This is a genomic window from Maridesulfovibrio pacificus (SeqCode), from assembly GCF_048612815.1.
In the GTDB taxonomy this organism is placed as follows: domain Bacteria; phylum Desulfobacterota; class Desulfovibrionia; order Desulfovibrionales; family Desulfovibrionaceae; genus Maridesulfovibrio; species Maridesulfovibrio pacificus.
This window is the reverse complement of record NZ_JBLZNE010000002.1, coordinates 57,672-115,342: the sequence shown is the minus strand read 5'-3', so window position 1 is coordinate 115,342 and position 57,671 is coordinate 57,672. Positions and strand designations below refer to the sequence as shown.

General features: G+C 49.9%; 52 protein-coding genes (1 of these 52 only partly in view). 45 read left to right on the top strand and 7 right to left on the bottom strand.

All coding sequences use genetic code 11. From position 1 onward, the window contains the following. Positions 1 to 461 carry the 5' end (the start) of a SidJ-related pseudokinase gene (locus ACNI23_RS17925; RefSeq protein ID WP_420250673.1) on the bottom strand. Its footprint begins 1,111 nt before the window's first position, so 461 of the gene's 1,572 nt are visible here — the first part of the coding sequence; it begins with the start codon at positions 459 to 461; the stop codon falls past the left edge of the window. 205 nt (positions 462 to 666) lie between these two features. Here ACNI23_RS17925 and ACNI23_RS17920 point away from each other — a divergent pair, with 205 nt between their 5' ends. The 6 genes from ACNI23_RS17920 (at position 667) to ACNI23_RS17895 (ending at position 5,916) form a co-directional block, all read left to right on the top strand. Continuing rightward, the gene (locus ACNI23_RS17920) at positions 667 to 1,944 is read left to right on the top strand and encodes a double-cubane-cluster-containing anaerobic reductase (RefSeq protein WP_420250672.1); all 1,278 of its coding nucleotides are present in this window, start codon (positions 667 to 669) and stop codon (positions 1,942 to 1,944) included. A gap of 51 nt (positions 1,945 to 1,995) precedes the next feature. Then, complete coding sequence (locus tag ACNI23_RS17915) at positions 1,996 to 2,748, top strand: acyl-CoA dehydratase activase (RefSeq protein ID WP_420250671.1); 753 nt, start codon at positions 1,996 to 1,998, stop codon at positions 2,746 to 2,748. Positions 2,749 to 2,868: 120 nt separating this feature from the next. Beyond that, complete coding sequence (locus ACNI23_RS17910) at positions 2,869 to 4,380, top strand: 30S ribosomal protein S1 (protein ID WP_420250670.1); 1,512 nt, start codon at positions 2,869 to 2,871, stop codon at positions 4,378 to 4,380. A gap of 117 nt (positions 4,381 to 4,497) precedes the next feature. Then, positions 4,498 to 4,659 carry a hypothetical protein gene (locus ACNI23_RS17905; protein WP_420250669.1) on the top strand — a complete coding sequence of 54 codons (162 nt, stop codon included), beginning with the start codon at positions 4,498 to 4,500 and terminating at the stop codon, positions 4,657 to 4,659. Positions 4,660 to 4,663: 4 nt separating this feature from the next. Next, entirely contained in the window at positions 4,664 to 5,386 is a 723-nt protein-coding gene (locus ACNI23_RS17900; RefSeq protein ID WP_420250668.1) for a sulfite exporter TauE/SafE family protein, read from the top strand. 26 nt (positions 5,387 to 5,412) lie between these two features. Continuing rightward, positions 5,413 to 5,916: an FxsA family protein gene (locus ACNI23_RS17895; RefSeq protein WP_420250667.1), complete on the top strand. Its 504-nt coding sequence runs from the start codon at positions 5,413 to 5,415 to the stop codon at positions 5,914 to 5,916. An 83-nt stretch (positions 5,917 to 5,999) separates the two neighbouring features. Here the strand turns inward: ACNI23_RS17895 and ACNI23_RS17890 are convergent, their stop codons facing one another. Both ACNI23_RS17890 and ACNI23_RS17885 read right to left on the bottom strand, forming a co-directional pair. Next, a complete protein-coding gene (locus ACNI23_RS17890) occupies positions 6,000 to 6,722 on the bottom strand; it encodes a septal ring lytic transglycosylase RlpA family protein (protein ID WP_420250666.1) in 723 nt (240 codons plus the stop codon). A 111-nt stretch (positions 6,723 to 6,833) separates the two neighbouring features. Continuing rightward, positions 6,834 to 7,142 carry a hypothetical protein gene (locus ACNI23_RS17885; RefSeq protein ID WP_420250665.1) on the bottom strand — a complete coding sequence of 103 codons (309 nt, stop codon included), beginning with the start codon at positions 7,140 to 7,142 and terminating at the stop codon, positions 6,834 to 6,836. Between the two features lie 39 nt (positions 7,143 to 7,181). On the opposite strand from ACNI23_RS17885, the gene rlmD reads away from it, so the two are divergent. The 4 genes from rlmD to ACNI23_RS17865 all read left to right on the top strand — a co-directional run bounded on the left by rlmD (position 7,182) and on the right by ACNI23_RS17865 (position 14,429). Continuing rightward, the gene (rlmD, locus tag ACNI23_RS17880; protein ID WP_420250664.1) at positions 7,182 to 8,579 is read left to right on the top strand and encodes a 23S rRNA (uracil(1939)-C(5))-methyltransferase RlmD; all 1,398 of its coding nucleotides are present in this window, start codon (positions 7,182 to 7,184) and stop codon (positions 8,577 to 8,579) included. Positions 8,580 to 8,596: 17 nt separating this feature from the next. After that, the gene (locus tag ACNI23_RS17875; RefSeq protein ID WP_420250663.1) at positions 8,597 to 12,517 is read left to right on the top strand and encodes a class I adenylate cyclase domain-containing protein; all 3,921 of its coding nucleotides are present in this window, start codon (positions 8,597 to 8,599) and stop codon (positions 12,515 to 12,517) included. Between the two features lie 57 nt (positions 12,518 to 12,574). Beyond that, a complete protein-coding gene (locus ACNI23_RS17870; protein ID WP_420250662.1) occupies positions 12,575 to 13,819 on the top strand; it encodes an HD domain-containing protein in 1,245 nt (414 codons plus the stop codon). A gap of 124 nt (positions 13,820 to 13,943) precedes the next feature. Then, positions 13,944 to 14,429, top strand: a complete 486-nt coding sequence (locus ACNI23_RS17865; protein WP_420250661.1) for a CBS domain-containing protein — start codon at positions 13,944 to 13,946, stop codon at positions 14,427 to 14,429. 114 nt (positions 14,430 to 14,543) lie between these two features. Here the strand turns inward: ACNI23_RS17865 and ACNI23_RS17860 are convergent, their stop codons facing one another. Next, positions 14,544 to 15,554, bottom strand: a complete 1,011-nt coding sequence (locus ACNI23_RS17860; protein WP_420250660.1) for an HD-GYP domain-containing protein — start codon at positions 15,552 to 15,554, stop codon at positions 14,544 to 14,546. A gap of 435 nt (positions 15,555 to 15,989) precedes the next feature. Here ACNI23_RS17860 and mraZ point away from each other — a divergent pair, with 435 nt between their 5' ends. The 30 genes from mraZ to gltX all read left to right on the top strand — a co-directional run bounded on the left by mraZ (position 15,990) and on the right by gltX (position 49,612). Then, the gene (mraZ, locus tag ACNI23_RS17855; protein ID WP_420250659.1) at positions 15,990 to 16,439 is read left to right on the top strand and encodes a division/cell wall cluster transcriptional repressor MraZ; all 450 of its coding nucleotides are present in this window, start codon (positions 15,990 to 15,992) and stop codon (positions 16,437 to 16,439) included. A gap of 133 nt (positions 16,440 to 16,572) precedes the next feature. Further along, the gene (gene rsmH / locus ACNI23_RS17850; RefSeq protein WP_420250658.1) at positions 16,573 to 17,547 is read left to right on the top strand and encodes a 16S rRNA (cytosine(1402)-N(4))-methyltransferase RsmH; all 975 of its coding nucleotides are present in this window, start codon (positions 16,573 to 16,575) and stop codon (positions 17,545 to 17,547) included. Positions 17,548 to 17,552: 5 nt separating this feature from the next. Further along, a complete protein-coding gene (locus ACNI23_RS17845) occupies positions 17,553 to 17,840 on the top strand; it encodes a hypothetical protein (protein WP_015850583.1) in 288 nt (95 codons plus the stop codon). Positions 17,841 to 17,864: 24 nt separating this feature from the next. Beyond that, a complete protein-coding gene (locus tag ACNI23_RS17840; protein WP_420250657.1) occupies positions 17,865 to 19,811 on the top strand; it encodes a penicillin-binding transpeptidase domain-containing protein in 1,947 nt (648 codons plus the stop codon). A gap of 14 nt (positions 19,812 to 19,825) precedes the next feature. Continuing rightward, the gene (locus ACNI23_RS17835; RefSeq protein WP_420250656.1) at positions 19,826 to 21,286 is read left to right on the top strand and encodes a UDP-N-acetylmuramoyl-L-alanyl-D-glutamate--2,6-diaminopimelate ligase; all 1,461 of its coding nucleotides are present in this window, start codon (positions 19,826 to 19,828) and stop codon (positions 21,284 to 21,286) included. Then, complete coding sequence (locus tag ACNI23_RS17830; protein WP_420250655.1) at positions 21,283 to 22,674, top strand: UDP-N-acetylmuramoyl-tripeptide--D-alanyl-D-alanine ligase; 1,392 nt, start codon at positions 21,283 to 21,285, stop codon at positions 22,672 to 22,674. Before ACNI23_RS17835 ends, ACNI23_RS17830 begins: the two co-directional genes overlap by 4 nt. Continuing rightward, complete coding sequence (gene mraY, locus ACNI23_RS17825) at positions 22,671 to 23,750, top strand: phospho-N-acetylmuramoyl-pentapeptide-transferase (RefSeq protein WP_420250654.1); 1,080 nt, start codon at positions 22,671 to 22,673, stop codon at positions 23,748 to 23,750. Before ACNI23_RS17830 ends, mraY begins: the two co-directional genes overlap by 4 nt. 8 nt (positions 23,751 to 23,758) lie before the next feature. Next, a complete protein-coding gene (murD, locus tag ACNI23_RS17820; RefSeq protein ID WP_420250653.1) occupies positions 23,759 to 25,063 on the top strand; it encodes a UDP-N-acetylmuramoyl-L-alanine--D-glutamate ligase in 1,305 nt (434 codons plus the stop codon). Beyond that, complete coding sequence (gene ftsW, locus ACNI23_RS17815) at positions 25,060 to 26,175, top strand: putative lipid II flippase FtsW (protein ID WP_420250652.1); 1,116 nt, start codon at positions 25,060 to 25,062, stop codon at positions 26,173 to 26,175. The genes murD and ftsW overlap by 4 nt, the downstream gene beginning before the upstream one ends. After that, the gene (gene murG, locus ACNI23_RS17810) at positions 26,175 to 27,257 is read left to right on the top strand and encodes an undecaprenyldiphospho-muramoylpentapeptide beta-N-acetylglucosaminyltransferase (RefSeq protein ID WP_420250651.1); all 1,083 of its coding nucleotides are present in this window, start codon (positions 26,175 to 26,177) and stop codon (positions 27,255 to 27,257) included. The genes ftsW and murG overlap by 1 nt, the downstream gene beginning before the upstream one ends. 53 nt (positions 27,258 to 27,310) lie before the next feature. Beyond that, complete coding sequence (gene murC / locus ACNI23_RS17805; protein WP_420250862.1) at positions 27,311 to 28,723, top strand: UDP-N-acetylmuramate--L-alanine ligase; 1,413 nt, start codon at positions 27,311 to 27,313, stop codon at positions 28,721 to 28,723. A gap of 13 nt (positions 28,724 to 28,736) precedes the next feature. Then, entirely contained in the window at positions 28,737 to 29,624 is an 888-nt protein-coding gene (gene murB, locus ACNI23_RS17800; protein WP_420250650.1) for a UDP-N-acetylmuramate dehydrogenase, read from the top strand. Further along, complete coding sequence (locus ACNI23_RS17795; RefSeq protein WP_420250649.1) at positions 29,621 to 30,475, top strand: cell division protein FtsQ/DivIB; 855 nt, start codon at positions 29,621 to 29,623, stop codon at positions 30,473 to 30,475. Before murB ends, ACNI23_RS17795 begins: the two co-directional genes overlap by 4 nt. Positions 30,476 to 30,528: 53 nt before the next feature. Next, positions 30,529 to 31,758, top strand: a complete 1,230-nt coding sequence (gene ftsA / locus ACNI23_RS17790; protein ID WP_015850572.1) for a cell division protein FtsA — start codon at positions 30,529 to 30,531, stop codon at positions 31,756 to 31,758. A gap of 121 nt (positions 31,759 to 31,879) precedes the next feature. Continuing rightward, positions 31,880 to 33,157 (top strand): cell division protein FtsZ, encoded by a 1,278-nt coding sequence (gene ftsZ / locus ACNI23_RS17785; protein ID WP_420250861.1) that lies wholly within the window; start codon positions 31,880 to 31,882, stop codon positions 33,155 to 33,157. Between the two features lie 81 nt (positions 33,158 to 33,238). Further along, on the top strand, positions 33,239 to 34,927 hold the full coding sequence (locus ACNI23_RS17780; protein WP_420250648.1) for a radical SAM protein: 1,689 nt from the start codon (positions 33,239 to 33,241) through the stop codon (positions 34,925 to 34,927). 151 nt (positions 34,928 to 35,078) lie between these two features. Beyond that, on the top strand, positions 35,079 to 35,492 hold the full coding sequence (locus ACNI23_RS17775; protein ID WP_420250647.1) for a DUF2318 domain-containing protein: 414 nt from the start codon (positions 35,079 to 35,081) through the stop codon (positions 35,490 to 35,492). Between the two features lie 9 nt (positions 35,493 to 35,501). Then, a complete protein-coding gene (locus ACNI23_RS17770; protein ID WP_420250646.1) occupies positions 35,502 to 36,662 on the top strand; it encodes an ABC transporter permease in 1,161 nt (386 codons plus the stop codon). A 9-nt stretch (positions 36,663 to 36,671) separates the two neighbouring features. Further along, on the top strand, positions 36,672 to 37,334 hold the full coding sequence (locus ACNI23_RS17765; RefSeq protein ID WP_420250645.1) for an ABC transporter ATP-binding protein: 663 nt from the start codon (positions 36,672 to 36,674) through the stop codon (positions 37,332 to 37,334). 207 nt (positions 37,335 to 37,541) lie between these two features. After that, positions 37,542 to 38,018, top strand: a complete 477-nt coding sequence (locus ACNI23_RS17760; protein ID WP_420250644.1) for a Spy/CpxP family protein refolding chaperone — start codon at positions 37,542 to 37,544, stop codon at positions 38,016 to 38,018. Between the two features lie 335 nt (positions 38,019 to 38,353). After that, the gene (locus ACNI23_RS17755; RefSeq protein WP_420250643.1) at positions 38,354 to 38,851 is read left to right on the top strand and encodes a Spy/CpxP family protein refolding chaperone; all 498 of its coding nucleotides are present in this window, start codon (positions 38,354 to 38,356) and stop codon (positions 38,849 to 38,851) included. A gap of 145 nt (positions 38,852 to 38,996) precedes the next feature. After that, a complete protein-coding gene (locus tag ACNI23_RS17750) occupies positions 38,997 to 39,848 on the top strand; it encodes a DUF4405 domain-containing protein (protein ID WP_420250642.1) in 852 nt (283 codons plus the stop codon). A gap of 15 nt (positions 39,849 to 39,863) precedes the next feature. Next, on the top strand, positions 39,864 to 41,597 hold the full coding sequence (locus ACNI23_RS17745; protein ID WP_420250641.1) for a two-component system sensor histidine kinase NtrB: 1,734 nt from the start codon (positions 39,864 to 39,866) through the stop codon (positions 41,595 to 41,597). Then, positions 41,597 to 43,006 (top strand): sigma-54-dependent transcriptional regulator, encoded by a 1,410-nt coding sequence (locus ACNI23_RS17740; protein ID WP_420250640.1) that lies wholly within the window; start codon positions 41,597 to 41,599, stop codon positions 43,004 to 43,006. The genes ACNI23_RS17745 and ACNI23_RS17740 overlap by 1 nt, the downstream gene beginning before the upstream one ends. Positions 43,007 to 43,614: 608 nt before the next feature. After that, positions 43,615 to 44,805 (top strand): quaternary amine ABC transporter ATP-binding protein, encoded by a 1,191-nt coding sequence (locus ACNI23_RS17735; protein WP_420250639.1) that lies wholly within the window; start codon positions 43,615 to 43,617, stop codon positions 44,803 to 44,805. A 1-nt stretch (position 44,806) separates the two neighbouring features. After that, positions 44,807 to 45,643: an ABC transporter permease gene (locus tag ACNI23_RS17730; protein ID WP_420250638.1), complete on the top strand. Its 837-nt coding sequence runs from the start codon at positions 44,807 to 44,809 to the stop codon at positions 45,641 to 45,643. A 30-nt stretch (positions 45,644 to 45,673) separates the two neighbouring features. Then, positions 45,674 to 46,528 (top strand): glycine betaine ABC transporter substrate-binding protein, encoded by an 855-nt coding sequence (locus tag ACNI23_RS17725; RefSeq protein WP_420250637.1) that lies wholly within the window; start codon positions 45,674 to 45,676, stop codon positions 46,526 to 46,528. Positions 46,529 to 46,673: 145 nt separating this feature from the next. Then, positions 46,674 to 47,729 carry an HDOD domain-containing protein gene (locus tag ACNI23_RS17720; protein WP_420250636.1) on the top strand — a complete coding sequence of 352 codons (1,056 nt, stop codon included), beginning with the start codon at positions 46,674 to 46,676 and terminating at the stop codon, positions 47,727 to 47,729. Between the two features lie 144 nt (positions 47,730 to 47,873). After that, positions 47,874 to 48,098, top strand: coding sequence for a NifU family protein (locus ACNI23_RS17715; protein WP_015850557.1), 225 nt, complete (start codon positions 47,874 to 47,876; stop codon positions 48,096 to 48,098). Positions 48,099 to 48,217: 119 nt separating this feature from the next. Beyond that, the gene (gene gltX / locus ACNI23_RS17710; RefSeq protein ID WP_420250635.1) at positions 48,218 to 49,612 is read left to right on the top strand and encodes a glutamate--tRNA ligase; all 1,395 of its coding nucleotides are present in this window, start codon (positions 48,218 to 48,220) and stop codon (positions 49,610 to 49,612) included. 82 nt (positions 49,613 to 49,694) lie between these two features. On the opposite strand, the gene ACNI23_RS17705 is transcribed toward gltX, so the two are convergent. Further along, on the bottom strand, positions 49,695 to 50,453 hold the full coding sequence (locus ACNI23_RS17705; protein ID WP_420250634.1) for a substrate-binding periplasmic protein: 759 nt from the start codon (positions 50,451 to 50,453) through the stop codon (positions 49,695 to 49,697). Between the two features lie 178 nt (positions 50,454 to 50,631). On the opposite strand from ACNI23_RS17705, the gene ACNI23_RS17700 reads away from it, so the two are divergent. The 3 genes from ACNI23_RS17700 to ACNI23_RS17690 all read left to right on the top strand — a co-directional run bounded on the left by ACNI23_RS17700 (position 50,632) and on the right by ACNI23_RS17690 (position 55,520). Further along, positions 50,632 to 52,299 carry a gamma-glutamyltransferase family protein gene (locus ACNI23_RS17700; RefSeq protein ID WP_420250633.1) on the top strand — a complete coding sequence of 556 codons (1,668 nt, stop codon included), beginning with the start codon at positions 50,632 to 50,634 and terminating at the stop codon, positions 52,297 to 52,299. Between the two features lie 243 nt (positions 52,300 to 52,542). Further along, a complete protein-coding gene (locus ACNI23_RS17695) occupies positions 52,543 to 53,532 on the top strand; it encodes a TAXI family TRAP transporter solute-binding subunit (RefSeq protein WP_420250632.1) in 990 nt (329 codons plus the stop codon). Positions 53,533 to 53,591: 59 nt separating this feature from the next. Next, the gene (locus ACNI23_RS17690; protein ID WP_420250631.1) at positions 53,592 to 55,520 is read left to right on the top strand and encodes a TRAP transporter permease; all 1,929 of its coding nucleotides are present in this window, start codon (positions 53,592 to 53,594) and stop codon (positions 55,518 to 55,520) included. 34 nt (positions 55,521 to 55,554) lie between these two features. Here ACNI23_RS17690 and ACNI23_RS17685 read toward each other — a convergent pair whose 3' ends face one another. Next, on the bottom strand, positions 55,555 to 56,091 hold the full coding sequence (locus tag ACNI23_RS17685) for an HPP family protein (RefSeq protein ID WP_420250630.1): 537 nt from the start codon (positions 56,089 to 56,091) through the stop codon (positions 55,555 to 55,557). 190 nt (positions 56,092 to 56,281) lie between these two features. Here ACNI23_RS17685 and ACNI23_RS17680 point away from each other — a divergent pair, with 190 nt between their 5' ends. Further along, positions 56,282 to 56,644: a SpoIIAA family protein gene (locus tag ACNI23_RS17680; protein ID WP_420250629.1), complete on the top strand. Its 363-nt coding sequence runs from the start codon at positions 56,282 to 56,284 to the stop codon at positions 56,642 to 56,644. Between the two features lie 86 nt (positions 56,645 to 56,730). On the opposite strand, the gene rpmB is transcribed toward ACNI23_RS17680, so the two are convergent. Next, positions 56,731 to 56,943, bottom strand: coding sequence for a 50S ribosomal protein L28 (gene rpmB, locus ACNI23_RS17675; RefSeq protein ID WP_015850550.1), 213 nt, complete (start codon positions 56,941 to 56,943; stop codon positions 56,731 to 56,733). Between the two features lie 182 nt (positions 56,944 to 57,125). On the opposite strand from rpmB, the gene ACNI23_RS17670 reads away from it, so the two are divergent. Continuing rightward, on the top strand, positions 57,126 to 57,644 hold the full coding sequence (locus tag ACNI23_RS17670) for a YceD family protein (protein ID WP_420250628.1): 519 nt from the start codon (positions 57,126 to 57,128) through the stop codon (positions 57,642 to 57,644). The last annotated feature ends 27 nt before the right edge of the window (positions 57,645 to 57,671 follow it).

Here is a 57,671-nt window from a genome sequence, read left to right as displayed (position 1 = left end):
GAAAAGACAGGTTCGCCCACAACTTCGGCATTTTTGAGCAGGGTTTCCCATTTAACACTGGGAGCAAAACCTAGAAACTGTTCTGGAGGGTCTGGCAAGGAAATATCAAAAGGCAAAACGCCCAGACCGGCAGAAGCCTCTACTGCAGCATATTTTTTACAACTGGAAGCTGCCTGAATCTGTAAATGCAAGGCGGAATGCGATACCGCACAATCCGGGCAGCCGTGCCCAATAGCTGCAAGAGTCTTGGCGCATTCCCGGTAGAGGAGCTGAGACATACGCTGAGAGCTGTAACGCTGTTCAATAAGCATATCCCATACAGCGTGGACAATTTCATTATCCGCACATTCAGGTTCTTTCTGGATCAATGAACGCAGGTTGCGCACATCCATATAAGCCGCGCTGAATTCCCGTTCCGGGGTTAATCCCCGCGCGTAAGCAGTAGCTTCGTTTTTTCTCAATTTGTCCCCTCACAACTTTTGTGCTGCAAAGAGTTATACGAAAGCCTGCATTAAAGCCAGCACAGGCATTGAGTACTTATCGACCAGACAAATCCATCAATCCCAGACAGATAGTTTAATTCTATTTGTAGCAAACCCGTAACTCATTTATTCAAAAGAAGTTTAGCCTCAATGTTCTTCAACAATTAATTTGGGAGATTTGACCATGGAAAAAGCTTCGTACACCGACATGTGGGAAAACCTGAACCTCGACATTGAAGCCCATGAAGGGTTGCTTGAAGTTCTGGGCAAATTTTACGGTGATATCTACATGAGCCAGCAGGGACGTCTGCAAGGTATGGAGTACCTTGATTTCGTACTCTCCGAGGTTCACGGACTGCGCATTCAGGAGTTGGTGGAAGCCAAGGAACAGGGTCGTAAGATTATCGGAACCTTCTGCGTTTTCGTACCTGAAGAACTTACCCTTGCCGTGGATGCAATCCAGGTCGGTCTCTGTGCCGGAGCTGATGCCGGGACCGAAGCAGCCGAAACAGTTGTTCCCCGAAACACCTGTGCCCTGATCAAATCTTTTATCGGCTTCAAAATGGCTAAAATCTGTCCTTACACCGAATCCTGCGACCTGATCATCGGTGAAACAACCTGTGACGGAAAAAAGAAAGCCTACGAAGCATTCGGCGAAATGGCACCCATGTACGTCATGGAAATTCCCCAGCGCAAGGAGGCTTCCGACCGCGCTCTTTGGAAAGCCGAAGTTATGCGCTACAAGGAAGAGCTTGAAAAACTGACCGGAAAAACAATCACCGCTGAAGCACTCAAGAAATCCATCAAGATCGTCAACGACAAACGCCGCGCCCTGCAACGTTTGAACACCCTGCGCGCTGCAGTGCCCACCCCCATTTCAGGACGTGATGTACTGCTCATCAATCAGGTCAGCTTTTATGATGATCCGATCCGCTTCACCAATTCCATTAATACTCTCTGCGACCAGATTGAAGAACGCATTACCAAAAACGAAGGCATCGTTCCTGAAAAGACTCCCCGACTCATGCTCGCCGGATGTCCCATGGCCGTGCCTAACTGGAAACTGCCCTACATTATAGAAAGTTCCGGCGCGGTAGTTGTTTCCGAAGAATCCTGCATCGGTACCCGCAACACCCGCGACCTGGTGGATGAATCTGCTGAAACAGTAGAAGAAATGATCGACGCCATCTGTGAACGCTACATGAAAATCGACTGTGCCTGTTTCACTCCCAACGACGAGCGTCTTGAAAACATCAAAAAACTTGCTGAAGAGACCAAAGTTGACGGCGTTATCCACTACTCGCTCATGTTCTGCCAGCCGTACACTCATGAGACCTTCAAGGTTGAAAAGGCACTGGCTGACGCAGAAGTGCCCATGCTGGCGATTGAAACCGATTACAGCATGGAAGATGTCGAACAGTTGAAAACTCGCGTTGAAGCATTTGTAGAAATTATATCATAGATTCTGTAAAGGGGTGGATGTTCTGCATCCACCCCTTACATTGGAGTATTCATGATTGCTGGAATTGATATCGGATCACGTTCCATGGAACTGGTAGTTCTGGATGGTGATGAAATCGCTTTTAAACGCAAACTTCCGACCACCTTTGATCCCTCAGCTCAAATCCAAACAATACTGGAAGACGTCAAACTGGATCGCATTGCAGCGACCGGATACGGGCGTAAGCTGGTTACTGAAAAACTTACCGGATGTGAGTGTTTTTCGCTGACCGAGATTAAAGCATACGCTCTGGGAGTCTCACATCTCTACCCCGAAGCACGGACTATTCTTGATATCGGCGGGCAGGACACAAAAGCAATTTCACTGCTGGGTAAAGGTAAGGTAGCGAAATTCGAAATGAATGACCGCTGTGCTGCCGGGACCGGAAAATTTCTGGAGCATCTGGCAACAGTTTTTCAGATTCCCATCGAAGATTTCGGAAACTACGCCTTAGAAGGGACCGAACCGCTCATGATCAACAGTATGTGTACTGTTTTTGCGGAAACCGAGGCCACATCACTCATGGCCCAAGGTAAAAATCCACGGGATATAGCACTGGGCCTGCATGGTTCCATTGTACGGCGCACCACCAACATGCTGGGCCGTGTAGGTTTGAAGGGACCGCTGGTCTTCGCGGGCGGAGTTGCCAATAACCCCTGTGTTGTCAGTATGTTGAAAGACTCTTTGGATATTGATCCGCTCATTCCTGAAGAGCCTGATTTTGCCGGAGCACTGGGCGCAGCCCTGCACGGAAAGGTGCAATAAAAATTATATGAATAAATCGTTTGAAAATTGCGCCTTTTCCCGTTAGGTTCCCATTGTCCATGGCGCTATAAAAAACCTACCTTGCCGGGACCAATTTGCCCTTTCAGGAGAAACAAGAGCATGTCCGAGAAAAACTTGGAAACCAATGGCGAAGAGAACTTTGCCGAACTGTTTGAAGCCTTCCAGTCTGAATCCAACGACAATCTTCAGGTCGGAGACCAAATCAAAGGAACCGTCATTTCCATTACCAAAGATTCCGTGTTTGTTGACACCGGGTCCAAAGTGGATGGAGTTGTCGACCGTGATGAGCTGACCGATGAAGAAGGCGAACTGACCGTTAAGGACGGAGATACCGTGGAACTCTACGTTATTTCCATGAACAACAATGAAATCGTCCTTTCTAAAGCCATGTCCGGCGCGGGCGGTCTCAATATGCTGCGTGAAGCATACGAGAACAAGGTCCCCGTTGAAGGCAAGGTTGCAGAAACCTGCAAAGGCGGCTTCAGAGTAAAAATGATGCACCGCAAAGTATTCTGCCCTGTAAGCCAGATCGACACTTCTTTTGTCGAAGATGCTGAAGCTTTTGTTGGCAGCACCCACAATTTTCAGGTCATCAAGTTCGAAGAAAACGGTCGCAACATTGTTGTTTCCAGAAGAGTTCTTCTCGAACAGGAACAGGAAAAAGCCCGTGAAGCATTCATGCAGGATGTCCAGCCCGACGCTGTTATGGAAGGTAAAGTCACCAAACTGATGCCTTTCGGCGCGTTTGTTGAACTTACTCCCGGCGTAGAAGGCATGGTTCACATTTCCGAACTGAGCTGGTCCCGCTCCGCCAAGCCTGAAGACGTTGTTCAGCCCGGAGATGAAGTATCCGTTCGCATCCTTTCCATGGAGCCGCGCAAAGACGGTAAAGGCCTCAAAATCGGTCTTTCCCTCAAACAGCTGCAGGCTGATCCCTGGGATGAAATCGGCGATAAATTCAAGGCTGGAGACAAGATCACCGGTACTGTTGTCCGTTGTGCCGACTTCGGTGCTTTCGTTGAAATCGCTCCCGGCATTGAAGGTCTCGTTCATGTATCCGAGATGAGCTACACCAAACGCGTCCACAAACCGGAAGATGAAGTATCCCCCGGTCAGGAAGTGGCAGTCATGGTAAAAGACATCGATCCGGTCAAACGCCGTATCGGCCTGTCCATGAAAGACGCTGCTGGTGATCCCTGGATGGACATGGAAGACACCTTCAAGGTTGGTCAGGAAGTCGAAGGAACCGTGGAAAACCGCGCTGAGTTCGGTATCTTCATCAACCTCGCACCCGGCATCACCGGCCTGCTGCCCATGTCACGCATCACCCGCTCCGGCAAACAGGCTGAACTTGAAGCCCTTAAGCCCGGTGACAAGGTTAAAATCTCTATCGAAGAGATCAACACCACAGACCGCAAGGTTACCCTCACCGCTGGTGAAGCCCAGAAAGCTGACGGGGACAACGACTGGAAAGAATACACCAAGTCTGCTCCCAAGAAGTCTGCACCCCGCAAATCCGCTCCCAAAACCTCCTCCACCTCCGGTGGTACCGGCGGTTTCGGCGGCCTGCTCGGTGACAAACTTCAAGAAGCCATGAAAAACAAACAATAGTCGTTCCAAAGACCGGACATTCTTTTGGGATGTTCGGTCTTTTTTTATTTTACCATGAATAATAGCAAGACTATCGCATGCTGGAAGGATTGCTGATCCGGATTTAAGGAGGTGAGTTTGCACCTTCAAGACATCGAGTCAGGCAACACCGTAAAAGTCGAAATTCGTGACGACCAGCGCTCCAACATTACTATTCTCTGCCGGCTCAGGAAAGCTGAAATCATCACTGAGAAAACCCTCCCTGATAGCATCATTCAACTGACCCTGCGTAAAAATTAACGATATGTCCCCCTTCCTCATTATCCCAGCTATTTTTCTCAGTGCCGGATTCGTGCAAGGCCTGACCGGATTCGGGGCAGCACTGGTCGCAATGCCTCTGCTGGCCTTCATCATTGATATCAAACTTGCCGTACCCATCTGCACTCTCTGTGGTCTGTTCATTAATATCAATATGACCCATAAGCTGCGCAACAATTTTGACCGATCAAAAATACTCCCCCTGATCATTGGCAGCATACCGGGTTCAATATTCGGAACACTGGTTCTAAAAGAAGTTAACGGTGATTACATCAGGCTCTTCCTCGGGTTGTTAATCACTGCTTTTGCGGGCTACTCACTGATTTCAAAACCCATCAGGCTGCACATCAGTAATAAATGGGGATACCTTGCAGGTTTTCTGACCGGATCCATTGCCGCAGCAGTCAGTGCAGGAGGACCGCCAAGCATCATTTACACTTCCATTCAGGGCTGGAAAAAAGAAACCATAAAGGCCACGCTGGTCTGCTTTTTCCTTTTTTCCGGGACATTGGCTGCAACCGGTCATCTACTCAGCGGACTTACCACCTTTTATGCTTTCAAAATGTTTCTGGCCTCCGCACTTCCTATTGTTCTGGGAACGTACCTCGGCAACAAGCTTTCCTGCTGCATTTCCGAAGAGTTTTACCGCAGAATCGTCATGACCCTGCTTGTCATCATGGGATTGATGCTTATATTCCAGAACGTCTAATAAGGAAATTAAGCACGGGAGACTAAATGTTCGCTAAGATTTTTCTGGGTTTTGTCCTCATCCCCTTGATCGATCTCTATATTCTAGTTCAGATCGGCTCAAAAATCGGGACGCTCAATGCCATTGCCCTTTGTCTGCTGACCGCCTTTGTGGGTGCGGCTCTTGCCAAATCACAAGGCGTTGCCACCATGCAGAAGGTTCAGGAAAACCTCAACAGAGGGATTATGCCTGCCGAGGATATCCTCGATGCAGTATTGATCTTTCTGGCAGGTCTGGTACTGCTGACACCGGGATTCATGACAGACATATTCGGCCTGCTCATCCTCTTCCCTGTCACCAGAGGCTATTTCAAACGCATGCTGCGAGCCCAGTTTGAAAATATGAAGAACAACCCCAATATCCACGTGGTACATCACAATTCCGAGTTCACCGCATGGACCAATCAAGATCAGCCCAAAAGGCGTATTGATGACCACGACGTCATTGACGTTGAGGTTGAAGATAAGAAAAATGATAAGCCGTTGCAGTAAAGTCTGCATCCGCAAATTCTATAAAAAAAGTCCCGCAACACCTAAAGTGTTGCGGGACTTTTCATTTCATTATTCAAAAACGACTAATCCTGAATCACATCCGCCAAAATAAACGTCCCCGGAAACCCCTTACCAAGAGAGATGTGCGCTTTGCGTGCATTGGCTAAAGTCTTATACATGCCAAGCTGCACCTTAAAAATCTGGGCACTGTCGGTAACCACGCGTACGATGCGGGTGTTGTGGAATCCGGCTTTGTTAAGTCTTTCGATCAGACGGTCGGCATTAGCCTTAACCTTGTAAGCCCCGGCTTGGATGTAGAATGCGCCATAGAGTTTCTTGTACACAGGCTGAGGAGTTGTTGCGGCAACAGGCTGAGGTTCAGGTTCCGGGCGGTAGGGCTCGATGAGGACCTTGGCTTTACCGACATCAATAAAACCGAGTTCTTGAGCTGCAGCACGGGAGAGATCGATAATACGGTCAGGTACAAATGGGCCGCGATCGTTGATGATTACGGCTACTTTCTTTTTGTTGCTGAGGTTTGTGACATTCACCTTTACGCCCAGAGGCAGATAATTGTGAGCGGCGGTCATTCTTTCCATGTCATAGGGTTCACCGCTGGCAGTGAGCTTACCCTGAAACTTTTCCCCATACCATGAAGCCATGCCTTCTTCTTTATAGTCAGCAGGAATCACAATTGTTTCGGATACGGAAGCACCTTCCGTCCCGTTTTGAGCTTTATCCTGAGCAAAAGAAGGTACCGCAACCATCAGCAGCAAAAGCTGCACAAAGAAAATACATCTGATCATTTATCTCTCCTGCCGAATTTAGTACAATGCATGTTACCTTTATGCAGATTTCGGCTCGGTGGCAAGCATCAGTACAGACAAACAGCGAAGAAAGTGCGGAATGCGAGATACCTACAACTTTTTCATTTCGCGGCGATGCTTCTCCTTGTTATATTCACCAAGCTCATACATGCGAATTTTATTGCTTCGTGGGAACTCTCTTTTGAACAAGGTCTTCAACAGCTTTTTCATGCCCTTTAATGCGCATTGATGCTCGATTGTTTCATAACCGTCTTCGTAAATAATATACTCCTGCTCCCGAACATGTAAAATTAAGAGTGAACGGTTGCGTTTATAGGTGCGCAGGTCTATGCAATGCCTCACGGGAAGTTTTTTGAGCTTCCGCAAAACCGATTCAAGTGCTGTTGCTTTATCAATCATGGACCGAAGCGTACAGCGGTCAAAGGAGAACTGTCAAACATGAGTAATGATAACAAGCCCATCCGTAAGGGCGATATAATTGAAACCAAAATCGAATCACTGGCCTTTGGAGGCAAGGGCATCGGCCGCTATGATGGGCTGACCCTTTTTGTTGAAGGAATTGTACCGGGACAGACAGTTCGCTGCGAGATCACAAAGCTGAAAAAAAGATTCGCTGAAGCACGCCGCACTGAAGTTGTAAACCACGTGGACGATGAGCAAACCCCGTCCTGTGAGTATTTTGGTTCCTGCGGAGGCTGCCTGCATCAAGACATTAAATATCCTGCCCAGACTTTCTGGAAAGGAAAGCAGGTATGTGAAACTCTGGAACGCATCGGCAAGATCGGACCGGACACTCCGGGCATGGGTAAAGAAGCTTTGCCTTCGCCGCTTGAATACGGCTACCGCAACAAAATGGAATTTTCCTTCCACGGCATCGGAGATTACCTGAAGCTGGGATTCAAACGGCGTGGATCGGAAACAGATGTGCTGAATATCTCCAGCTGTCCGCTGCTCCCCAAACAATGTGCCGATATCCCGGCACTGGTCCGCGACTATTGTGCACGCACAAATATCGGAGCCTATCTCCATAATCGCGGCGGATACTGGCGCAAACTGGTAGTTCGTTTTTCCCATCACAGCGGAGAAATGATGATCCACATGCTTACCGGACCGGCCAGATCCCACCACACCATTAAGGGACTGGGGAAACTTCTCTTTGATAACATTCCGCAGTTGAAAAGCTTTGTGCACTCAACCCGCAAAGGACGCGCCGACCTCGCCACCGGAGAAAGGCTCATATCTGTGACCGGGCAGGAACATATCACTGAAACACTGACCCGCGCAGACGGCAGCGAAGTCAGCTACCGCATCACACCCAATGCCTTTTTCCAGACCAACTCTAAAGGAGCGGAAGTTCTTTACCGAAAAAGTGCAGAACTGGCTGAACCTAAAGCTGATGACGTTGTATGGGACCTTTTCTGCGGCTCCGGGGGCATAGGCATGTTCATGGCCAAGGATGTGGGTAAAATGATCGGCATTGAAGTCTCCGAGGAATCGGTTCAATCTGCGAAAGACAACGCCTCACTTAACGGGCTGGAAAATACGCAATACATTGTGGGCAACCTCGCATCCGAAAAAGGACTGCCTGAAGACCTGCCCCACCCGGATATGGTCATTGTGGACCCGCCACGTTCCGGTGTTCCCGATCCCTCTTTGCAGAAGCTGATAGAACTGGGACCGGAGAAAATTTTATACATTTCCTGCAACCCCTCCACATTGGCCCGCGATGCTGCAAAAATGGAAGGCAGGTACAAGCTCGAACGCTTTGCAGCGGTGGATATGTTTCCGCATACAGCCCATGTTGAATCCATCGCGCTGTTGACGAAAACGGGATAAACAGGTCAGGATATTTTATGGCTGAGACAGAAACACATGATACCCTGCTCGGAGAATTGCGCAGGCTGAATCTCTATCCCCCGGAAGAGCGTCAGCTTGCGGATTTGCGCTATAAAATAGAAGGCAAATTCAACAGAGAGCAGACTTCGCCGGATGCTGTGGAGTCTGCAAAATACGCCATGTTGTTTTACGGTCTCGGACTGAAAGCCATTGAGCTGGAAGCAGAACAAAGCGGTAAGATTTCATATGCTCCGGTCCCAGAGGATACCACCGAGGATATCTGCCTCGATTATCTGGCCCAGATGGGACCGTGCGGTAGAAATCTCGCCGCTTCTCTCATCTGCAATCGACTGCTTCCATTTTCCCGGGTAAAAAGCTGGTTCTCCCGACAGCCGATCAGCACCGCCATTGGAGTTGCCGACCGCATGCTGGTCATTCACGATGACGATGTTCCGGAAAGGATTAAATTTGCTGAATCCATCATTGAACATGCCCAAAAGATAGACCTGCATAATAGTGTTGATTTCTTCAACAAAAACGGAACCCGTAAAGGTCAGCTGACATTCAAATCATTGTCAAAATTCATTTCCGGGAACTACGGCAAGGAATGCCGCCGACACCTGCGTGAACCGGAAAGCCTTGATGAAATCTCTCTCTGTGCGGAAAGCATGCCCCCCTACCCAGACGGGGAAATGGTTACGGATATTTCATTCCACCTGAAAACCATGGACCCTATCATCATGGAAAAGGTGCTCCGTGCGGTGGAAAGGCTGGCCGACGAGATTGATGACGAACTCTTAAAGGAAATCATCCCACTGGCACAATCCCCTTCTCTGCCTCTGGCCAAGGCGGCAATGGATATTATCACCAAATTCGGCGGCAGCCGCCGGGGAAGGATTTTCGCCCAGATTTTCAATGAAGCTCCCAAGCTCCGTGCGGAACTGATCAACAGGGTTCCTCTGCTCAACAGCGAAAACTTGGCCCGCTTCATGAACGAAATTTCAGTGGGTTACCATACTCCGGTACTGGCTGTGCTTTTTTCGACAATCAGTGAAGAAGACCCGCAGTGCTTCGGCAACATTTTAAACAATGTCCTGAAAATATCGCGCAGCAAAAAGAAAAACAGCCTCAAGCCGGTGCTGGCCGGCATTATGGAAATCGACAGCCTTAGCGAGCCTGCTCGTCCTGAAATGCCGAAAGGTAAGAAAGTCCCCGGCGTGGATTTCATCAAACAGGGCGGTCCCATTGTACTGAACATTGAGAACAAAGAGCAGGAGAAGACTGGATTCAAACGCATTTTCGGCAAAGCAGTTACACAATCCGACGGCATGCCCGACATACATACCGACGGACAGATAACCAACCAACGGCTGCACAAACTCAATAAATGGAAAAGTCTCTCCCGTGGACTGACCATTCAGAATTCAATATTTTCCGCCTGCGAATTCAAAGAATCTTTTCTGGAAGAATGCATCTTTAAAAACTGTACTTTTGAAGGCTGTACTTTCAGCAATACAACTTTCCTGGAATCGGAATTCGAGAATTGCGATTTCAACAGCTGTTCCCTCGATGAGGCAACATTTTATGACTGCCAATTGAAAGACTGCAATTTCAGCACCTCACACTTAGATTCAGCAGTTACTTTTCTCAGTAATTTCAAAAACTGTACGTTCAATGCTGTTGCTGCGCCGGGAGCTTATTTCTGCCGGACACGATTTAGCGAAATAATCTTTCAAACCTGCGATCTGCGCGAAGCTTTCTTTTACAAAGTAGATGTCAAAGGATGTGACTTCGCTTTCTCGAACTTTGAAACAACCCTCTTCAAAGATTCAAACATCAGCTGTTCACATTTTGCGCAGTGCAATACCGGACGTTGCCGCGCAAGCAACGTGAAATCCGATTTACCGGAAATGCTCAAAGCAATGCAGCGCACATTTGCAGCAAAGCTCAGCAACAGGGAAAGGCATAAAAAAAGGTCTGCCGGTTTTGGAGAAATCAGTGAATATGGCCGGGGTGTTCTGCATAAAGCCATCAAACGCTGGTATGCGCTCAAGGATATTGAGCACTGCCACGTCTGCTTTGCCGAAAACAACAGCAGGAGGCTGGACTGGGCTCAATCTAAACTGGACAGCAAGGGCAAAAAGCTCCTGAAAATAATTCCCGCCCTGCTGCACACAAATGTGTTTGAAATCAAATCAGGGATGGACCCTCTGACCATGAGTTCAAGGGTTTGTAACTATGCGCTCTCTCCACAGGTCATCAAACTGCTGGATGAGTTTTTCCCGGACATAAGATATGAAACAGGTAAGGAATCATCCACTCCCATAGAAGCTTTCATGTCTATCGGCAGTACCGGAACCATAGCTCAAACCCCGGACTCCGACCTTGATTGCTGGGTATGCTGTAACTTTACAGGACGCTCCGCCGAAAGCAGGGAGAATTTGGGCGTTAAATTACAAGCCATTGAAAAATGGGCCTTGAACGAATTTGGCCTTGAAATTCATTTTTTCATCATGGATACCCGCGAAATCCGTGATAATCTTTTTGGACTAAGCGATGAAGAGAGCTCCGGCTCTGCACAAAGCGCCATACTCAAAGAAGAATTCTACCGCACAGCAGTGCTGCTGGCAGGCAAGCCTCCTCTATGGTGGTTCACCCCGCCCGAAGCCGGAGAAAAAGCATATACTGGCACAAAAAAGAAAGTCGCTTTACTCAAAGGCAAAAACTTTTGCGTAGACCTCGGAAATATCCCCAACATTCCTGTTGAGGAATTCTTCGGCGCCTCGCTTTGGCAGATTGTTAAAGGAATTAAAAGTCCTTTCAAATCAATCATGAAATTCGGCCTGCTTGAACTATATACTTCGGACAGCAAATATTCCCTGCTTTGCGAAAAACTTAAGAAAAACATTATCAGCGGTAAACGCAGAATCAGGCGGGTTGATCCTTATATGCGGCTCTATCAGGATCTCGCAAACTTTTACCGCACCAACGAAAACAATGAATACATCTGGCTCACTGCTATGGCCCTGCGCCTGAAATGCGGTCTTGTCAGTGAAAAAGAGATTCTCTCCACTCCGAGCAGAGCCGAAGAAATTGAATTAATCGATTTTACCATGAACCTGTCAGGAGAAGAGACCGGATCTTTTGAAAATTTCAAGGATCTCTCTGATTTCGGTTCCGTGGTTGAATTGGGCAGACGGGTGAACCAGTTTATGGTCAACACCTATATGAAGGTCCGCGGCGAGCAGGACAAGTTCCCCGGAGTCTCTATCACCCCCGAAGACCTGACCCGCTTGGGCAGGATCATTTTTTCAGCCTTTGCCAAGCGCACAAACAAAATCCTGCGCCTGTCTCTGCCCGGGCCCAGAACCCATTTTTTCAATTCCATCATTATTTCCCGCACCGAAGACGGAAAAATCTGGAACATTCACGGGGAATATCCTGACGAATCCGGTGCCAGAAATATCCTGACCCGCATTGAATCAGGGCCGGACCTCAACTTTATGCTGGTCTGGCTGGCCCTGAACGGTCTGTATAATCAGGATATGCAAATCAAGACAGATATCAGTTCCGGGCCGTTGCGGGAGCGTGAAATCAAAAAATTATTCAGCGAGCTGATGCGCTTTTTTCCTCCCAAGAAGACTTTCAGCGTGCCCATTGAAGAAACACTCAATGTGGAACGCCTGACAAAAGGCTTCTTTATCGTTAACCTGTGCGTTCCTCCTGAAAGTAAAAAAGTGCAGGAGGTGCATTTTGTCTACAGCACCAACTGGGGCGAGGTCTTTTGCAAACCGCTAAAAGTAACCATGAAGCTGGTTGAAAGCCCGGAGCAATACCTCAAGGAAGAATTGGGGGCTCTATGCCATGGAAATATTCAGCTGAACCAGTTTGTTCCGCAAAATGCAGAATGCCCGTATCTAAAAATTCCGGTAAATTAGAGACATATAACGACAGCCATCACGCCGGATATAATTACAGATAAAGGAAAAGCTCCAATGCCAATAATCCGCAAAAGCCTGCTCCAACTGATTTTTTCCGGTTCTTTCATGAAAAGGTGGAACGACAAGCTCCGCCCCATGGAAATGGTGGAAGTGGACAAGCAGGCTCATAAAATGATCGCCGCCTGGATTCTCTTTGTCCTTAACAGCGAGAAACTTGAAACACGGGAAAAGATTCGGCTGGGAAATGAAATCGTAGAGGGGGGCATATTTGAATACCTCTTTCGTATGGTCATTACCGACATCAAACCTCCGGTCTTCTACCGGATCAAAGAGAATCCCGAACACTACAGCAAGCTTTCCAAATGGGTTCTTAAGCAGCTTAGGCCCAGGCTCATGCCCTTGGGTAAGGATTTCCTGGAAAGACTCACCGACTACCACCTCAATCCTGACGACAATTCGCTTTCCCGCCAGATTCTTGATGCCTCGCACATGTACGCCAGTTACTCCGAGTTCAAGCTGCTCAAGCACCTCAACCAGATGGATGATGAGCTTGTTGGAATCGAACAGAGTTTCATTGACCGCTTGAAAGCATATTCCGGCCTTGATGGAGTAAACGAGCTTCTTCATTCCGAAACAACCCCGCTGGGCAGACTTGCCGACCTTTGCGGACGGTTACGCTTCCAGACACGCTGGTCCCAGACCCCGCGAGTCCCGGAAACCTCAGTTCTTGGACATGTATTCATCGTCGCTACGTTCGCATGGTTCTTCAGTCTGGAAAAAGGAGCCTGTCCCGCCAGACGGCAAAACAATTTCTTTACCGGTCTTTTCCACGATATGCCGGAATTGCTGACCAGGGATATTATCTCCCCGGTAAAAAAATCAGACCCCACTATCGGTGAGCTGATCCGAGAATATGAAGAGCAAGAGATGGAGCGACGGATCATGGCTCCGCTGAAAGAAAACGGCTACGATCAGATCGCTGACAGACTGGGCTATTTCCTCGGAGTGGAAACAGGGTCGGAATTCGATGCGGCAGCACTCATTGGCGGGTTCGCAAAAAAAATCAGCACAGAAGAACTGGATGCCCGCTATAACGATGATTCCTACGACCCCAAGGACGGAGAACTTCTTAAACTCTGCGATCATCTGGCTGCTTTCATGGAAGCATACAATGCACTGCAAAACGGGATCACTTCCCCGCAACTGCATCAGGCATACTGGCGCATCAGCCAGAGCTATATGGAAAATCCGGTAGTTGCCGGAATTCATGTGGGACCGCTGCTGGCTGACTTTGAATAATCCTGTTTTGCATGAATGGACGAAATATGGTTTAACTACTGTGAAGGATTAGAGTTTGCTGGCAAATCCAAAAGAATCAGACTTCTGACCGCTAACTTACATGATTGTGCAAAAGGAGAAATAGATGCTGCTGAGAAAAAGAGCTTGGGACATAATGAATGAAGAATTTTCCACTATTGAAGACTCTGCAAGCCTTGCCGAGGCAGTACGTACTCTCCGGGACAGTATGAAAGAGACCCCGGACAATCATATTGTGGTGGTAAAAAAGAAAAACGGTTCACTGCGCGGTGTCGTTTCCATCTGGACCTTGCTCAAGGCTGTGGAAGACATGGTACTTAAAGATGAAGACCTGACCCTGACCGAAGAAGCGGATTGGGACCGGGCATTCAAACGCGCCGGAACAGCCTGCTGCTCAGCATCGCTTGATGATCATATCGAAGAAGACGTGGTCATCCTTAAACCTACCGACCCCATGCTGGTGGTGCTTGAAATCTTCCGTAAAAAGAAAAGAACATGGGCGCTTGTGCAGGAAGGCGGAAACATCATCGGCGTGGTGCTGCTCAGTGATGCTTATCGCGAAGTTACCCGCGATCTGGTCCAGCAATTTTAATTAATAAGGGACTAAGCCCCTTTGGACTCCCTATTAATTCAGTTTTATTAAAAAACAAAACGGCCCTGTTTTCATGGCGAAAACAGGGCCGTTAACTTATTTCAGGAGCCAAAACTACTTCTTCAAAGTCATGGCCCAAGCTTGAATATTCTTAGTCACTTCCGGATCGTAAGCCTTATCCTGTGAAATCATCGCCGCAGCTTTCTGCGTATCAATGGCTTCAGCAAAAGGACGCTTGGTAATCATGGCGCAATATGAGTCAACTGCAGCGATAATGCGGCCCAGCTGGCTGATATCACGCCCTGATTTCTTCTGAGGGTATCCTTTACCATTAAGCTTTTCGTGATGCTCAATGACGCAAGCCTCTATTTCCTTATACTTAAGATCGAGCTTGGTAAGCATTTCGTAGCCGAGCATGGGGTGCTTATCCACTTTCTGGCGTTCGTCGGTGGTCAACGGCTTGGGCTTTTCACGGATAAACAAAGGGATCTTACTCATACCCAGATCATGCAGAAAAAAACCGGCAGTGAGTCTGTCAAAATGGTTCCGGCTGATATCACCGCTGGAAAAATTCTTACCCTTCATGCGGATAAAAATAGCAAGCGCCAATACGCCACAGTTCACGCTATGCTGCGCGAGGGTATGTTCTTTGTGCAGTCTTTTGGCAAGAGCCTTGATCCTGTATGGGTCATTCCATAGATATTCAGTGAGGACCATCAGGTCTGCCCAGAGCTTATCGGTAACAGCCGCGACCGGCTGGTCCAGAAACTCATTCATACGCATAGTCAGAGCTTCGATGAAAATGTCCGCAATCTCACTTTCCTTGAGGTTACGGTCGATAAGCACAAGGTCCAGCTGATAAGCAATGTGCTTTACATATACAGGATGGTCTTTACGGGAAACAAAGATAAATCCATCTTTTACCAATCCGGCCAGCTGCTCAATCTGTTCTTTGCTGAGCCGTCCCCCCACCTTATAGTAAGGTGCAATACGCCCCACATCTTCCATGAACATAAATATATCTAAAGGCGGCCTGAATTTGTTGAAGCTCTGAAGAATATCGGGGCTGATCTGGTAATATTCCTCGTTTAACCCCTCGGGAACATCCATTCTACTTGCACTCATATTTGAACCTTACCCTCATCACTTATAAACACCTGAAATAATTATATTTAGCATCATGCGGTCAGAACAAAATCCAAGATTCCCACTCACGCCCAAGCCCAAACGGACTCAAGCTGTAAAAAAACGTTTAAATCTTAGTTTTCAACTGCCCTATAGCACTCATATCCGTATTCGTGAAGTCTGTGTCCGACATGTTCCAATTTTTATCTATTATTTTAAAAAAAAAAGTAAACTTTTTTTCGCCATTTATTAATTCTTTCTAAGGTCCGTATATATAAGCTTTTAGAAGTAGTAAAATCCGCTTCAAGCATTGAAAACAGCCTGTTTGCAACCCTTTTATTTTAGAAGGGGGTCTTGACTTTTTCGCCATTTTCACACACAGGTGGTGAGACGGGGGGAATTGGTGGTAAATCTGTGTGATTGAGTGGTAGAAAAATGAAGTTCAGAGGTCATGCACATAGAAGCATGGATGCCAAAGGCAGACTGATGCTTACGCCGGAGTACCGGGATCAGGTTTATTCTGACTCCCCGGAAGGCTGCGTGACCTTGACTATTTTCGAAGGAAATATAGTCGGCTTCACACCACCGGACTGGGCGGTACTTGAAGAAAAACTCACAAGTATCAAGAGCCCCAGCCGGAAGCTCAGAAATTTCATCCGAATAATCATATCAGGTTCCGAAGAAGTAAGCCTTGATAAACAAGGCCGAATCACCATCCCTTCCTATTTGCGGAAAAGCGGTAAACTCGACAAGGATGTGGTCCTTGCCGGAGTCGGCGACAGATTTGAAATCTGGGATAAGCGGGAATACGAAGCCCTGCTTGAACAGGATTTTGATGATGTATCCGATGAGCTGGCTGAATGCGGAGTTGAACTCCCGTTCTAGCCTGTTTTCGCTATTCCGTCCCACTGACACAGTCACTGATTTATTAAACTTGATTTTCAAAACCGCCATTGGTTTGCCCCGCTCCCCCCAGAGTTAAGGCCTGAACCGTGAAACGTTTTTGGATCAGGAAATTATGGAAAGCAAGAAATTAATACCTGAAGAGGTCCACACTTCCGTCCTGCTGAATGAGGTCATTGAATGGCTGGCTCCCAAACCCGGAGGCCGCTACCTTGACGGTACCCTCGGCATGGCCGGGCATTCCAGCGCAATTTTAAAAATCGCTGGCGAAGGTGCAGAACTGGCCGGATTGGACCGCGATGAGCAGGCCCTTGAACTGGCAGGCGAACGTTTAGCCCCCTTCGGCGACCGTGCGCACAGATTCCATCTTGCTTTCAGTAAGTTTGAAGCAGCCCTCGATGAACTGGGCTGGGACACTGTTGACGGGGTAGTACTCGATCTCGGTGTTTCCTCCCTGCATCTGGACCACGCCGAGCGCGGATTCAGCTTCATCAAGGACGGACCGCTGGATATGCGCATGGACCCGGCAGGCGGAATGCCCCCGGCATCTTCCATTGTAAACAAAGGTTCATATTCCGACCTGAACAGAATTTTAAAACTGTACGGCGAAGAACCTCTGGCCTCCAAGATCACTAAGGCGATCATTGCGGCCCGGGAAGAAGAGAAAATTACCACCACCCTGCAGCTGGCCTCGATTGTGGAAAAAGCATACCCGGCCAAACGCAGGGCATTGTCACGGACCCACCCGGCGACAAAAACTTTTCAGGGCTTGCGCATTGCCGTGAACTCCGAACTGGAAGAGCTGAAAACTTTTCTGGACCGGATTCCGGACAGGCTCAGCCCCGGCGCAAGGGTAGCGATCATATCCTTCCATTCATTGGAAGACCGGATCGTGAAAAAGACCTTCAAAGCCCAGTCGCAAAGCTGTGACTGCCCGCCCATGCAGCCCATCTGCACCTGCGGGAAGGTCAAGCTGATGAACGTGCTGACCAGAAAACCTGTTCTTCCCACCGAAGAAGAGATGAAGGTCAACACCCGCAGCCGCAGCGCAAAACTCCGCGTAGCCGAAAGGACCGGAGAAGACGGGTAACAGCCATGAGTGATTCCAAGGGAATAGCCATGGCCATGGCCCTGACCATGGGATCGGCACTCATATTGGGGCTGGTTTCGGTCTGGCTGAACATCGAGCGGGTCGACAGGGCCTATGAGCTGCGGCGAATGGAAAAACGGCTCGATGAACAGGAAGCTCTGGCTGCAAAGCTGGAAGTAGAAAAAAACAATCTGCTCTCTCCCATAAGGTTGAGGGAGCTGGCAAAAGAATACGGTTTCGGACCGGCCTCGCAAGGGCAGATAAGAAGACCCGCGAACAAGGCGAAACCATAGCTGAAAAACAGGGAGCCCTAAACAATGGCTAAAAGGAAAAAAGAAAGCCTGAAGGCGAGCAGAAATAAGCTGCTCTTCGTCATGGTCCTTTTCGCCCTTGTATGGACGGGTCTCTTGGGCAGGGCGGCATGGCTGCAGCTGTTCAAGGGGGCTGATCTGTCACGCATGGTCTCCCGTCAGCATCTTGCCGCGGAACTGGAACGCGGAGAACGCGGTTCCATTTATGACCGCAACGGCAACCTGCTGGCAACCAGCGTTGAAGCTTCATCCGTGTACATCCGCCCGATCAAAGTTACCGATGTGGACGGCACGGCCTACAAGCTTTCAAAAATACTCGGCATCTCACAAGCGAAGCTGAGAAAAAAACTGTCCCGTAAGTCGAACTTCATCTGGATCAAACGGCAGATTAATGACCGCATTGCCCAGAAGATCGAACAGGCCAAATTACCCGGTGTATACCTGACCACGGAGTACATCAGGCTCTATCCCAACAACTACCTTGCAGGGCAACTGCTGGGTTTTTCCGGGATTGACGGTAACGGGCTTGAAGGACTGGAAAAAGAATTTAATGACCGCCTTGCAGGCCGCAAGGCGCAGTTTGTTGTGCAGCGTGATGCATCCGGCCGCAGGCTCTATCTTGATGCCATGGGCCGTGAAATGGATGTACGCGGCAAAGACATTCACCTGACCATTGATTCTCACCTGCAGTCAGTCACTGAAAATGCACTGGCTGACGCGGTTAAGAAATACAACGGCAAGTGGGGGTCAGCCATCGTTGTTGAAGTAGCATCCGGTGATGTTCTGGCTATGGCCAACTTCCCGCTCTTCAACCCCAATATTTTCCGCACCAGTTCCCCCAATATCTGGAGGAACCGTGCGGCTCTTGACGTTCACGAACCGGGTTCAACCTTCAAGCCCTTCCTCATGGCTGCGGCACTTGAACACAAGGTTGTAACTCCGGAAAAGCTCTTTGACTGCGAAAACGGCCGCTGGAAAATCAATGGTAAGTACATCAAGGACACCCATAAGGAAGGGTGGCTCCCGGTGCACAAAATACTTAGATATTCCAGCAATATCGGCTGCGCCAAGATCGGACTGGAACTGGGAGTACAGAACTACCATAAGTTCATCAGCGACCTCGGGTTCGGACACAGGACCGGGCTGCCGATTCCCGGTGACCGCAAAGGGATGATCCGCCCGGCTGCCAAATGGAACGAAATCGACCTGGCTGCCGGATCATTCGGACAGGGGATCGGTGTGACCACTGTGCAGATGGCAAAAGGCTTTTTGACCATTGCCAACAAAGGTGTTGAAAAACCGCTCAGATTGGTGCAATACCCCCGCTCCGACGAGCAAGATCAGCCTAAACGCATCTTCAGTGCGAACGTAGCTGAGAAAGTGCTCTCTATGATGCGTGAGGTTGTGCAGGACGACGGAACCGGACGTAAAGCCAGAATCAGCGGGACTACCGTTGCAGGAAAAACCGGAACCGCCCAGAAGGCACACAGTAAAGGCGGGTACGGCAAAGAATATATAGCCTCCTTTGTGGCTCTGGTTCCGGGATACAACCCGGACTACATCGTCTACATGATGGTAGATGATCCGAAACCGAACCACTATGGAAGCACAGTTGCTGCCCCGGCTGTTAAAAAGATCATGACTCAGACCCTTGCCTACTACGGCAAACTGCCTGAGCACCGGAAGCCAACTCCTGTTATGGCCGCCGGACAGACATTCACTGCGATGCCTAAAAAGGCGTTGCGTGCCACCCCGGCAAAGATAGCAGCTTCCGGGAATATGGTACCTGATTTGAAAGGAATGCCCATTCGCAGGGCAATTGAAATATTGGTCCAGAAAGGATTTGTCCCCAAACTGAAAGGACAGGGGATGAAAGTAACCAAACAACTGCCCGCCGCCGGAGCCAAATGGCCCGAGGACAAAAAGGCTGAAATGGTACTCTGGGTTTCTTAGTTAAAGGAAATTTTATGTCGAAAACAGTACTGAATAAAGCAAAATGGGACGCACTTCTCGCCAAGGTTAGCGAGGGGTTGATGGTCCAGTCAGATTCACGGGAAGTCCGCGAAGGTGATGTTTTTGTCGCCATTTCCGGTCCTCTTAGTGACGGTGCTGATTTCGTGCCTCAGGCACTTGAGAAAGGTGCCGCTTACATTGTTTGCGAAAAAGAAATTGAAACCGGTTCTGCTGAGCTCATACCCCACCCATCCCCCCGTGAAGCTCTGGGAGAACTGGCAATGACCTATTTCAAGACCGCAGACAGCAAGATCAAGCTGGTGGGCATAACCGGAACAAACGGCAAGACCACCACCACTTACCTGATCGAACAACTGCTTTCTTCCGCAGGGATCAAAGTAGGCGTGCTCGGTACAGTCAGCTATCGCTGGCCCGGATACGAACAGGAAGCACCGCTGACAACCCCCGGTTGCTGGCAACTGCACGAAATGCTCGCCAAAATGGATGATGCAGGTGTTCAAGTAGCGGTCATGGAAGTTTCATCCCATGCCCTGCATCAGAACCGTGTTTGCGGTCTTAAATTCGATGCTGCTGTAATCACCAACGTCACTCAGGACCACCTCGATTACCACGGGGATATGGAAGAATACTTCAAGGCAAAATGCATGCTCTTCCAGCATTATCCCAGCGCACTCAAACGAGGCATCATCAACTTTGATGATCCTTTCGGCAGACGTCTGCTGGAATGCTACTCCCCGGCAATCGGTTACGGCATGGACGCTTCCTGCGCCACTGGCTGCAAATCCCTGTGCGGAGAAATGGTTTCCTGCACCGGTGACGGCATGCGCTTAAAAATGACCTGCGACGGTGAACAGTGGGAAATCGAAACAGACCTTATCGGTAAGTTCAACGGTTCCAACCTGCTCGCAGCACAGGCCATCGGTCTGCACATGGGCCTAACTCCCAAGCAGATGGATGTTTTCAAAGAGTTTGACGGTGTTCCCGGCAGGCTCGAACGGGTCCGCAATGATCAGGGACTCAATATTTTCGTGGACTATGCCCACACCCCGGATGCGCTGGATAACGTCCTGCGTACCCTGAAAGACCTTGATTTCAACAGGGTTATCACTGTGTTCGGCTGCGGCGGAGACCGCGACCGGGCCAAACGTCCGCTGATGGCTGAAGCAGCCTGCCGCTATTCCGATGTGGCTGTGCTGACCTCGGACAACCCGCGCACCGAAGATCCCATGCAGATCATCGATGATGCTCGGACCGGACTAAAAGGCTGTGACCACGTCATCGAAGAGGTTGATCGTGCCGAGGCGATTCGCAAAGCGGTTGCGGAAATGACCAAGGATGACGTGCTGCTCATCGCAGGCAAAGGACACGAAACTTACCAGATTATCGGTACGGAAAAGCGGGACTTCAGCGACAGCGAAGAAGTCCTAAAGGCAATTAAGGAGATATACGGTTGAAGCTGACCTTATGTGAACTCGAAGAACAGCTCATGGGGAGCAGCGATCTACCCTCTGCGGCAGACATCGAAATCGCAGCCGTGCGCATTGACAGCAGGCTTGTGAAAAAAGGTGATGTCTTCTTCTGCATTGAAGGGGATAATTTCGACGGCCACAACTTTGTCCAGCAGGCTTTTGATGCTGGGGCAGTTGCGGTTGTTGTTTCCCAGTTCATGCCCGAATTTGAGGGCAAACCGACTATCATGGTCAAAGACACCGTACAGGCTCTTGGCCGTGTTGCCGCATATTGGCGTATGAAATCCAATGCCCGCATGATTGCCGTTACCGGTTCAGCCGGAAAGACCACGGTCAAGGAAATGCTTGCCCATGTGCTTTCAGGTTCCGGCTCCGTACATAAAAATTTCATGAATCTGAACAACCAGCTCGGACTGCCCCTGTCCATGCTCGAAGCAACAGGCGAAGAGACATACTGGGTCATGGAACTGGGCATCAGTCTGCCCCATGATATGGGCGAACTTGGCCCCATTGCCCAGCCCGACATGGCAATTGTTCACAACATCGGGCCCGCACACCTTGAAGGACTCGGATCACTGGAAAATGTGGCAGACCAAAAATCGTCACTTTTCAAATACATCCGCCCCGAAGGTAAGGCCCTGTGCTGCAAAGATCACGGACTGCTCTGGAATGCAGCGAATAAAATATCCAAGCCTGTTCCGTTTTCTTCGCAGGATGAGAATGCAGAGTACTACAGCACCCTGCTACACACCCTGCCTGACGGTTCCGGAAGATTCCTGATCAAGGCAGGCGAAGAAACAGCGGAAGTTATTCTGCCCACCTGCGGTTCCCATTTTGCGGAAAATGCGGCAGCGGTAACTTGCGCCGCCCACCAGTTGGGAATGGATTTGACCGAGATTGCGGAACGTCTGGCAACAGTAGAGCTGCCCAAGCAGCGCTTCCACTGCCACACCCACGGCAAATGGACACTTATCGATGATTCATACAATGCCAACCCGCTGTCCATGAGCCGGGCCATCGAGACTGCCAAACGCATTGCCGATGACAGGCCGCTGGTTCTGGTACTCGGAGATATGCTGGAACTTGGCGAAGAAGCTGGATGTGCACATTGCGACCTCGGCAGCAAGATTGCCGAAACCAGGCCGGACGCAACATTCTATCACGGAAAGCACTACTCAGAGGTGGCCTCCCAGACTAACGGGTCCACCTTGGTTCCGGTGAAACAGCCTATCGAATTTCTGAATGGAATACATGAACTGGGTCTCAGTGACGCGGTGGTCCTCTTTAAAGGGTCGAGGTCCTGCCACATGGAAGATTACTTCTATGCACTGAACAATGACATCAACGGGGAGAACGAAGGAGACAAAGCATGATCTATCATTTTCTAGTTCCCCTGAGCGCGCAAATCGGAGCACTGAATGTATTCCGTTATATCACTTTCCGCTCCATCTATGCGCTGCTGACCGCACTGGTTATCACCATTGTGCTCGGCCCCATGATGATGCGCTGGCTGCAGAAGATCAAATGCGGACAGTACATTCAGGATGAAGTCGGCGAACTGCACAAATGCAAGGCCGGAACCCCTACAATGGGCGGACTGCTGCTCGGATTCGGCGTGCTGGTTTCCACCCTGCTCTGGGCTGACCTGACCAACATCTATGTCTGGCTGACCATGCTGGTCTTTGCCGGATTCGGTCTGGTCGGTTTTGTGGATGACTACACAAAGATCCGTGGCAAACAGAACAAGGGGATATCCCCCAAAGCCAAGCTTCTCGGACAGTTACTGGTAGCCGGAACAGCTGTCGGGCTGCTGATTATGCAGCCTGCTTACTCAACTGAACTGGCAGTGCCGTTCTTCAAGAATTTTACCCCGAACCTTGGCTGGATGTATCTGCCGTTTGCACTGCTGGTCATGATCGGAGCATCCAACGGGGTTAACTTAACAGACGGACTGGACGGACTGGCTATCGGGCCTTCCATCACCAGTGCCACCTGTTATGCATTTTTTATCTACATTGCCGGTCATATCGGCATGGCAAACTACCTCAACGTTCCGCATGTTCCGGGCGTTGGAGAGGTTACAGTCTTCTGCGGTGCACTGGTCGGCGCAGGGCTTGGATTCCTCTGGTACAACGCCTATCCGGCCCAGCTTTTCATGGGCGATGTAGGTTCCCTTAGCATCGGCGGCGTGCTCGGTTTCATCGCCGTACTCTGCAAGCAGGAATTACTGCTGATCATCGTTGGCGGAGTCTTCGTATTCGAGACCATCTCGGTGATCATGCAGGTCAGTTATTTCAAGGTCAGCGGCGGCAAGCGAATTTTCCGCATGGCACCGTTGCACCACCATTTTGAACACAAGGGAGTACCGGAATCAAAGATCGTAATCAGGTTCTGGATCATCTCCATTTTAATGGCTCTTATGGCCTTAAGTACCTTGAAGATCAGGTAAAGGATGTTATGGACAGCGCATTTGTAGAACAGGTCACCTCGACCCGCATGTTCACCGGAAGGCTGGCAGTTGTCGCCGGAGCCGGAAGATCAGGTCTTGCCGCAGCAAAACTGTTGCACAAGCTCAAGGCCACCGTGCGCATTGTGGACAGTAATGAAGACCTGACCAAAGACATCCTTGAAGGTCTCGGCCCGGACGCCCAGCTAATGACCGGACCGTTCTGCGAAGAACAGTTTGCCGGAGCAGATGTGATAGTCGCCAGCCCCGGAATCCCGGCTCGCAATATCGCTCCGTTTATCGGCAACCTTCCGGAACGGGCCATCATTTCCGAGCTGGAACTGGCCTCATGGTTTGCCAATGAGCCCAAGATCGCCATCACCGGAACCAACGGCAAGACAACTACCACCGCGCTTATTAAGCACATTCTGGAAGATTCCGGCAGAACTGTATTCGCCGGAGCCAACTACGGAACTCCCCTTTCCGAATTCATCTACGAAGACGGAAAAGCTGACGTACTGGTTCTCGAAGTATCCAGCTTCCAGCTCCAGAACTGCCGCTTATTCAGACCGCTGGCAGCCATCCTGCTCAACATCTCGCCCAACCACCTCAACTACCATGAGGACATGGACGAGTATCTGCAGGCCAAGCTGAAAATTTTCGAACGTCAGAGTGAAGACGAACTGGCGATCCTGCCCGCAGATATGAAGGGAGAACTTGATCCGGCAAGCTTTACCAAAGCCGAGGTAAAATGGTTTGACGGTTCGACTTTTGAAGAACAGCCCAACCTTCCCGGCAAGCACAACTGCCTCAATATTGAAGCTGCCTGGCTTGCACTGGATAAGATTGGACTGACCCGCGAAGAATTTGAAGCAGGACTGAAAACTTTTGTCGGAAAACCGCACCGTATTCAAGATATCGGATCGGTGGACGGCGTTCGCTTCATTAATGATTCCAAGGGCACCAACCTTGACGCGGTCCGCGCAGCACTGAACAGCTTTGACGGCCCGGTCCGTTTGCTGCTGGGCGGTGTTTTCAAGGGTGGCGACGTAAAGGAAATCATTCCTGCCATGCGCGGCAAGGTTGCCGAAGTCGGGCTTTTCGGAGCTGGACGCGAGCACTTCGAACCTGCGCTCAAGGATGAATTCAAAATTTCATGGCACGAGAACCTTGAAAAGGCTGTGCGTGCTCTTTTTGCAAATTCCAAAGCAGGCGACACAATCCTGCTTTCCCCGGCAACTGCAAGCTTTGACGCTTACACCGGGTACCCTGCCAGAGGCGATGATTTTAAACGGATCATGGAGGAACTGTCTTGAATAAGAAAAAGAACCTCTCCGGTAAACCTGAGCGCTTAGATTACTGGCTGCTGGCCGCGGCATTGCTGCTGGCCTGCTTCGGACTGATGATGGTCCTTTCCGCCAGTGGAATCATGGCCGAGCGTTTCTTTGACGATAAATACCTCTTCTTCAAGAAGCAGGCGATATTTCTCGTGATCGGAACCTGCATGATGTACATCTGCTCCCGTTTGCCCAAAGGCTTTTTCTACAACATGGTCTATGTCTGGCTAATGGCTGCCTTCGTGCTCCTGCTGCTTTGCGATTTCTCACCGCTATCGGTAGCGGCCGGTGGAGCAAAGCGCTGGATCGCCTTGGGACCCCTGCGTATTCAGCCGCTGGAATTCTGCAAACCTGCGCTGGTGCTTTATCTGGCTTACTTTTTCTCACGTAAGCAGGAACTGATTAAAACCTTCAGCGTAGGCTTTCTGCCGCCATTTGCTATTACCGGCGCGCTCTGCCTGCTGCTCATGATGCAGCCGGACTTCGGCGGCTCGGTCTTTTTGTGCATGATCTTATTTTTTATGAGTCTCGTGGGCGGAACCAGAATCAGCTATCTGCTGACTTCACTGATTTTCGCAGGTGGAGCGGGCTATATGCTTATTACCAGTTCCCCATACAGACTTAAACGCATGACCGCGTTCATTGACCCCTTCAAGTCCGCACACGAGGAAGGCTACCAGCTGGTGCAGTCCCTGTATGCTTTCGGTTCGGGGAATATCTTCGGTCAGGGACTGGGTGCAGGTAAGCAGAAACTTTTCTTCCTCCCCGAAGCACACAACGACTTCATCATGGCTGTTGTGGGTGAGGAACTGGGCTTTCTCGGCGTACTGGCCGTTTTTGCCGTAATCGGTTTCCTTGTCTGGCGCGGATTCAAAATCGCGCTGGCACAGGATGATCTGCAGGACCGTTTCACCGCATACGGACTTACCATCATGCTGGCTCTGGGCTTCTGCCTCAACCTCGCGGTGGTAATGGGAACCGTACCGCCCAAGGGCGTACCCATGCCTTTCGTCAGCTACGGTGGATCAAGCTTGATGATCTCCTGCATCTGCATAGGCATCCTCCTCAATCTTTCAAGGGGGAAAGTCTGATGAAACGCATTGTCCTGACCACCGGCGGCACCGGGGGACACGTTTTCCCCGCACTGGCCGTTGCCCATGAGATCAAAAACCGTTTCCCGCAATGCGAGATTCTCTTTCTCGGCGGCAAAGGACCGGAACGGGAAATGGTCGAGAGGGCTGGAATCCCCTTTAAAGGGCTTCCGGCAAAAGGAGTTCTGGGCGGCGGCATCAAAAAAGTTTTCAGTTCGCTCTGGATTGTATCTGCAATGATCATGGCACTGAAGGAAATTGCTTCTTTCAAGCCTGATGCAGTTATCGGATTCGGCGGATACGCCGGATTCTGTCCGGTACTGGCAGCATGGCTGCTTGGTGTACCCACAGCAATCCACGAACAGAACAGCGTTCCCGGAGTGACCAACCGTATTCTGGGCAAGGTTGTAAAAAGAGTTTTCGCCTCCTTTAAGGATAGGAACGGATCTTTCCCCGCAGCAAAAACCGTTGTGGTGGGTAATCCGGTCCGTAAAGAGATAATCGACTCCGGCAACTGTGCGGATAAAAAGACAGTTCTGGTCTTCGGTGGAAGTCAGGGCGCGGCGGCCATTAACGATGCCATCATCGATGGACTTGCCAAACTCAAAGAAGCAGGCATCAGTCTGCGCCACCAGACCGGGAAAGCTGATTTTGAAAAAGTCCGCAAGGGTTACGAGCAGAACGGCATGGATACCGAAAAGGTTTCCCCGTTTATACACAACATGGGCGAAGCATATGCCGAAGCTTCACTCGTTGTATGCAGAGCCGGAGCATCCACTGTTTTCGAAGTAGCGGCAGCGGGCAAGCCAGCCATCTTTATCCCGTTTCCGTACGCCACCCACGACCACCAGACCGGGAACGCCCGTTCTCTGGCTGATCTGGGAGCGGCAGAACTCATTCCGCAAGCAGAACTTGGCGGAAACAGGCTGGCCGATGAAATTATTAAACTGATTGCGGATCAGGACAGGCTGAAAGGCATGGGAAGTAAGGCTCTTTCATTTGCCCGTACTGATGCGGCCTCCGCTATCGTGGAAGGCGTTGGAGATATTATTAGAATGAAAACAGTGAGAGGTGCAGCATGATCGCAGCAGAAGGACCGAGTGTACCTTTAGTAACGGACACCGCATGTCCCATCATGCGCAGCAGAGTTGGCAACATCCACATGATCGGTATCGGCGGCTCTGGCATGAGCGGCATTGCCGAAGTATTGATCAACATGGGCTTTACCGTGACCGGTTCCGATCTGGCTGCCGGAGCACCCGTGAAACGTCTGCTCAAAATGGGAGCGCAGGTCTTCATCGGGCATGGCGCGGACAATGTTAATGACGCCGACGTAGTGGTCAAGTCCACAGCAATTTCTGATGACAACCCGGAGTTGGTAAAAGCCCGCGAACTTGGGATTCCCATCATCCCCAGAGCGGAGATGCTGGCCGAACTCATGCGTCTGCGTACAGGTATCGCAGTTGCAGGAACCCACGGCAAGACAACTACCACCTCTCTGCTGGCAACAATTTTCACTGAAGCCGAACTGGACCCCACAGTTATCATCGGCGGCAGGCTGAACACCTTCGGCAGTAACGCCCGCCTTGGCGACGGACAGTTTCTCATCGCCGAAGCGGATGAATCCGACGGATCATTCCTCTGCCTCGCGCCGATCATCACTGTGGTGACCAACGTGGATAAGGACCATCTTGATTTCTACGGCGGTCAGGATGCAATTGATGAATCATTCCGCAAATTCATGAACTCCATTCCTTTCTATGGAATGAACGTTGTTTGCGGTGATGATCCGGGCGTGCAAAGGCTGCTGCCCTCCATCAAACGTCCCTGCATGACCTACGGCTTGAACAAGGGCAACAGACTACGCGGTGAAATCCTGTCCTGCGAAGTTCGCTCCCTGTTCAAAGTCTATCTTGATGAAGAACTTCTGGGTGAAGTTTCTCTGGCTCAGCCGGGCAAGCACAATGTGCTTAACGCTCTGGGAGCCATCGGAGTTTCCCTTGAAGCAGGACTTGACCCTAAAGTAATCCTAGCCGGTCTCTCCAACTTCATGGGCGTGGGCCGAAGATTTGAGAAGAAAGGCGAATCCAAAGGCATCCTCGTGGTGGACGATTACGGTCACCATCCGGCAGAAATTCAGGCGACCATTGAAACCGCCAAGTCCTGCTTCCCTCAGCGCAGGCTGGTAGTGGCTTTCCAGCCGCACAGGTTTACCCGCACACAGGCCCTGTTCGGCGAATTCTGCAAGACCTTTGAAAAAGCCGATGAACTGCTGCTGACTGAAATCTACCCCGCATCAGAAGATCCTATTCCGGGTGTAAACGGAATGTCTCTGGCGCAGGGTATCAGACAGGTCAGTGACACCAAGGTCCGCTTTTACCCGGACTTTGAAATGATGCAGAACGAACTGCCCAATATCCTCAAACCCGGTGACCTTTTCATCACTCAGGGTGCTGGATCGATCTACACCGTGGGCGAAAAGTTTTTGAAATATCTGGAAGAGGACGGCGAAAAAGTTCTCAAGCCGGAAGAAATAACAGCTTTATAACGGAAACGTATATATGACACTGGAATTGCTTCATAAACCGAGCATGGCACAGCTCACCTCACTTGGCATTGGCGGAAACGCCCGTGTTCTGGCAAAGGTGCGCGATGAAGCCGGTCTGGATGAACTTTCCCGCTTTGTTGAGCGCGAAGGTTCCGACCTGCTTGCCATCGGTGAAGGTAGCAACATGCTCGCCGGGGACGGGGAACTGAACCTCGCCCTTGTGCAGGTGGCCTGCGAACGAAAGGCCGAAGCGCAGATGACCGGTACCAGCGTGCTGGCTCCTGCAGACATGCGTTTGCCGGGGCTGCTTTCAGTGCTCATTAAAAACGGTCTTTCCGGCATGGAAGGTCTGGCAGGAATTCCCGGTTCAGTCGGCGGTTCCATTGCCATGAATGCCGGATCATACGGTACCGATATGCAGGCTTCCGTTAAGCGGGTTCGAATCTGGACTCCTTCCAAAGGACTCTTCTGGAAGGAAGCAACAGAATTGGAATGGGGCTACCGCCACTTTTCCATTGATCCCAAGAATCAGAACGAAGACAAATTCTTTCTGGTCTGGGAAGTCGAATTCGAACTTTCGCAGTCCACAGAAGAAGAAGTCCGGGTACGGATCAAAGAAACTTTTGAAAAGAAAAAAGCCACCCAGCCTGTCACTGCCAAGACAGCCGGGTGCGTTTTCAAGAATCCGGAAGGACACAGCGCGGGCAAGCTGCTCGACGATGCCGGATTCAGAGGCAGAAACCTCGGCGGTATGGGCTTTTCTGAAATGCACGCCAACTTCCTTGAAAACAAGGGTGGCGGTACCGCAGTTCAGGCACTGGAACTCATGTCGCAGGCAACCGAAGTCGTGGCTGAAAAATTCGGCGTCACTTTAAAGCCGGAGGTCATAATACTGTTATGAGCGTAGCAGGACTGAACAAAAGCAGGCTGAACCTGAGTAAATCAGGCAAAAAAACGGCCAGCCGCAACAAGACCAAGAAACGCAAGAATACTTCGCAGCCAATTGGTGGAATGTTAGCCGCTCTGGTGCGTAAGCTTTGCATTTCCGGAGCCTGCCTGCTGGTACTGGCTATTGTCGGCATAGGCTGCCTGGCCGGTTACCGCTGGGTCACCGCCCTGCCCTACTTTGCATTGCAGGACATCAAGGTCAGCGGGAATCATCGCTTGAGTTACGGTGAAATCCTGAACATTGCAGATGTGAACCTGAACAAGAACAGTCTTGCCGTTAACATCAGCGAAGTGGAAAGCAGGCTCAGCGACAATCTCTGGATCAAATCCGCAGCGGTCAGAAGGCAGCTTCCCGCAAAGATGCAGATTCATATTCGCGAGAAGAAACCCCGCTTTATGGTCCGCCACAATGACGCTCTTTATTACTGCGACAGCAACGGCGAACTTATTGCTCCGGTAGCTCCAGGCAAGTTCAGCTCCCTGCCGTTTCTGAATATTGAGTCTGAAGCCATGGACAAGGCGGACATTCTGCCGGAGTTCATGAACATGCTCAGCAAACGTGAGCTGCCATTTGATCCGGGCCAGATTGCCTGGATTGATATCAAAGGCGGCAACCGCATGGAAATTTTTATGGACAGGCTCGGCCTTACGGTGCTGCTGGGCCTGGACAACTGGCAAGAACAGCTTTCACACCTGAACACAGTTTGGAAAGACCTCAAGAATAGGGGGGAGTTCAGGGACGTGGCAGTCATTTCAACCGGGAAAAACAGGGTCTGGGTTGAAAAACGCAGTTCCGGGAAATGATTGCCGCAAACGGCAATACCCCGAATTTATAAGGATGATGAGGAGAAAAAATTATGTCCAAGTCTGATCTGATCGTCGGCCTCGATGTCGGCACCACAAAGATCTGCGCAGTTGTGGGAGAACCCACTGCGGACGGCGTCGACATTGTCGGCATCGGCACTGCCCCGTCCACCGGACTGCGCAAAGGCGTGGTGGTCAACATTGAGCAGACAGTACAGTCTATCAAGAAGGCTCTTGAAGAGGCTGAACTCATGGCCGGCTGCGAAATCCGCTCCGTATACGCGGGCATCGCAGGCAGCCACATAAAAGGTTTCAACAGCCACGGCGTTATCGCAGTTAAAGGCGGCGAGGTAACCCAGAAAGATGTAGACCGGGTTATCGATGCAGCCAAAGCTGTAGCCATTCCTCTGGACAGGGAAGTGATTCACACCCTGCCGCAGGAATACATTGTTGACGATCAGCGCGGCATTGCCGATCCGCTGGGCATGGCCGGTGTGCGCCTTGAAGTAAAGGTCCACATCGTTACCGGCGCGGTAACCTCCGCACAGAACATCATCCGTTCCTGCCATCGTTCAGGGCTGGACGTTTCCGACATCGTTCTTGAATCATTGGCTTCCAGCAAGGCCGTTCTTTCCGAAGAAGAAAGGGAAATAGGCGTTGCCATAGTGGATATCGGAGGTGGTACCACTGATCTGGCAATCTTCGCCAATGATTCAATTAAACATACTTCTGTTATTGCCCTCGGCGGTAACAACCTGACTAACGACATTGCATTCGGGCTGAGAACGCCCATGGGGTCTGCGGAACAGATTAAAGTCAAATACGGAACAGCGCTCACCGATCTTGTTACTACTGACGAGACCATTGACGTACCTTCCGTTGGCGGCCGCGATCACCGCAAAATGTCCAAGAGAGTACTGGCTGAGATCTGCGAACCTCGTTGTGAGGAAATCCTGTCACTGGTTGATCAGGAGCTGGTCCGCAGCGGGTACAAAAATATGATTGCAGCCGGAGTAGTTCTCACCGGCGGCACATCTCTCGTGGACGGAATGCAGGAACTGGCGGAGCAGATTTTTGATCTGCCGGTCCGCATTGGCTATCCCGCTGGCGTGGGAGGCCTTAAGGATGTTGTCAGCAGTCCCAAATACGCCACTGCAGTAGGGCTGCTCATGTACGGCGCGGAAAAAGAAGGCAGCTCTGAGCAAGTCTTCAGAATCCGTGACGAAAATGTTTTCAACCGCATTCTGGGCAGGATGCGCAAATGGTTCACTGACATCGCATAAAAAGATGTATCGCCATTGAAGGTTGGCGGGATTCAGTGAAGTTAAGGCATGAAGTTCTTTTCCGACCCCGATCACGGAAAAGTAAGCAGCAAAAGTTTAACAGGGGAAATCAAAAATGATGATGGATTACATGGAAATTGAAAACGACGGTCAGGCCAGAATCAAGGTTATCGGTTGTGGTGGTGGTGGCGGTAACGCTATCAACAACATGATCCAGTCCGCACTCTCCGGTGTGCGCTTCATCGTAGCTAACACCGATGCTCAGGACATCAACAAATCTCTGGCTGAATACAAAATTCAGCTCGGCGACAAACTGACCAAAGGCCTCGGCGCTGGCGCAAACCCCGATGTGGGTAAAAACGCAGCTCTCGAATCCATTGACCAGATCCGCGAACTGGTCAGCGATTGCGATATGGTCTTCGTAACCGCCGGTATGGGCGGCGGAACCGGTACCGGTGCTGCTCCCGTTATCGCTGAAGTTGCCAAGGAAGCCGGTGCTCTGACCGTTGCCGTTGTAACCAAACCTTTCTATTTCGAAGGCAAGCGCAGACTGCTGCAGGCAGAAAAAGGTATTGAGGAACTCAAGAATGTAGTTGACTCTATCATTACCATTCCTAACGACCGTCTGCTCCAGCTTGCCGCTAAAAAAGCAGCTTTCTCTGAAATGCTGAAAAAAGCTGACGAAGTCCTTTACTACGGCGTCAAGGGTATCGCCGACCTGATCACCGTTCACGGTCTGATCAACCTTGACTTCGCCGACGTACAGGCTGTTATGTCCAGCTCCGGTCTCGCCCTCATGGGTACCGGTATCGCACGCGGAGAAAACAGGGCACGTGAAGCAGCCATGAAAGCTATCACCAGCCCGCTGCTTGAAGATGTTTCAATCGAAGGCGCAAAAGGCGTGCTCATCAACATCACCTGCTCCCCTGACATGACCATTGATGAAGTCAGCGAAGCAGCCAACATCATCTACGAAGAAGCACACGAGGAAGCACAGATCTTCTTCGGTACTGTTTTCGATGCTGAAGTCGGCGATGAAATGCGCATTACCGTTATTGCTACCGGAATTGACAGTGCAGTTGAGCAGACAGTTACTCCGCCTGTTGAACAGCAGTCTTTCGGACAGCCCCAGCGCCCCAACCTCACTCCCAGAGGCATGGCCCCCAAGAATAAAGAAACCACCAACGTTCATCAGGTGGGCAGCGCCCACGCTGAAGAAGACCGCTCCATCCCCGCTTACCTGCGCCACACCACAAGTAAGCCAGCTGAAGCGGCAGGTGCCCGTGAGCCTGTACAGCTCAAGCCCAAACAGGCTGCCAACTCCGGTGGAGAAGAATTCATCTTCCATGATGACGATGACTTCGAAGTTCCGACCTTCATTCGCAAGCAGGCTGATTAATAAATTATAACGCCTGACATACTTGCGATGATTATAAACCGGAAACAGTACGGGCCAAACGGTCCGCACCTGGGATAACCCATGTCCGTAAATGAAGAATTCTTCTACTACGGAAAGGAAGAACCCTCGCCCGAGGAAACTGGAGGCCGTCTGCCCACGGCTCTTGTGTTCCCCGGACGGAAGGGGTCTGCACTCTCAACCTTAGGTTGGCAGGCTGTCTATCGTCTGCTGGCTCCGGACGCGGAGCTTGCGGTAGAGCGATTCTTCCTTGGCGAGCCGGGAAAACCGTCTGTTTCCATGGACAGTGACAAAGAACTGTCCGAGTTTCCCCTGATCGGCTTCAGCATCAACTTTGAGGAGGAATACCTCCATCTGGTCAGGATGCTGAAAGATTCGGGCGTTCCGCCACTGGCGGCGGAACGCCCGGACTTCCCGCTGGTCATGGGCGGAGGTCCGGTGGCCTTCCTCAATCCCGCACCCATCGCGCCCTTTTTCGACTTCTTCTGGGTAGGAGAAGCTGAAGCGGGATTGAAGGACCTATGCCTCGAACTGAAGCAGCATATTTACGACGGGGGAAGCAAAAAAGAATTTCTGGATCTGATCAAAGATCGGGACGGCGTCTACGTTCCCGGCATGACCAAAGGTCAGGTCCGCAGGGCAGTGCTACCACCGGGGCCGGTATCTGAAGGACACGGAGTCCCCCTCCTGAGTGATCCTGCATATTCCTGTTTTATCAGCCCGGAGGCGGTCTTCAAGGACATGTTCCTTGTAGAGGTCAACCGTGGCTGTCCGTACGGATGCAGATTCTGCGCAGCAGGATACATCTACCGTCCGCCGCGCCACGCTTCCATTGACCAGCTCAAGAAGATTGTGGAGCTAGCCGATCCGCCCAAGGTCGGCTTGGTAGGCACAGCCCTTACCGACTGGCCGGACCTGCTCCCATACATTGAGTGGCTCAAAAAACGGAAAACCAAATTTTCCCTCTCATCCGTTCGCGCTGACGGACTTACTGAAGAATTGCTGGATATCCTGCGCGCAGCAGGAGTGCGCACCGTGACTCTTGCACTGGAAGGTGCCAGCAGACGTCTTCGTGATGCGGCCAGCAAAAACCTTGAGGAAGAAGACTTCCTTCGCGCCGTGGAACTCTGCGCTGCCAAAGGAGTCAACCACTTGCGGGTTTACGTCATTGTGGGCTGGCCCGGCGAGACTGCTGAAGATTACGAAGAACTGGCTCTCATGCTTGAAAAGATAGATGAGGCCCGCAAGCGTGGTCAGGGTAAAAAGAAAAAGCAATTCATGCGCATCACCTTCGGTGCCAGCTGCCTTGTGCCCAAACCGTGGACCCCGCTGCAGTGGGCTGCAATGCCATCTGAGAAAGAGCTCAAAGACGTTCTTTCCAAAGTCAATGGACTGACCAAAAAATATAAGGGCATTGCCTTTTCAGGTGACAATCCATTTCAGGCCCGATTGCAGGGCATACTTTCCCGTGGCGACGAGTCTCTTGCTGAATTCATCAGCTATGCTGCGGAAAATGGAGGCTGGAAAAAAGCCTCTAAATTTTTCAAAGGCGATGTTAATCGTTTTATCGACCAAGAGCTTGATAAAGACTCCCCCCTGCCTTGGGACTTCATCGATACCGGAGTGAAAAAAACTTACCTCTGGCGCGAATGGCAACGATTCCAGAAAGCAGAAAAGACCCCGGTCTGTCCACCTGACGGATGCGCAGAATGCAAAAGCTGCGGCATGCATCAATGGCTTGAAGAGCTTTAATCCCTGATTGCACTTTTGTGCAATCAGGTTGCACAAATCACTCTATCTTCCACTCATAAACAACTGCTCAAAACTGCTACCTATTGAAATAACTCTCCTTGTACAACAATTGCATACTGTTACGGTATAGAATTTTAAAGGAGTGTTTTTCATGAAAAAAATGATTTTACTTTTGGCTTTTCTGCTTCTGCCTGCAAACGGATTTGCAGGAATGGAAATTGGGGATAAGGAACTGAGCATCCCGATCAGTGAAGTAAATGACGGTCAGGCCCATTATTACTCAGTAAATCTTGACGGAAAAGAGATTCGTTATTTTGTAGTCCGCAGCAAAGATGGAATTATCAGAGCAGCCTTTGATGCCTGTGATGTCTGCTATCGCTCAAAAAAAGGATACTCACAGCAAGGTGACTTCATGGTTTGCAACAATTGCGGAATGCGCTTTCATTCCACACGAATCAATGTGGTCAATGGTGGTTGCAACCCTTCTCCGCTGGCAAGAGAAACCAAAGATGATAAGCTGGTAATTTCTCTGGATGCGGTCAGATCCGGGGCCATGTACTTCTAAGGAGCGCGCATGAATCTTTTTACTATTCCCCTGCGTAACCTTGGCCGCCGCCCTTTACGTACCATTCTTCTATGTGCAGTGTTCACAGTGGGAGTCATGTCTGTGGTTTCCATCCAGCTGCTCTCTACAGTTGTGGGCAACAGTCTTGAAGAAAAAATGAGTAAATTCGGGGCCAACATCCTGATTACCCCGAAAACCGAATCCCTGTCCGTAAGCTATGGAGGGTTGGATCTCGGTAATGTTGCCTACGGCTCCCATGAGTTACAGGGAACGCCAGTCCTTAAGGCCGTTCGTGATATTGACCTGAAGGAACGGCTTAGCGCTGTAGCCCCCAAATTCGCCGCCATTTCTAAAGTTAAAGGACAGCAGGTGGCGGTTGTCGGGGTCAGTATGTCCGATGAGTTGAATATCAAAACCCACTGGTATCCGGAGGGCCGTTTTCCTGAAAAACAAAATGAAATTGTTATCGGTGTCAATGCCGCCAGCAAGCTGGACATCAACCCCGGTGACACTCTCGAAATAGAAGGAAACAAGCTTCTTACAGCAGGAATTCTCGACCCCACAGGAACCGAAGACGACAATGTAATCTTTATGGATATTGACCTGCTGCGTAACAGCGTGGGCCGTCCCGGAGCAGTTCATTTCATCGAAGTTGCCGCCCTTTGCGCAGGATGCCCCATTGATGAAATCGTACAGCAAATCGTCAAGGCAGTTCCTGGAGCAGAGGTTAAAGCTCTTCAGCATGTTGTTAAACAGCGCATGTCGGCCATCAGCTTTGTGAACCAGATGGCTTGGACCGTAAGTGGCGTTATTCTTCTCACCGCCTGCTTTATGATCGGTCTGTCCATATTCTCGGCAGTGAATGAACGTAAAACAGAAATCGGACTTATGCGCTCGCTGGGCTTTTCAACAGGATCGGTGTTTTCCATATTCTGCCTTGAGGCACTGCTAATGGGCTGTATTTCGGGAATTCTTGGTTATCTTGGAGGTTATTTCGCCAGTGGAGAAATCCTCAAGAACCTGAACATGGGCGAAGCTGACATAGCCTTTGATCCGCTGGCCTTCGGGATCACCTTCCTTGCTGTGTCCGGGCTGGCAGTGCTTTCCGCTACCATCCCTTCACTACGAGCCACCCGCGTTGATCCCTCTAGAACCCTTGTTTCACTGTAAGGATTTAAAATGCTTAAAACAGAATCAATCAGCCATAGTTATGGTGAAGGGTCCGCAGCTGTAACAGTTCTGGACAATGTATCAATCAATATACCCGAAGGTGGATTCACCTCAATTATTGGGCGTTCAGGTTCCGGCAAATCAACCTTGCTCAGCGTTATATCAAGCCTGCTTAAACCTGAGCAGGGTCAGGTTTATTTCAAGGAAAACGAAATCACGAATCTACCCGGCTCTGAAATTGACAGACTCAGAAAGGAAGAATTCTCTATTATCTTCCAGTCGCACCACCTGCTGCCTTATCTCACGGCACATGAGAATGTACTCCTGCCCTTTCTGGACAGACTGGCACCGGCTAATAAAGAACTATTGGAACGCGGGCGGGAGTGCCTTGAACGCGTGGGACTTGCGGGCAAGGAAGATCGCCTTCCCGGACAGCTGTCAGGAGGGGAACAACAGCGGGTTGCCATTGCGAGGGCTCTGATAAAGTCACCTTCAATACTCTTTGCAGATGAACCATGCGGCAGTCTGGACAAATCAACAGGCAATGGAATCATAGAAATCCTTCAGAACCTCAATCAGGAAGGACTGACCATAGCTATGGTCACCCATGATCGGGTTCATGCCAGCATGGCTAAAGACACAATAGCACTGGAAGATGGGAAAACCATATAGAAACATTAAGTTTTCTAAGTGCAACTTAACATTCTATCTGCACAATTTGTGCACGTATGCGCAATTCATTGCATCAGTGTTTTCAGACTGTTCCGGAAGGAAATAGGACTTTAATTCAACCAGCTTAAGTGGTTAGCAACTTTGGCACGGGCCATGCTTCAGGAGAATTACGAGACAGCAATAATTCATTCAAATAAGGAGATAACAATGAAAAAGAAAATCGTGATTCCCGTAGTAGCAATTATGGTTATGGCCATGGCCGGCACAGCAATGGCCCGTGGTGGATACCACGGCGGCGAGCATAACGGATACAATAACGGCCCCCGCCAGATATTTGAGCAACTGACCCCGGAAAAACAGAAAGAAGTGGAAGCCATCTTCCAAAAACATCAGGACGAATTCCAGACCATTAAAAGTCAGATGTGGGCAAAACGCACCGAACTTAACGCACTGGTAGATTCCGGTAAATCCGATCAGAAAACCATCACCAGGCTGGTTAAGGAAATGACAGATTTGAGAACCAAGGCCTACAACCTCCGCAAGCAGGTCAACAACGAAGTTGAAACAGCTACCGGAATTGAAATGCCCATGCGGGGCTTTGGCGGCGGTCGCTACTTTGATAGCGACAGTCCCCGCAGAGGCCATAGAAACAACAACGATTACAGAGGGTGTTGGAACTCATAAGCTAGATAAATATCCCCAAACTAGATCCTACGCATAACAGAACACTCCATCCATCCCCTTTGACGAAAAGAGGCCCCCTCCCCGGGCCTCTTTTTTTATACTCTCAGATTCCACCAACCTTTGGCGACTTACATTCAGAATCTCCACATTCAGCCTTGCAGGTAAACCTGCACCTTTTGTGCAACATAATGCACAAAGACTTTGCACTAAAACAATACTACATATTTGCACAAAGACACTAACTCACTAATTTAAAACAACTTTCATTTTTGGCACAGCACATGCTTTATGGTAAATTGAGAGGGCAACAACTTTTAACCGCATCAGGAGATCATATGAAGAGAAAAACTCTGATTCCGCTGATCGTTGTGCTGGTTCTGGCAGTAGCATCTGTCGCCATGGCACGAAACGGTTACCGGAACGCTGGTTACCACAACGGTAACTGGGCTGCATATGAGCAGCTGACACCTGAAAAGCAACAGCAGGTACAGGACATCATCAAAAAATACGAATCCACATTTCAAACCCTGAAAAGCGAACAGTGGGCAAAACACACTGAACTAAGAGCGCTGGTGGATTCCGGAAAAGCCGATAAAGATACCATCCATGCTCTGGTAAAAGAACTTTCCGATGTACGTGACAAGCTTTACACCGAGCACAATAAAATGGCCGCTGAAATAGAAAAAGAAACCGGTCTGTCATTCTCTCCTATGGGGCAAGGATACGGTAAAGGCGGCAGAGGTTGTGGTAATTATCAGCAGGGATGTCCCGGCGGTAGCGCTAACTGCGGAAACTTCAAGCAGATGAATTGCCCCGGCGGCAATTGCTACTAAATCCTTTAAATAACGTTCATCTACACTAATTACAGGAAAACGGGTAAAAAGGAGGGCTATACGGTCCTCCTTTTTTTATTAAATTCACTTCCATATTCAGGACAGTTTAAGTTAGTAATATCAGTACAAATCATAGGAGAATCTCATGTTTAGAAAAATAACTTCCCTTACCAGTTTCTTTTCTTTCATTGTCCTGATCATTACCAGCGCCATCCTGTACATCGTACCGCAGGGCCGTGTGGCCTATTGGGCGGATTGGACCCTGTTCGGCCTGAGTAAAGAGCAATGGGGAGATATCCACATCTGCACCGGAGTACTTTTTCTTGTTGTCTCAATCCTGCACATCTGGCTGAACTGGAAGCCCATACTCGCTTACCTTAAAAAGAAAGCCGGTGAATCAAATTTCACCTCCCCAGCATTTTTTATCAGCCTGATTATCACGCTTTTCGTCGTCTTCGGAACTCTGGCCGGCTTGCCGCCCATGAAACAGGTGCTAGAATTCAGTCAGGATTTTAAAGCCATGGGTGAAGCCAAATACGGTATACCACCCTATGGTCACGCGGAACTCAGTCCGCTCAATATTTTCTGCAAACGCATGGGTCTTGATCTTGATAAAGCCGCTGCCTCTATCAAAGAGGCTGGGATAGAGCTTGAGTCTACGAAAGAAAGCATCAAATCCATTGCCGATAAAGCGGGTCTGACCCCTAAGGAACTGCATGAGATTATCCTCAAGGGTCAACCAGGCAAAACAGGCTCAGTGAAACCAATAACTACTGCCGCTCCCAATAAACAAGATATATCCCACTCTCCGGGAGGTGGAATCGGTCGCATGAGCCTCGAAAGCTATTGCGCAAAGTTTAATCTCGATCTGAATACAGCACTGGGCATTTTACGCGAAAAAGGCGTGGTTGTTGACAAAGATACCCCCATCAAGGAAATTGCAGGCGCACTGGGACTCGACTCTCCTCGGGCCATCGGTGAACTGCTCAATCCTTAAACAAAATCGGATTCAATGGAATTAAGCTCACAGAAATCACATAAACTGCCACTTGCTCTGGCCCTGCTGGCCCTGATCCTGCTCGGGGCCGGAAGCTTGTACCTTACATGGCACAACTTGCGCCAGATGCATCAGACCGTGTTTGAACACATGCTGCTTTCCGCACGTTCTATTGCCCGTGGTCTGGATATCCAGCTGGTCGAAGGAGCTCGGCGCATGCGCTCTCCGGGTATGCATAATCGACGCATGCCCCAACAATTGATCCCGGATGCGCGGGAATTATTCAAAGAGATGGTTGCCGAGGGCGACCTGCTCTACATCGCGCTCTACGGACCGGACCGCAAGCCGATACTGGTGGTTGAACAGAACGATGAAGGAAGCCCGATCTATACGCCACCGGCAGGCCTTTTTGATATGATCACCCAAACGCGTGAATCCAGCACTCCGGTGATGATTAAAGGAAAAGCGGCACTCCTCTACGGCACTATGGGCCAGCCAATCCTGCAACGCCTCTACGGTCATAAAAGACGTGGTTTCATGCCTCCGCAGGATAAAGAAACCTTTCTCCTACTGGGCTTGAGTGCCGAGAAACACCTGCGTCAGTTCAATCAATACCGCCGTGCAGCGCTATTGCAAACCGGCTACATATTCCTTGCAGGACTGGTCCTCTGGCTACTTGCCGTGGCCTATTTTCAACGCAGAGAACAAGGTAAAAAACTGACCCGCATGGAGCGGTTTCAGGCAAACCTGCTGGACAACATGCCGGACGGTTTGATGACCATTTCGCCTCAGGGCAGCATCCTTTCAGCTAATGGTTCCGCTCATAAGCTGCTGCAATGCCAGCATGATGAAGTTCTTGTGGGCAAAAACTGGAATGATTTTAATTACGAATCTCTACAGGATTTCAAACGAAACAACGTGATATGGGAACATGTCCGGCTGGGCGGTAAAAACCTGGAGCTTATTTTCTTTCCCTACTTTGAAAGCAGGAAAGATCAACGGACGATGATCATCATCCGGGACCGCACCGATATTGCAGGACTGGAAGAGGATCTTTACGAAGCGCGCAGACTGGCTTCCATTGGCTCTCTTGCTGCAGGCGTAGCTCATGAAATCCGGAATCCATTGAGCTCCCTACGTGGTTTCGCCCAACTCTTTGCTGACAAGTTCAAAGAAGAGCAGCCCTACGGAACATATGCGACCACGATGCTCACCGAAGCAGACCGTTTAAACAGGGTGGTAACCGACCTGCTCTACCTGTCCAAACCCCATGAATTAAATCCGGAAATAATGGATCTGCGTGAAATCTGCGATTCCATGCAAACACTCATGGGATTTGATCTTGAACACAAGGGCACCCGGCTACAAACCGAACTTAACATTGAACAGGTTTATGCCGACCCTGACGGAATCAAACAGGTTCTGCTCAACCTGCTGGTCAACAGCCTCGATGCTGTTCCGGATGCAACCGGCACAATATCCATCGTTGCCGAAGGAACCGAACACGGAGTTTGGATAAGCGTCTGCGACAACGGACCGGGTATGCCTGAAGATATCCGTAAACACGCCCTTGAACCGTTTTTCACCGACAAGCCCAAAGGAACTGGTTTAGGGCTTGCTATAGTCAACACAATCATGCGCGGCCACAATGGCCGGGTAACCATTTCCGCACCGGACCTTCCCGGTCCTCTGGATGGTACTTGCGTAATGCTCTTTTTCCCGGCACCGCGTGATGAAGGATCAGAATAATGAATGCCATAGGAAAAAATGTACTCATAGTCGATGATGAACCGTCACTGCGACTGCTCATCCGGGCAGTATTGGAAAGTGACGGCTGGAATGTTCATGAAGCCCAGTCCGGCGAACAGGCCCTTGAAATGCTACCCGGCCTGACATTAAATGCAGCCCTGATCGACATGCGCATGGAAGGGATGGACGGAATGGCCCTGCTTAAGGAGCTGAACACCATCATGCCCGGCCTGCCGGTTATCATGCTCACCGCCTACGGCAACGTGAACTCAGCAGTTGTTGCCATGAAGCATGGCGCTTTCGACTACCTGACCAAACCCGCTGATAATGAAGAGCTCAAGGCAGTTCTGGCCAAAGCCCTTGATTACTCCAGGCTGGTGGATGAGAACGAAAAACTCAAATCCGCAGCCGGAGCCACAGAGCAAATGATCGGCAGCTCGCAGGGAATGCTCAATGTAAAGGATCTCATTGAACAGGCCGGACCTTCTGAAGCTACCATCCTCGTACTGGGGGAATCCGGTACAGGTAAGGAACTGGTAGCCGAAGGATTGCACAGAGCCAGCCAGCGGGCAGACAAACCTCTGATCAAAGTCAACTGCGCAGCTCTGCCTGCGGACCTGCTGGAAAGTGAACTTTTCGGCTATATGAAAGGAGCCTTCACCGGAGCCAATGCCAATAAACCCGGACGTTTTCAGCTAGCTTCCGGCGGGACCCTCTTCCTCGATGAAATCGGGGAAATGGACCCGGTGCTGCAAGCGAAAATTTTGCGGGCTTTGCAGGAAAAAGTAGTTGAGCCACTAGGTAGCGTTTCTCCGGTGGAGACTGATGTACGCATCATTGCAGCGACCAACCGCGACCTGAAAAAGGAAGTGGAAAATGGCAACTTCCGCGAGGACCTTTACTACCGTTTGAGCGTCCTTGAAATCCGCATTCCGCCGCTGAGGGAACGTGTAGGCGACCTGCCTTCGCTGGTAGCTTATCTGCTGGAAAAACTGGGCCGCAAGAATAATAAAAAAGTACGTTCTGTCAGCCCCTCATTTCTGGATTCGCTCAGCCGTTACGACTGGCCCGGAAACGTCCGTGAACTGGAAAACGTACTTGAGCGGGCCATCATTTTGAGCCGCAGCGAAGTGCTGGGGCCGGAACTGCTGCCTCCGCAGGTGATTAGCCCAGCTCCAAGACAGACATCACCGGAACCTGCGCCCTCGGCACAACCGGCTCAACAAACTCATCAAGCAGCCCCGACTCCGTCAACCGGCACTCCCACCCTTGACGATGCGGAACGCCAAGCCCTGATAGCTGCCCTTGAAGCCAACCAGCATCACCGCGAAAGAACCGCTGAAGCTCTTGGTATCAGCCGCAGGACTCTTCAGTACAAACTGAAAAAATATGGCCTGACCCGCAGGTAAAATAAAGATTAATAACAGCTTCTTTAAGCCCGGAAATTTTGATTTCCGGGCTTTTTTTATCAATTATGGCAATTAGCCATGATTATCCGCATTCTCATGTCCTTAGCCCCGACAATACATTCTTAGCTCAGTCCAGCTTTCGTTCATTGCTAATGAGCTCAATAACCATAGCTTACAGGTTAAAATCAATCTTATTTGACATAGTCTCATATTTTATCTACTCTTAAAATTCGAGCTTCATAATTTTTGAACTCGAGACAAAGACGGCTTACCCTATTTTAATCCAGCCGCAAAAATCGACAGATGTGAGCTTTTACTTCGCCTAAAACCAGATTATACAAACTGTACTTTTGCAAAGTAAAAACAATACTTTCTAAAAACAACATCAAACACAACTATAACAAACGCACACTGCATAGAAAAATGCATTCCAAACAAGATCACTACATAAAACCTACCGGCACGCCCGTTCAGGAAATCAACCCCAATTCCGCACCGGAAAAAATCCCCCTCCTCTCCTCTTCTCTCACCAAAACCGCTTCCAATTAATTTTTACTGCCCTCAATTGACTTGGGGAATAGTGTTTAGTTTTATTTAACGGAGAAGATATGGAAAAAATCAGAGTCGAAAACCTCTATAAAATCTTTGGCAACACCCCGAAGAAAATCATCCCTATGCTTGAACAGGGTGCCACCAAAGATGAGATTATGGAAAAAACAAAGCACGGTGTAGGCGTCAACAACGCTTCATTCAGTGTCGAAGAAGGTGAGATCGTTGTGGTCATGGGCCTTTCCGGTAGCGGAAAGTCCACCCTTGTCCGCTGCATCAACAGGCTAATTGACCCCACGGGGGGGAAAATATTCATTGATGGTGAAGACATCACCACCTTGAACAAAAACAAACTGCGCAAAGTGCGTCTGGAAAAACTCGGGATGGTTTTCCAGAACTTCGCCCTTTTCCCCCACCGCACTGTTCTGAAAAATACAGAATACGGATTGGAAATAGCCGACACCGACGCGGAAACCCGTAAACAGAAGGCCATGGAAGCCCTCGAACTGGTAGGGCTTAGCGGCTGGGAAGATTCTTACCCCGACCAGCTTTCCGGCGGTATGCGCCAGAGAGTCGGCTTAGCCCGTGCTCTGGCCCTCGACCCCGACATCCTGCTCATGGATGAAGCTTTCAGTGCCCTTGATCCGCTCATTCGCCGCGACATGCAGGACGAACTGATCAATCTGCAAGAGCGCATGCACAAAACAATTGTCTTCATCAGCCATGATCTTGACGAAGCCCTCAAGCTCGGCGACCGCATTGTGCTCATGAAAGACGGTGAAATCGTGCAGGTCGGCACCCCCGAGGAAATCCTCACCGAACCTGCAACAGAATACGTACGCCGCTTTGTGGAGGACGTTGATATTACCAAAGTCCTCACCGCTGAATCAGTTATGAAAAAAATTGATGCCGTAGCCTACCTGAGAACAGATGGCCCGCGCGCCTCCCTGCGTAAAATGCGTAAAAACAATATCTCCAATCTCTTTGTCCTCGACGAAAAGCACAAGTTGATCGGCATGCTCAATGCAGGAGACTGCGCCAAACTTGTTGAAGAAGGCGGAAAGGACATCAGGACTATCATGCACACCGATCTGCAGGCTGTTGACCTGGAATGCCCCGCTCAGGAGCTATTCAACATCATGCAGGACAGAACACTTCCCCTGCCGGTCATCAATTCAGAAAACAAGCTGAAAGGTGTCATCGTCCGCGGTACACTGATCGGTGCCCTTGCTGAAAGAGGAGGCAATTAGAATGAATATCCCACGCATTCCCGTCGGGGAAGTAATCGAATCGTCAATTGATTTTCTGGTGGAACATTTTTCATTTGCCACCAAAGCTTTTTCCGCAGTGCTTGAAGCCGGACTGGATGTGGTCGAAGGGACCATGAAAGCCTGCCCGCCGTGGCTGTTCATTATTATTGTGGCAGCTATCACTCTGCGGCTGACCAAAAGCAAAAGAACCACAATATTTTCCATAGCCGGCTTGCTGCTGATCTGGAATATGGGCTTATGGAAAGCCACAGTCAGCACAATCGCACTGGTTATTGTTTCAACCCTGCTGGCGCTGATGATAGGTATCCCTATAGGAATCTTCGCCGCCATGAACAAGCATGTGAACAAAGTCGTTATGCCTGTTCTTGATGTCATGCAGACCATGCCCGCTTTCGTATACCTGATACCGGCCATCCCCTTTTTCGGTCTTGGCAAGGTCGCTGCTATATTCTCAACAATCATCTTTGCCATGCCACCATCCATCAGGCTGACCTGCCTCGGAATCAAGCAGGTCCCGGAAGATCTGGTGGAGTGTGCCGAAGCTTTCGGCTCCAACCGCTGGCAGAGACTTTTTAAACTCGAACTTCCCATTGCCACTCCGACCATTATGGCCGGGGTCAACCAGACAGTCATGCTGGCTCTCTCCATGGTTGTTATCGCAGCTATGATCGGAGCAAAAGGACTGGGTGGTGAAGTCTGGAAAGCAATCCAGAGATTGCAGATGGGTAACGGTTTTGAGGCAGGAATCGGGATTGTTATCGTGGCCATGATCATGGACCGCGTACTTCAAAACATTGGGTCCGGCAAAAAGAAATAGCCGGAGCCGAAACTGAATCGGGAGACTACAGTGAAAAAGGTACTTACTTTAATTCTTACGGCCCTGCTTGTTGCGGCTTTTGCCGTACCCTCTTTTGCAGGCGACAAAAAGAAAGTTAAACTGGCCTATGTTGAGTGGGATTGCGCAACAGCAACCACCAACGTACTCAAAGCCGTTATCGAAGAACGCATGGGTTATGAGTGCGAAATCATCCCCGTTGCAGCTGCAGCCATGTGGCAGGCAGTTGGAACAGGTGACGTGGACGGACTCGCCACTGCATGGCTTCCCATTACCCATGCTGACTACCTGAAGCGTGTTAAAAATAAAGTTGTTGACCTCGGACCTATCGTTTCCGGCGCCAAGCTGGGTTGGGCTGTTCCTTCCTACGTAACAGTTGACTCCATTGCCGACCTCAACAAATACGCTGACAAATTTGACGACAAAATCATCGGCATTGATCCCGGTGCTGGCCTGATGCGTCTTTCCGAAGAAGCAATGGATAAATACGGCCTCGACAAATTTGAACTCATGGAAGGTTCCGGCGCAACCATGACCGCTGCTCTGAGCGATGCCGTCAAAAACAACAAATGGGTCGTTGTAACTGCATGGTCCCCGCACTGGATGTTCGGCCGTTGGGACCTCAAATACCTTGATGATCCCAAAAAAGTTCTCGGTGAATCCGAATCCATTAACACTATAGTCCGCAAAGGACTCGATAAAGACATGCCTGAAATTTACGCTTTCCTCGACAAATTCGCATGGAAAGACGCAAACCAGCTCCAGATGGTAATGGCATGGAACCAGGAAAAAGGTGCAGATCCTTACGAAAGCGCCAAGCGTTTCATCAAGGAAAACAAAGAACAGGTTGATTCCTGGCTGAAATAAGCTACATAGCTGACCACATCCATTTAGGCCCCGGCAGATTCTTATCTGCCGGGGCTTATTATTTTTTTTGTAGAAAGCTTTCTTTCAAACCTCTTTTAATATATTATAAAGTTAAGAAATTTAAAGAAATCCAAGGCGGCAGACCATGACTGAACATACTCCCATTCCTGAAGAGATCATGCATAAGGCAACTGCATTGATGGAAGACCGCTTTACCAACACAGACCGGGAACAACCGGTGCTTTCAACGCTTTTCGAACTAGGGGTCGCCCACGTTGCTCAGGATCTTCTGGAGCACCCCGAGCTTTACAAAGAAAAGACTCAACTCCCCATGCCCAAAGAGAGGTTTGCCCCGGTAGACCCGCTTTCGATCCTTCGAAGTGAGGTAAAACTGCCGTCCCTGCCGCAGGTCTTCATTGAAATGCGACAAGTCATCAATAATCCCTCAAGCTCGGCATCCGATCTTGCCAAGGTTATTTCGCGAGATACGGCTCTTTCAGCTTTCCTCCTGCGCATGGTCAACAGTGCCTTTTACAGTTTCCCTGCCCAGATCGATACAATCTCCCGCGCAGTTGCGGTTATCGGTACCCAGCAGCTTTCGACCCTCGCATTGGGCACCTCTGTCATGGATATGTTCAAAGGACTGCCTGCCGATATCATTGATCTGGGGCTTTTCTGGCGCCACAGCTTTGCCTGCGGAATAATCGCCAGCCAGCTTTCAAAGACCTTCAAGCAAGGCACTCCGGAAAAGTGCTTTGTTGCCGGACTGCTGCATGATGTAGGACGCCCGGTGTTGATGATGACCCTGCCGGACCGCGCTATTGCTGCCACAGCCATCTCCCGCAACAAAAAAGCTCTCATGTTCAAGGCTGAACAAGTTGTTACCGGATTTAACCACGCCGAACTGGGCGGCATGCTCCTGCGCAAGTGGAATCTGCCATTTTCACTGGTTACCGCTGTACTTAATCACCATAGTCCTGCCAAAGCAGCTAAATCACCGGAATCCCTCTACGTATATTTCGCCAACATCATTGCCAAAACCATGGGAATAGGGGGAAGCGGAGACTTCTTCATCCGCAATGTAAACAACGAAAGATGGGAAAAGCACGGCCTGACCCCTGAAAAACTACGCCAACTTGACGCCGAACTGGGACCTATTCTCGATGAGGCTTTTTCCATTCTCAAAAATATGGCAGTATAAACAAATAGTCCAAAAGCCAAGACACTTATACTTACAAACAACAGTGCATGGTCCATATCAAGACAATAAAAACAAGTGCTCACAGGTTTGACAAGGCTGTTTAAAGAAAGTACTTGAGCGGGCATACCAAACGGAGGATTTACCATGCACGATAAAGTCGAAGCCGCTCTTGACAAGGTCAGACCCCTTCTTCAGGCTGACGGCGGTAACGTAGAACTCGTAGAGGTAACAGATAAAGGCATAGCCAAAGTTCGCTTGCAGGGTGCCTGTAAGGGCTGCCCCATGTCTCAGATCACCTTGCGGAACGCCATCGAGCGTACCCTGCTCAAGGAGATCCCCGAACTCAAAGGCGTTGAGCCGGCTGAATAATTTTTTTGCCGGCCGGGGCTTACTCCGGCCGGTTGGCAAATCTATTTTTTGAACCACACAGGTTCAATCAAAATACCGCCCCCGATGGCGGATTTTTTAGTTTTCAGGAGACAACCATCATGGCTAAGACCGTAACCAGATTTGCACCCAGTCCTACCGGACATCTGCACATCGGCGGCGCACGCACCGCACTTTTTGCATGGCTACTTGCCAAACACGACGGCGGGGACTTTGTCCTGCGCATTGAAGACACTGACCGCGAACGTTCCAAGCAGGAATATACCGAAGCCATTCTTGATTCCATGAAATGGCTGGGTATGGACTGGAACGACGAGCCAGTATACCAGAGCGACCGTTTCGATCTCTACAACGGCTACATCGATCAGCTGCTGGACGAAGGCAAGGCCTACTGGTGCGAATGTACTACCGAGCAGGTTGACGCCATGCGTGAAAAAGCCATGAAGGAAAAACGTAAGCCCAAATACGACGGTTCCTGCCGCGAGAAAAATCTCGGCCCCGGCGAAAACAGGGTTGTACGTTTCAAGGCTCCCCTTGAAGGCCGCACAAATTTCACTGACATGATCAAAGGACCTATCAGCGTTGAAAATGCTGAAATGGACGATATGATCCTGCGCCGCAGTGACGGCTCCCCCACCTACAACCTCGCTGTTGTAGTGGATGACCACACCATGGGTGTTACCAGCGTCCTGCGCGGCGATGACCACGTAAACAACACCCCGCGCCAGATCCTGCTTTACCAAGCTCTGGGCTGGGATGTCCCCAAGTTCGGCCACGTGCCCATGATCCTCGGCCCGGACAAGAAAAAGCTTTCAAAGCGTCACGGTGCACTTTCCGTAATGGAATACGAAAAGATGGGTTACCTGCCCGAAGCGGTAGTCAACTACCTCGTTCGTCTCGGCTGGTCCCACGGCGATCAGGAAATCTTCTCCCGCGAAGAGCTGATCGAACTTTTCAACACCGACAACCTCGGTAATTCCCCCTCCGTTTTCGATACCAAGAAACTGGACTGGGTAAACAGCGAATACATTAAAGCTAAGGCTCCGGCTGATCTCATCCCCGGCATGCGCACCTTCCTGCCCGAAGGTGTGGAAGCTGAAGATGCATACCTTGAAAAGATCATCCCCCTGCTCCAGCCCCGCTCCACCAACTACAAGGAAATGGCCGACATGTGCGACTTCTTCCTCGTGGACAGCGCAGCACTGGAATATGACACAGCAGCAGTGGAGAAAGTTTTCAAGCCCGAAGCGGTTGAAATCCTCAAAGAGCTGACCGCACGCATTGAAGCTGACGCGGAATTCAGCCACGATTCTCTCGAAGCTGTCTGTAAAGGCTTCCTTGAAGAGAAAGAACTCAAGTTCAAGGTTATCGGACAACCCGTACGTCTCGCTCTCTGCGGCCGCACCCAGTCCCCCGGCGGTCTTTACGACCTCATGCTCGTACTTGGTAAAGACGAAACCATAGCCCGCATGAACCGCGCTGTCACTCTAGTTTAGAATAGCTTTAGCTGACAGATCAGATAATAAAAAATCCGTACATCTTGCGATGTACGGATTTTTTTTATTACCTTGGGTAAAATTAATTAACCAGATCTGGAGGGAAATATTTATCTAGAATCTTCAGCCACTCTCCTTCCATTTTCAGTTCATCAAAAGCGGCCTGCCACTTACTAACAACCTCATCAGAAGTATCATTTTTAAATGCTATGTAACTTGAAGTAAAAAAAATAGGCGGCCCGACCCGCTCAAGCAAACTTAAATCCAATTCAGGATTACGATCAAAAAAATATGAAATAGCCTTGCGGCCCATAGGAACTAGATCAGCCCTTCCTTTAAGCAACTTCAGGAAATCGCACTTCTGGGATGAACTGACATCAAGATTGGTATACCCCATACTGACTAAATTCTGATGGAAAACATCGTCCCTTGTTACTGCTATCTTTCCGACTTTTTTAGCATCTCCAAGCTCTTTCAGGTCAACACCACTTTCTTTCGTAGTATAAAAATATACATCATCCCAAAAAATAGGTCCTACAAATTTAAACATCCCTGAACGCTCAGCAGTCATGCACATGGGAAAAAGGGCATCCCCTTCACCTACCTGTAGCATCTTATACCCACGAGCCCACGGATAAAAAGTGACTTCGCTGGATTCAGCATCCAGTTTTTCCTGAATTTTATTAACCAGATCGATAAAGAGCCCCTTAGGCTTACCTTCCTGCTTGTAACTGAATGGAGGATATTCCTCGGCCATCAACTTCAATTTAGAAGCATCAGCTTTAACCGAAACAAGAGATAGGAAGAGGGCCAAAACGAATATTCGAAAAGCAGTAATCATCTTGCTACATAGCCACAAACACAAAACAAAATCAATCAGAAGTATATAACAGGAACAATGCAATTATTCATAACAGCAACCTGTAAGTAAACGCACACTTCAATACATACTATTGCTATTTACCTACGATTGCTTCTACCATTGCAGGTGATTATAACAACGCAACCGGAGCTAACATATGTCCACTTTTGAAATTTCATCCCATCATCTCCCGGCATTCACCTTCAATTCCCGCCGTTCTCCTGCTTACGCAACAAAAGGAATGGTTGCATCCAGCCAGCCACTTGCAACTGAAGCCGGACTGGAAATACTTCGTAAAGGCGGCAATGCAGCTGATGCTGCTATTGCAGTCGCAGCAGCTCTTGCTGTTGTGGAGCCATGCAGCACCGGATTGGGCGGTGATGCGTTTGCGCTTTTTTATTCTGCTGCAGCGCAAAATGTGTTCGCCTTGAACGGTTCCGGTAAATCAGCTCAAGAAATTTCCCTTGGAAAAATAACCGCCATGGGAATTTCCGAAGAACTCCCCATGCGCCATGCAATGACGGTCAATGTTCCCGGTGCACTGGGGCTCTGGGCTGATCTGGTAGAGCGGCACGGGACTCTGGAACTTTCTGAAATCCTCGCTCCGGCGATTCGATACGCCATGCAAGGCTTCCCGGTCAGCCCGGTAACTGCCCAGCTCTGGAATGAAGGCGCTGAAATCCTGAAAAGCAGTCCCGGCGGCGAACAATTGCTTTTGAATGGCAAAGCACCTCGCTGCGGTGAAATCATGCTCAATCGCAATCTGGGGCTGCTGCTTGCGCGTCTGGCGAACCAATCCCCTTCCGACGCAAAACAACTTTTCTACACTGGCGATATTGCGGAAAAGATAATCAAAATAGTTCGCGATCACGGTGGTTTCCTTTCCAAAGAAGACATGGCTTCGCACTCAAGCCTTTTTCAAGAATCCATCAGTATAAATTACCGTGGATATGAAATACATGAATGTCCGCCCAATGGTCAGGGATTAGCTGCCCTGCTGGCTTTAAACACACTTAATGATATTGATGTAGCGGGACTGGGTTCGCCGGACTCTCCGGAACGATTGCATCATCTTATTGAAGCCATGCGGCTTGCGTTTGCTGACGCCCGCCTGCACGTTGCCGACCCGCAGCAGTACTCAACTCCTTTGGAAAAGCTGCTCTCCCCTTCTTACGGCGCAAAACGGGCAGCCCAGATACTCCCGGAACAGACCAAGCTGGATAACACCAGCGGAGTTCCAGTCAATTCTTCTGATACTGTATATTTCTGCGTAGTGGATAAAGATGGCAACGGCTGTTCTATGGTCAACTCCAACTACCTCGGTTTCGGGACTGGAATAGTTCCTGACGGACTGGGATTTTCCCTGCAAAACAGGGGACACAACTTTTCTCTCGATCCAACCCACCCCAACGTGCTTGCCGGAGGCAAACGCAGCTACCACACTATCATTCCCGGCATATGCCTGCGCGGAGATAAATCTCTGCACTCAACCTTTGGCGTAATGGGTGGATTCATGCAGCCGCAGGGACATATGCAGGTAATCTCAGCCATGCTTGATGACGGCGCAAATCCGCAGGAAGCATTAAACAGGCTACGTTTCTGCATCGAACCGGGGGAAGCAGGAGGCAAGGTCTGTCTGGAAGAAGGGCTGCCCGGTGAGACAATTGAAAAACTCTCCGCCATGGGACATGAGCTTGAAATGCGTGGCGGATATGACCGCACTCTTTTTGGCCGGGGACAGATAATCGTGCGTGATCCGGAAAAAGGCACACTTTGCGGAGGATGTGACCCCCGTTCTGACGGACACGCCAGCGGACTGTGTTAGCGACATAAAAACAAGCCAAAACATACTATACCACTCTACATTTGATCATACAATCAATTTACACAATACATTATTTAACACAGTCAATAATATTGTTTCCTAAAATCGAAAGTACTAAACCATTGTAAATCGTAAAAATTATACATTCTGGATTTTTTATTAATTATATACTATACCCCTTTCATAATCCATTGATCTACACTTTACACATCCGCTAGATTAACATCCAACGTCGGAGGAAGAATGTTCAAGAAATTCTCATGCCTCGTTTTAACCTGTATGCTTTGTCTTAGCTTCACAGCCGCACCTTCACAGGCAAGTGACAAGAACCTGATCATCGCTACTGCCACTACAGGGGGAACATACTATCCTGTCGGTGTTGCCATTGGAACACTGGTCAGCATCAAGCTTGCCAAGGCGGATAAAATCACTGCAACAGCAATTAACTCCGCCGGCTCCGGTGAAAACGTGCAGATGCTCAAGAACAAAGAAGCTGACCTCGCTATCCTGCAAGCTCTTTTCGGCCTCAATGCATACAAAGGGGAAGGACCTTACAAAGGCAAAGCCTTCAAGGATTTCCGCTCCATCACCATGCTCTGGGAAAACGTTGAACATTTCCCTCTGCTCAATAAATACGTTAAAAAAGGTGATATTTCCGATCTAAAAAGTCTGGACAAGAAATTTTCCATCGGCAAACGAGGCAGCGGCACCGAAGGTTCCGGCCGCACCTTGCTCAAGCTCATGGGCGTAGATGTAAATAAGGACCTCGTTCTTGAGTTCCTCGGCTACACTCCCTCCGCACAGGCCATGATGGACGGTCGCATTGCCGGTGCCAACATCCCCGCAGGACCTCCCGCAGCAGCCATCACCCAGCTTTACGCCCAACTCGGCTCTGACGATGTAACCGTGCTTGGATTCACTGATAAACAGCTGGCCGAAATCCAGAAAGCCTACCCCATCTGGAACCGCTACGTAATTCCCGCAGGGACTTATCCTTCCCAGAAAGAAGATATCAAAACCATCGCACAGCCCAACTTTCTGGCCTGTCGCGCCGATCTTCCTGAGGAAGTGGTCTACAAAATAACCAAGACCATTTACGAAAACCTGCCTTTCCTGAACAACATCCACAAGGCAACCAAAGCAATGTCACTGGAACGCGCAACCGCAGGGCTGCCTGCACCCCTGCATCCCGGTGCTGAAAAATTCTACCGCGAAGTAGGTGTGATTAAGTAATTACGATTAAGGGCGGTGGATAAATCCACCGCCCCATACTCTATTCCCAAGGATATCTTATGGCCGACACTAATCCCTCAAAGCCGGCAGTTAAGAAAGATTCTGGCGGTGAAACCCTCGCGATTAAGCGTGTAATCGAGGGCAACACTGCCAAATTACTCTACGCCACGGGCATTATATGTTCTCTCTTCCATCTCTGGGTAAATACCATCGGCATCATGCCGGAAATTCAACGCAACGCTGTTCATTATTCTTTCATGCTCTTTATCGGATTTCTTCAATATCCGATGCTTAAAAAGCATGCCCGCGAAACCCTGCCTATTGACTATTTTCTGGCAGTTCTATCTTTTACAACGGGCCTTTATCTTGTATTTTTCGAAGATGCCCTGCACATGCGTAATGAAGTTCCTATTATGGCAGACCTCATTGCAGCGGGCCTAGCAATTGTACTTTTGATGGAAATCACCCGCAGGACCACCGGACTGCTTATTCCCTGTCTGGCTGCTATATTTCTGGCCTACGGACTTGGCGGAGGACAGTATCTGGACGGGCTGTGGCACTTTCCGGGCGTGACCATCCAGCGCATGCTTTACCGCATGTACTTTGCACCGGACGGGATTTTCGGAACCATTGCCACGATCTCAAGTACCTTTGTATTTCTATTCGTGCTTTTTGCTTCGTTCCTGATCAAATCTGGAGCCGGGGAATTCATTATCAAACTGGCAATGGCTACCATGGGCCGCACCATCGGCGGTCCGGCTAAAATGGCTGTTTTTGCTTCCGGCTTTATGGGATCCGTTTCCGGTAGCGCGGTTGCCAATACCGTGGGCACAGGCTCCATAACCATCCCCATGATGAAGAAAACCGGATTCCCCAGCAAGTTTGCCGGAGGAGTTGAAGCCGCAGCCTCAACAGGCGGCCAGCTCATGCCGCCCATCATGGGTGCGGGAGCGTTCATTATGAGCCAGTGGACTCAGATTCCCTACCTGACCATTGTCGGCGTGGCCTTCATTCCGGCGATTATGTATTTCATCAGCGTGGCTTTCTTTGTCCATTTACGAGCAAAAAAACTAGGCATCAAACCCATTCCCGAAGAAGATATCCCGCGCATCGGCGATGTCATAAAAGAAGGCTGGAACTTTTTCATTCCCATCGGCGCACTCATGGGCCTGCTCATGTACGGATTCACCCCGACCTTTGCTGCCTGCGGCGGTATTGCTGCCATTGTTGTTTCCAGCTGGCTTAATCCCAAGACCCGTATGTCCGGACAGGACATCATGGACGCACTTGCCACCGGCGGACAGAACATGGTCACCACTGGTGTTATCCTGCTCTGCTCCGGCATCGTGATCGGCGTAGTACTCATGGTCGGCATGGGCATCAAATTCTCCATGCTCATCACCATGATCGCTGGCAACAGCCTGCTGCTGACAATCGTGATGGTTGCTGTGGCATCGCTCGTATTAGGCATGGGCCTACCCGTAACCGCCTCCTACATCGTTCTGGCGGTCCTTGCTGCCCCGGCCATGCAAATGCTCGGCACAAGCCTTATCGCGGCCCATATGCTTATCTTCTGGTATTCTCAGGATGCCAACGTGACCCCGCCCGTCTGCCTTGCCGCATACAGCGCCTCAGGCATATCCGGCTCCAAGCCGCTGGAAACGGGATTTGAATCGTGGAAAATTGCCAAGGGGCTTTACATTATCCCCTTACTCTTCTGCTACACCCCGATCCTCTTCGAAGGACCGCTCTGGCAGGTTGCCGAGACCGTAATCACCGCCACGGCAGGGTTGTTCTGCTTCGCGGTATTCTTTGAAGGGTTCAACACCTACGCCCTTAATATCGTCCAGCGAACTTTATACATGGGCGCCGCAACACTGCTGCTCTGGCCGGACATGCGGCTGCACGCAGCAGGTGCTGTATTATTGGCAGTGATGATACTACGGGAACGATCGGTATTCAGGAAACAGGCATTTGAAGCTGCATAAAAAAAAGGGAGTGTTCAGCCGAACACTCCCTTTTTTAATACCAGAACACAGGATATCGCCTGTTCTTAGCCATATTATTAACCAACACAGCTACAATCAACATAATAAATGCGCTGGCACCTACAGGAACCACGGCATACCAGTACCCAAGCGTATGCAGCTTGGGACTTCCGATAACCGCAATAAGAGCTGAAGCCCCTCCCGGAGGATGCAGAGTATTAGTAGCATGCATAACTGCGATGGCAGTGGCTACGGCAAGAGGAGCCGCAAGCCATAGCTGCCCCGGAAACATTTTATAACAAAACACTCCGATCAGTGCGGAAAGCACATGTCCGCCAATCAAATTTCGCGGCTGGGCCAGAGGACTGGTTATGGCTCCGTAGATCAGCACTGCCGAAGCACCGAAAGAGCCGATAATGAAAACCAGATCTGTCCCGGCAAAAATACTGTAGTTAAGCAAAGCCACGGGAAGAATTCCGCAAAATGCTCCGATCCATGACCAGAGAATTTCGTTAAGACAAGTCCGCGGAGGACACTCTCCGCCACCCTTCATTTTATCGAGATAGTTCATCCGCACGCTCCTGTTCAGATTGAATTCGAATAATTTTACATATGTTTTGTCTTGGAAGCGTTACCAATACTCCTACTTAACTCAGTTTCCTTGACCTGAGTCAATTTCCAACTTCCCCCCTTTAATTCCTGAGCGGATGTGGTAGATTGGCAGTAAGTTTTCTTAATGAACAAACCATAGGAGCTGAACTATGATCACTATCATGAAAGAAAGCAGCGGCCCCATGCTGGCCGTAACAGCCACCGGCAAAGTTTCCGGCGAAGATTATACTGAGGTCTGGATTCCTGCCTTGCAGAAAACAATTATGGACCATGGCAAATGCAGGGCCCTGCTTTACATGGATGAGAATTTCAAAGGCTGGGATTTGAAGGCCATGTGGGAAGATACCAAGTTCGGGTTTGCTCACCGCAATGACTTTGAAAGGCTGGCAATTGTAGGCGGTCCAACATGGGTTGAATGGGGAACCAAAGTTGCCGGAGCAATGGTTAGCGGAGAAGTTAAAACTTACCCTGCCGAGGAACTGGAAGCCGCTCTGAAGTGGACAGCAGAATAGAGATTAATCCAAAAAAAGCCCCAGCCATAAATAATTATGACCGGGGCTTTTTACACGACGAATCGTGCGAAAAGTGAAACAGAAGCTTAGCTTACTGCTTTCTTAGCTACGGGCTTAACAACAGCGCCGGAGCGGATGCAGCGAGTGCAAGCTTTGATGCTTTTTACTTCACCGCTGGGAAGCTGAGTGCGGACTTTCTGCAGGTTAGGCATGAAACGTCTCTTAGTCTTGTTGTGAGCGTGGGAAACGTTGTTGCCAGTCTGAGGACCTTTACCGCATATATCGCATACCTGGGACATGTTGAACCTCCTTGATGGTAGTCACTTTTTTAGATTGCCGGAAAGCGCAGATTCGCGCAAGGAAAATTGCTCTTCCCGAACAAAAGAGGTATCATTTAAACGCTCGCTCTGGAAAATGCAAGCTCTTTTTCCTTGACAGAAGAAAAAAAACTCATATAGGAAACCCTTCCGCGAGGAAAAATATGTCTGAACTCTGGATTACATTAAACGACATCCCCGAAGAGGGACAAAATTTTGTTTTCGAGGACCAGAATTTCTGGTCTGCTGCATGGAAACAGTACAAAGTTGACGTCAGACCCGGCGATGCGCTGGTGTCTGAAGTCTATGTCCTTCCTCAGGATAAAGGATGCCTTGTCAGAGGTGGAACCGAAGGTTCCGTGACAATTGCATGCGACAGGTGCACGGCAGACTACAAGCACAATATTTCCACCGAATTCGAGGAATATGAGCAGGTCGCTGAAGACGGAGATGATGAACCATCACCCGTTGTGAAGACCAAAGAAGGGCTCAAAATCGATATCGGTGCCCTCCTCTGGGAGCATTTTGTAATGGCACTTCCGATTAAGCCCCTTTGCAAAGAAGAATGCAAAGGACTTTGCGGCAAGTGCGGAGCCGACCTGAATGAAGGCGGCTGCGAATGCGAACAGGAAGAGGGCGATCCAAGGCTTGCGGTTTTCCGCAATCTTAAGATAAAGAACTAAATTCCGGTCCGCACGGATCGGTTTAAA

Excerpts from the sequence above, each read along its gene's own strand:
- ACNI23_RS17920 (WP_420250672.1), top strand. The coding sequence starts at position 667 with ATGGAAAAAGCTTCGTACACCGACATGTGGGAAAACCTGAACCTCGAC.
- ACNI23_RS17915 (WP_420250671.1), top strand. The coding sequence starts at position 1,996 with ATGATTGCTGGAATTGATATCGGATCACGTTCCATGGAACTGGTAGTT.
- ACNI23_RS17910 (WP_420250670.1), top strand. The coding sequence starts at position 2,869 with ATGTCCGAGAAAAACTTGGAAACCAATGGCGAAGAGAACTTTGCCGAA.
- ACNI23_RS17900 (WP_420250668.1), top strand. The coding sequence starts at position 4,664 with ATGTCCCCCTTCCTCATTATCCCAGCTATTTTTCTCAGTGCCGGATTC.
- ACNI23_RS17895 (WP_420250667.1), top strand. The coding sequence starts at position 5,413 with ATGTTCGCTAAGATTTTTCTGGGTTTTGTCCTCATCCCCTTGATCGAT.
- ACNI23_RS17890 (WP_420250666.1), bottom strand. The coding sequence starts at position 6,722 with ATGATCAGATGTATTTTCTTTGTGCAGCTTTTGCTGCTGATGGTTGCG.
- ACNI23_RS17885 (WP_420250665.1), bottom strand. The coding sequence starts at position 7,142 with ATGATTGATAAAGCAACAGCACTTGAATCGGTTTTGCGGAAGCTCAAA.
- rlmD (WP_420250664.1), top strand. The coding sequence starts at position 7,182 with ATGAGTAATGATAACAAGCCCATCCGTAAGGGCGATATAATTGAAACC.
- ACNI23_RS17875 (WP_420250663.1), top strand. The coding sequence starts at position 8,597 with ATGGCTGAGACAGAAACACATGATACCCTGCTCGGAGAATTGCGCAGG.
- ACNI23_RS17870 (WP_420250662.1), top strand. The coding sequence starts at position 12,575 with ATGCCAATAATCCGCAAAAGCCTGCTCCAACTGATTTTTTCCGGTTCT.
- ACNI23_RS17865 (WP_420250661.1), top strand. The coding sequence starts at position 13,944 with ATGCTGCTGAGAAAAAGAGCTTGGGACATAATGAATGAAGAATTTTCC.
- ACNI23_RS17860 (WP_420250660.1), bottom strand. The coding sequence starts at position 15,554 with ATGAGTGCAAGTAGAATGGATGTTCCCGAGGGGTTAAACGAGGAATAT.
- mraZ (WP_420250659.1), top strand. The coding sequence starts at position 15,990 with ATGAAGTTCAGAGGTCATGCACATAGAAGCATGGATGCCAAAGGCAGA.
- rsmH (WP_420250658.1), top strand. The coding sequence starts at position 16,573 with ATGGAAAGCAAGAAATTAATACCTGAAGAGGTCCACACTTCCGTCCTG.
- ACNI23_RS17845 (WP_015850583.1), top strand. The coding sequence starts at position 17,553 with ATGAGTGATTCCAAGGGAATAGCCATGGCCATGGCCCTGACCATGGGA.
- ACNI23_RS17840 (WP_420250657.1), top strand. The coding sequence starts at position 17,865 with ATGGCTAAAAGGAAAAAAGAAAGCCTGAAGGCGAGCAGAAATAAGCTG.
- ACNI23_RS17835 (WP_420250656.1), top strand. The coding sequence starts at position 19,826 with ATGTCGAAAACAGTACTGAATAAAGCAAAATGGGACGCACTTCTCGCC.
- mraY (WP_420250654.1), top strand. The coding sequence starts at position 22,671 with ATGATCTATCATTTTCTAGTTCCCCTGAGCGCGCAAATCGGAGCACTG.
- murD (WP_420250653.1), top strand. The coding sequence starts at position 23,759 with ATGGACAGCGCATTTGTAGAACAGGTCACCTCGACCCGCATGTTCACC.
- murG (WP_420250651.1), top strand. The coding sequence starts at position 26,175 with ATGAAACGCATTGTCCTGACCACCGGCGGCACCGGGGGACACGTTTTC.
- murC (WP_420250862.1), top strand. The coding sequence starts at position 27,311 with ATGCGCAGCAGAGTTGGCAACATCCACATGATCGGTATCGGCGGCTCT.
- murB (WP_420250650.1), top strand. The coding sequence starts at position 28,737 with ATGACACTGGAATTGCTTCATAAACCGAGCATGGCACAGCTCACCTCA.
- ACNI23_RS17795 (WP_420250649.1), top strand. The coding sequence starts at position 29,621 with ATGAGCGTAGCAGGACTGAACAAAAGCAGGCTGAACCTGAGTAAATCA.
- ftsA (WP_015850572.1), top strand. The coding sequence starts at position 30,529 with ATGTCCAAGTCTGATCTGATCGTCGGCCTCGATGTCGGCACCACAAAG.
- ftsZ (WP_420250861.1), top strand. The coding sequence starts at position 31,880 with ATGGATTACATGGAAATTGAAAACGACGGTCAGGCCAGAATCAAGGTT.
- ACNI23_RS17780 (WP_420250648.1), top strand. The coding sequence starts at position 33,239 with ATGTCCGTAAATGAAGAATTCTTCTACTACGGAAAGGAAGAACCCTCG.
- ACNI23_RS17775 (WP_420250647.1), top strand. The coding sequence starts at position 35,079 with ATGAAAAAAATGATTTTACTTTTGGCTTTTCTGCTTCTGCCTGCAAAC.
- ACNI23_RS17770 (WP_420250646.1), top strand. The coding sequence starts at position 35,502 with ATGAATCTTTTTACTATTCCCCTGCGTAACCTTGGCCGCCGCCCTTTA.
- ACNI23_RS17765 (WP_420250645.1), top strand. The coding sequence starts at position 36,672 with ATGCTTAAAACAGAATCAATCAGCCATAGTTATGGTGAAGGGTCCGCA.
- ACNI23_RS17760 (WP_420250644.1), top strand. The coding sequence starts at position 37,542 with ATGAAAAAGAAAATCGTGATTCCCGTAGTAGCAATTATGGTTATGGCC.
- ACNI23_RS17755 (WP_420250643.1), top strand. The coding sequence starts at position 38,354 with ATGAAGAGAAAAACTCTGATTCCGCTGATCGTTGTGCTGGTTCTGGCA.
- ACNI23_RS17750 (WP_420250642.1), top strand. The coding sequence starts at position 38,997 with ATGTTTAGAAAAATAACTTCCCTTACCAGTTTCTTTTCTTTCATTGTC.
- ACNI23_RS17745 (WP_420250641.1), top strand. The coding sequence starts at position 39,864 with ATGGAATTAAGCTCACAGAAATCACATAAACTGCCACTTGCTCTGGCC.
- ACNI23_RS17740 (WP_420250640.1), top strand. The coding sequence starts at position 41,597 with ATGAATGCCATAGGAAAAAATGTACTCATAGTCGATGATGAACCGTCA.
- ACNI23_RS17735 (WP_420250639.1), top strand. The coding sequence starts at position 43,615 with ATGGAAAAAATCAGAGTCGAAAACCTCTATAAAATCTTTGGCAACACC.
- ACNI23_RS17730 (WP_420250638.1), top strand. The coding sequence starts at position 44,807 with ATGAATATCCCACGCATTCCCGTCGGGGAAGTAATCGAATCGTCAATT.
- ACNI23_RS17720 (WP_420250636.1), top strand. The coding sequence starts at position 46,674 with ATGACTGAACATACTCCCATTCCTGAAGAGATCATGCATAAGGCAACT.
- ACNI23_RS17715 (WP_015850557.1), top strand. The coding sequence starts at position 47,874 with ATGCACGATAAAGTCGAAGCCGCTCTTGACAAGGTCAGACCCCTTCTT.
- gltX (WP_420250635.1), top strand. The coding sequence starts at position 48,218 with ATGGCTAAGACCGTAACCAGATTTGCACCCAGTCCTACCGGACATCTG.
- ACNI23_RS17705 (WP_420250634.1), bottom strand. The coding sequence starts at position 50,453 with ATGATTACTGCTTTTCGAATATTCGTTTTGGCCCTCTTCCTATCTCTT.
- ACNI23_RS17700 (WP_420250633.1), top strand. The coding sequence starts at position 50,632 with ATGTCCACTTTTGAAATTTCATCCCATCATCTCCCGGCATTCACCTTC.
- ACNI23_RS17695 (WP_420250632.1), top strand. The coding sequence starts at position 52,543 with ATGTTCAAGAAATTCTCATGCCTCGTTTTAACCTGTATGCTTTGTCTT.
- ACNI23_RS17690 (WP_420250631.1), top strand. The coding sequence starts at position 53,592 with ATGGCCGACACTAATCCCTCAAAGCCGGCAGTTAAGAAAGATTCTGGC.
- ACNI23_RS17685 (WP_420250630.1), bottom strand. The coding sequence starts at position 56,091 with ATGAACTATCTCGATAAAATGAAGGGTGGCGGAGAGTGTCCTCCGCGG.
- ACNI23_RS17680 (WP_420250629.1), top strand. The coding sequence starts at position 56,282 with ATGATCACTATCATGAAAGAAAGCAGCGGCCCCATGCTGGCCGTAACA.
- rpmB (WP_015850550.1), bottom strand. The coding sequence starts at position 56,943 with ATGTCCCAGGTATGCGATATATGCGGTAAAGGTCCTCAGACTGGCAAC.
- ACNI23_RS17670 (WP_420250628.1), top strand. The coding sequence starts at position 57,126 with ATGTCTGAACTCTGGATTACATTAAACGACATCCCCGAAGAGGGACAA.